Origin of the sequence: Phenylobacterium sp., from assembly GCF_035569475.1 — a bacterium.
Classification (GTDB): domain Bacteria; phylum Pseudomonadota; class Alphaproteobacteria; order Caulobacterales; family Caulobacteraceae; genus Phenylobacterium.
Genome location: NZ_DATMNA010000042.1, coordinates 1 through 56,580, shown reverse-complemented (window position 1 = coordinate 56,580; position 56,580 = coordinate 1). Strand labels below are relative to the sequence as shown.

General features: G+C 69.1%; 52 protein-coding genes and 2 tRNA genes (1 of these 54 only partly in view). 25 read left to right on the top strand and 29 right to left on the bottom strand.

From position 1 onward, the window contains the following. Positions 1-2,572, top strand: the 3' portion of a protein-coding gene (locus tag VNW53_RS06845; RefSeq protein ID WP_325554484.1) for a TonB-dependent receptor. It extends 35 nt beyond the left edge of the window; the window shows 2,572 of its 2,607 coding nt (coding positions 36-2,607); the start codon falls outside the window, past its left edge; its stop codon occupies positions 2,570-2,572. A 559-nt stretch (positions 2,573-3,131) separates the two neighbouring features. Next, the gene (locus VNW53_RS06840) at positions 3,132-6,017 is read left to right on the top strand and encodes a TonB-dependent receptor (protein ID WP_325554482.1); all 2,886 of its coding nucleotides are present in this window, start codon (positions 3,132-3,134) and stop codon (positions 6,015-6,017) included. A 169-nt stretch (positions 6,018-6,186) separates the two neighbouring features. Here the strand turns inward: VNW53_RS06840 and VNW53_RS06835 are convergent, their stop codons facing one another. From VNW53_RS06835 to VNW53_RS06825, 3 genes are read right to left on the bottom strand one after another with little or no spacing between them, the layout of a single operon-like run. Then, on the bottom strand, positions 6,187-6,606 hold the full coding sequence (locus VNW53_RS06835) for a globin (protein WP_325554481.1): 420 nt from the start codon (positions 6,604-6,606) through the stop codon (positions 6,187-6,189). Between the two features lie 8 nt (positions 6,607-6,614). Then, entirely contained in the window at positions 6,615-7,091 is a 477-nt protein-coding gene (locus VNW53_RS06830; protein WP_325554479.1) for a glutathione peroxidase, read from the bottom strand. Between the two features lie 47 nt (positions 7,092-7,138). Next, positions 7,139-8,056 carry a Gfo/Idh/MocA family oxidoreductase gene (locus VNW53_RS06825; RefSeq protein ID WP_325554477.1) on the bottom strand — a complete coding sequence of 306 codons (918 nt, stop codon included), beginning with the start codon at positions 8,054-8,056 and terminating at the stop codon, positions 7,139-7,141. A gap of 131 nt (positions 8,057-8,187) precedes the next feature. Here VNW53_RS06825 and VNW53_RS06820 point away from each other — a divergent pair, with 131 nt between their 5' ends. Together VNW53_RS06820 and VNW53_RS06815 are read left to right on the top strand one after the other, a co-directional pair. Further along, the gene (locus VNW53_RS06820) at positions 8,188-9,189 is read left to right on the top strand and encodes an NADP-dependent oxidoreductase (protein WP_325554476.1); all 1,002 of its coding nucleotides are present in this window, start codon (positions 8,188-8,190) and stop codon (positions 9,187-9,189) included. Between the two features lie 97 nt (positions 9,190-9,286). Next, positions 9,287-10,177: a cobalamin biosynthesis protein CbiG gene (locus VNW53_RS06815; RefSeq protein WP_325554475.1), complete on the top strand. Its 891-nt coding sequence runs from the start codon at positions 9,287-9,289 to the stop codon at positions 10,175-10,177. Here the strand turns inward: VNW53_RS06815 and VNW53_RS06810 are convergent. The 7 genes from VNW53_RS06810 to VNW53_RS06780 all read right to left on the bottom strand — a co-directional run bounded on the left by VNW53_RS06810 (position 10,174) and on the right by VNW53_RS06780 (position 20,585). Next, entirely contained in the window at positions 10,174-11,547 is a 1,374-nt protein-coding gene (locus VNW53_RS06810; RefSeq protein ID WP_325554474.1) for an MATE family efflux transporter, read from the bottom strand. The genes VNW53_RS06815 and VNW53_RS06810 overlap by 4 nt on opposite strands. Positions 11,548-11,704: 157 nt before the next feature. Continuing rightward, entirely contained in the window at positions 11,705-13,588 is a 1,884-nt protein-coding gene (locus tag VNW53_RS06805; protein ID WP_325554473.1) for an ATP-binding protein, read from the bottom strand. 131 nt (positions 13,589-13,719) lie between these two features. After that, positions 13,720-15,450, bottom strand: coding sequence for a hypothetical protein (locus VNW53_RS06800; RefSeq protein WP_325554472.1), 1,731 nt, complete (start codon positions 15,448-15,450; stop codon positions 13,720-13,722). A gap of 111 nt (positions 15,451-15,561) precedes the next feature. Beyond that, positions 15,562-17,334, bottom strand: coding sequence for an ATP-binding protein (locus VNW53_RS06795; RefSeq protein ID WP_325554470.1), 1,773 nt, complete (start codon positions 17,332-17,334; stop codon positions 15,562-15,564). A gap of 67 nt (positions 17,335-17,401) precedes the next feature. Further along, complete coding sequence (locus VNW53_RS06790; RefSeq protein ID WP_325554468.1) at positions 17,402-17,527, bottom strand: hypothetical protein; 126 nt, start codon at positions 17,525-17,527, stop codon at positions 17,402-17,404. 11 nt (positions 17,528-17,538) lie between these two features. Continuing rightward, on the bottom strand, positions 17,539-18,441 hold the full coding sequence (locus tag VNW53_RS06785; RefSeq protein ID WP_325554466.1) for an NAD(P)-dependent oxidoreductase: 903 nt from the start codon (positions 18,439-18,441) through the stop codon (positions 17,539-17,541). 83 nt (positions 18,442-18,524) lie between these two features. After that, a complete protein-coding gene (locus VNW53_RS06780) occupies positions 18,525-20,585 on the bottom strand; it encodes a hypothetical protein (RefSeq protein ID WP_325554465.1) in 2,061 nt (686 codons plus the stop codon). Between the two features lie 180 nt (positions 20,586-20,765). On the opposite strand from VNW53_RS06780, the gene VNW53_RS06775 reads away from it, so the two are divergent. Next, the gene (locus VNW53_RS06775; protein ID WP_325554464.1) at positions 20,766-21,404 is read left to right on the top strand and encodes a TetR/AcrR family transcriptional regulator; all 639 of its coding nucleotides are present in this window, start codon (positions 20,766-20,768) and stop codon (positions 21,402-21,404) included. A gap of 206 nt (positions 21,405-21,610) precedes the next feature. Here VNW53_RS06775 and VNW53_RS06770 read toward each other — a convergent pair whose 3' ends face one another. Continuing rightward, positions 21,611-22,435, bottom strand: a complete 825-nt coding sequence (locus VNW53_RS06770; protein ID WP_325554462.1) for an AraC family transcriptional regulator — start codon at positions 22,433-22,435, stop codon at positions 21,611-21,613. A gap of 355 nt (positions 22,436-22,790) precedes the next feature. On the opposite strand from VNW53_RS06770, the gene VNW53_RS06765 reads away from it, so the two are divergent. Both VNW53_RS06765 and VNW53_RS06760 read left to right on the top strand, forming a co-directional pair. After that, positions 22,791-23,486: an alpha/beta hydrolase gene (locus VNW53_RS06765; RefSeq protein WP_325554461.1), complete on the top strand. Its 696-nt coding sequence runs from the start codon at positions 22,791-22,793 to the stop codon at positions 23,484-23,486. 64 nt (positions 23,487-23,550) lie between these two features. Next, positions 23,551-24,384 (top strand): enoyl-CoA hydratase/isomerase family protein, encoded by an 834-nt coding sequence (locus tag VNW53_RS06760; RefSeq protein ID WP_325554460.1) that lies wholly within the window; start codon positions 23,551-23,553, stop codon positions 24,382-24,384. A gap of 106 nt (positions 24,385-24,490) precedes the next feature. Here the strand turns inward: VNW53_RS06760 and VNW53_RS06755 are convergent, their stop codons facing one another. From VNW53_RS06755 to glmU, 5 genes are all read right to left on the bottom strand, one after another. Beyond that, positions 24,491-25,879, bottom strand: a complete 1,389-nt coding sequence (locus VNW53_RS06755) for a class II 3-deoxy-7-phosphoheptulonate synthase (RefSeq protein ID WP_325554458.1) — start codon at positions 25,877-25,879, stop codon at positions 24,491-24,493. 104 nt (positions 25,880-25,983) lie between these two features. Continuing rightward, on the bottom strand, positions 25,984-27,171 hold the full coding sequence (locus tag VNW53_RS06750) for an O-antigen ligase family protein (protein WP_325554456.1): 1,188 nt from the start codon (positions 27,169-27,171) through the stop codon (positions 25,984-25,986). Then, a complete protein-coding gene (gor, locus tag VNW53_RS06745) occupies positions 27,168-28,550 on the bottom strand; it encodes a glutathione-disulfide reductase (protein WP_325554454.1) in 1,383 nt (460 codons plus the stop codon). Before gor ends, VNW53_RS06750 begins: the two co-directional genes overlap by 4 nt. A gap of 29 nt (positions 28,551-28,579) precedes the next feature. Next, on the bottom strand, positions 28,580-29,266 hold the full coding sequence (rpiA, locus tag VNW53_RS06740) for a ribose-5-phosphate isomerase RpiA (RefSeq protein WP_325554453.1): 687 nt from the start codon (positions 29,264-29,266) through the stop codon (positions 28,580-28,582). Between the two features lie 145 nt (positions 29,267-29,411). Continuing rightward, positions 29,412-30,800: a bifunctional UDP-N-acetylglucosamine diphosphorylase/glucosamine-1-phosphate N-acetyltransferase GlmU gene (gene glmU, locus VNW53_RS06735; protein ID WP_414693252.1), complete on the bottom strand. Its 1,389-nt coding sequence runs from the start codon at positions 30,798-30,800 to the stop codon at positions 29,412-29,414. Positions 30,801-30,878: 78 nt separating this feature from the next. Here glmU and VNW53_RS06730 point away from each other — a divergent pair, with 78 nt between their 5' ends. From VNW53_RS06730 to VNW53_RS06705, 6 genes are all read left to right on the top strand, one after another. After that, complete coding sequence (locus VNW53_RS06730; RefSeq protein WP_325554451.1) at positions 30,879-33,158, top strand: transferrin receptor-like dimerization domain-containing protein; 2,280 nt, start codon at positions 30,879-30,881, stop codon at positions 33,156-33,158. After that, positions 33,148-33,870 carry an HAD hydrolase-like protein gene (locus VNW53_RS06725; protein WP_325554450.1) on the top strand — a complete coding sequence of 241 codons (723 nt, stop codon included), beginning with the start codon at positions 33,148-33,150 and terminating at the stop codon, positions 33,868-33,870. Before VNW53_RS06730 ends, VNW53_RS06725 begins: the two co-directional genes overlap by 11 nt. Positions 33,871-33,925: 55 nt before the next feature. Next, positions 33,926-34,000, top strand: a tRNA-Val gene (locus VNW53_RS06720). Positions 34,001-34,206: 206 nt separating this feature from the next. Beyond that, positions 34,207-34,488, top strand: coding sequence for a BrnT family toxin (locus VNW53_RS06715; protein ID WP_325554448.1), 282 nt, complete (start codon positions 34,207-34,209; stop codon positions 34,486-34,488). Beyond that, complete coding sequence (locus tag VNW53_RS06710; protein ID WP_325554447.1) at positions 34,460-34,732, top strand: BrnA antitoxin family protein; 273 nt, start codon at positions 34,460-34,462, stop codon at positions 34,730-34,732. Before VNW53_RS06715 ends, VNW53_RS06710 begins: the two co-directional genes overlap by 29 nt. Before the next feature lie 146 nt (positions 34,733-34,878). Further along, positions 34,879-35,856, top strand: a complete 978-nt coding sequence (locus VNW53_RS06705) for a S1C family serine protease (RefSeq protein ID WP_325554445.1) — start codon at positions 34,879-34,881, stop codon at positions 35,854-35,856. A gap of 75 nt (positions 35,857-35,931) precedes the next feature. Here the strand turns inward: VNW53_RS06705 and VNW53_RS06700 are convergent, their stop codons facing one another. Beyond that, positions 35,932-36,579, bottom strand: a complete 648-nt coding sequence (locus VNW53_RS06700) for a 2-hydroxychromene-2-carboxylate isomerase (protein ID WP_325554443.1) — start codon at positions 36,577-36,579, stop codon at positions 35,932-35,934. Between the two features lie 79 nt (positions 36,580-36,658). Between VNW53_RS06700 and VNW53_RS06695 the strand changes: the two genes are divergently transcribed. Continuing rightward, positions 36,659-37,681, top strand: a complete 1,023-nt coding sequence (locus VNW53_RS06695) for an MBL fold metallo-hydrolase (protein ID WP_325554441.1) — start codon at positions 36,659-36,661, stop codon at positions 37,679-37,681. Between the two features lie 160 nt (positions 37,682-37,841). Here VNW53_RS06695 and VNW53_RS06690 read toward each other — a convergent pair whose 3' ends face one another. Next, complete coding sequence (locus tag VNW53_RS06690; RefSeq protein ID WP_325554439.1) at positions 37,842-38,153, bottom strand: hypothetical protein; 312 nt, start codon at positions 38,151-38,153, stop codon at positions 37,842-37,844. A gap of 260 nt (positions 38,154-38,413) precedes the next feature. Here VNW53_RS06690 and VNW53_RS06685 point away from each other — a divergent pair, with 260 nt between their 5' ends. The 4 genes from VNW53_RS06685 to VNW53_RS06670 are packed head-to-tail and all read left to right on the top strand — an operon-like array spanning position 38,414 to position 41,941. Then, the gene (locus VNW53_RS06685; protein ID WP_325554438.1) at positions 38,414-39,541 is read left to right on the top strand and encodes an ABC transporter permease; all 1,128 of its coding nucleotides are present in this window, start codon (positions 38,414-38,416) and stop codon (positions 39,539-39,541) included. Next, entirely contained in the window at positions 39,538-40,377 is an 840-nt protein-coding gene (locus tag VNW53_RS06680) for an ABC transporter ATP-binding protein (RefSeq protein ID WP_325554436.1), read from the top strand. The genes VNW53_RS06685 and VNW53_RS06680 overlap by 4 nt, the downstream gene beginning before the upstream one ends. Further along, positions 40,377-41,339: an MlaD family protein gene (locus tag VNW53_RS06675; RefSeq protein WP_325554434.1), complete on the top strand. Its 963-nt coding sequence runs from the start codon at positions 40,377-40,379 to the stop codon at positions 41,337-41,339. The genes VNW53_RS06680 and VNW53_RS06675 overlap by 1 nt, the downstream gene beginning before the upstream one ends. Beyond that, positions 41,336-41,941, top strand: coding sequence for an ABC-type transport auxiliary lipoprotein family protein (locus VNW53_RS06670; RefSeq protein WP_325554432.1), 606 nt, complete (start codon positions 41,336-41,338; stop codon positions 41,939-41,941). Before VNW53_RS06675 ends, VNW53_RS06670 begins: the two co-directional genes overlap by 4 nt. On the opposite strand, the gene folD is transcribed toward VNW53_RS06670, so the two are convergent. From folD to VNW53_RS06650, 4 genes are read right to left on the bottom strand one after another with little or no spacing between them, the layout of a single operon-like run. Then, complete coding sequence (folD, locus tag VNW53_RS06665) at positions 41,938-42,840, bottom strand: bifunctional methylenetetrahydrofolate dehydrogenase/methenyltetrahydrofolate cyclohydrolase FolD (protein WP_325554430.1); 903 nt, start codon at positions 42,838-42,840, stop codon at positions 41,938-41,940. The genes VNW53_RS06670 and folD overlap by 4 nt on opposite strands. 43 nt (positions 42,841-42,883) lie before the next feature. Continuing rightward, entirely contained in the window at positions 42,884-43,345 is a 462-nt protein-coding gene (locus tag VNW53_RS06660; RefSeq protein WP_325554429.1) for an NUDIX domain-containing protein, read from the bottom strand. Next, the gene (locus VNW53_RS06655) at positions 43,345-44,358 is read right to left on the bottom strand and encodes a S1/P1 Nuclease (RefSeq protein ID WP_325554427.1); all 1,014 of its coding nucleotides are present in this window, start codon (positions 44,356-44,358) and stop codon (positions 43,345-43,347) included. Before VNW53_RS06655 ends, VNW53_RS06660 begins: the two co-directional genes overlap by 1 nt. Positions 44,359-44,401: 43 nt before the next feature. Further along, positions 44,402-44,983: a glutathione S-transferase family protein gene (locus tag VNW53_RS06650; RefSeq protein WP_325554425.1), complete on the bottom strand. Its 582-nt coding sequence runs from the start codon at positions 44,981-44,983 to the stop codon at positions 44,402-44,404. A gap of 284 nt (positions 44,984-45,267) precedes the next feature. Here VNW53_RS06650 and VNW53_RS06645 point away from each other — a divergent pair, with 284 nt between their 5' ends. From VNW53_RS06645 to VNW53_RS06630, 4 genes are all read left to right on the top strand, one after another. Continuing rightward, complete coding sequence (locus VNW53_RS06645; protein ID WP_325554424.1) at positions 45,268-45,651, top strand: 3D domain-containing protein; 384 nt, start codon at positions 45,268-45,270, stop codon at positions 45,649-45,651. Positions 45,652-45,731: 80 nt separating this feature from the next. Further along, on the top strand, positions 45,732-46,283 hold the full coding sequence (locus VNW53_RS06640; protein ID WP_325554422.1) for an AAA family ATPase: 552 nt from the start codon (positions 45,732-45,734) through the stop codon (positions 46,281-46,283). 40 nt (positions 46,284-46,323) lie between these two features. After that, positions 46,324-48,138, top strand: coding sequence for a DUF885 domain-containing protein (locus VNW53_RS06635; RefSeq protein ID WP_325554420.1), 1,815 nt, complete (start codon positions 46,324-46,326; stop codon positions 48,136-48,138). Positions 48,139-48,349: 211 nt separating this feature from the next. Next, positions 48,350-49,201, top strand: coding sequence for a PEPxxWA-CTERM sorting domain-containing protein (locus VNW53_RS06630; protein ID WP_325554418.1), 852 nt, complete (start codon positions 48,350-48,352; stop codon positions 49,199-49,201). 82 nt (positions 49,202-49,283) lie between these two features. On the opposite strand, the gene VNW53_RS06625 is transcribed toward VNW53_RS06630, so the two are convergent. Genes VNW53_RS06625 through cobA form a run of 6 tightly spaced genes read right to left on the bottom strand, consistent with a single transcriptional unit; the run spans position 49,284 to position 54,363 of the window. Continuing rightward, positions 49,284-50,117, bottom strand: a complete 834-nt coding sequence (locus tag VNW53_RS06625; RefSeq protein ID WP_325554416.1) for a ferredoxin--NADP reductase — start codon at positions 50,115-50,117, stop codon at positions 49,284-49,286. Positions 50,118-50,146: 29 nt separating this feature from the next. Beyond that, positions 50,147-50,890, bottom strand: coding sequence for a phosphoadenylyl-sulfate reductase (locus VNW53_RS06620; protein WP_414693251.1), 744 nt, complete (start codon positions 50,888-50,890; stop codon positions 50,147-50,149). 2 nt (positions 50,891-50,892) lie between these two features. Next, complete coding sequence (locus VNW53_RS06615; protein ID WP_325554414.1) at positions 50,893-51,393, bottom strand: DUF934 domain-containing protein; 501 nt, start codon at positions 51,391-51,393, stop codon at positions 50,893-50,895. Beyond that, the gene (locus VNW53_RS06610; RefSeq protein ID WP_325554412.1) at positions 51,377-53,032 is read right to left on the bottom strand and encodes a nitrite/sulfite reductase; all 1,656 of its coding nucleotides are present in this window, start codon (positions 53,030-53,032) and stop codon (positions 51,377-51,379) included. The genes VNW53_RS06615 and VNW53_RS06610 overlap by 17 nt, the downstream gene beginning before the upstream one ends. Before the next feature lie 9 nt (positions 53,033-53,041). After that, positions 53,042-53,401, bottom strand: coding sequence for a DUF2849 domain-containing protein (locus tag VNW53_RS06605; protein WP_325554411.1), 360 nt, complete (start codon positions 53,399-53,401; stop codon positions 53,042-53,044). After that, positions 53,398-54,363, bottom strand: a complete 966-nt coding sequence (gene cobA / locus VNW53_RS06600) for a uroporphyrinogen-III C-methyltransferase (RefSeq protein WP_414693250.1) — start codon at positions 54,361-54,363, stop codon at positions 53,398-53,400. Before cobA ends, VNW53_RS06605 begins: the two co-directional genes overlap by 4 nt. 173 nt (positions 54,364-54,536) lie before the next feature. Between cobA and gcvA the strand changes: the two genes are divergently transcribed. Both gcvA and VNW53_RS06590 read left to right on the top strand, forming a co-directional pair. Beyond that, positions 54,537-55,493, top strand: coding sequence for a transcriptional regulator GcvA (gcvA, locus tag VNW53_RS06595; protein WP_325554409.1), 957 nt, complete (start codon positions 54,537-54,539; stop codon positions 55,491-55,493). Positions 55,494-55,512: 19 nt separating this feature from the next. Next, positions 55,513-55,839 (top strand): chorismate mutase, encoded by a 327-nt coding sequence (locus tag VNW53_RS06590; RefSeq protein WP_325554407.1) that lies wholly within the window; start codon positions 55,513-55,515, stop codon positions 55,837-55,839. Here VNW53_RS06590 and VNW53_RS06585 read toward each other — a convergent pair. Next, a complete protein-coding gene (locus VNW53_RS06585; protein WP_325554405.1) occupies positions 55,836-56,129 on the bottom strand; it encodes an Hpt domain-containing protein in 294 nt (97 codons plus the stop codon). The genes VNW53_RS06590 and VNW53_RS06585 overlap by 4 nt on opposite strands. Positions 56,130-56,251: 122 nt before the next feature. Between VNW53_RS06585 and VNW53_RS06580 the strand changes: the two genes are divergently transcribed. After that, a tRNA-Lys gene (locus VNW53_RS06580) sits at positions 56,252-56,327 on the top strand. Positions 56,328-56,580: the final 253 nt, after the last annotated feature.

The following is a 56,580-nucleotide window of genomic DNA, read 5'->3' as shown; positions in this document are numbered from 1 at the left end:
GACGACGACCCATGCCCAGACCCGTCCGGCCGCCGCCGCCGCGGGCGCCAACACCATCGAGGAGCTCGTCGTCACCGCCGAGCGGCGCGAGCAGAGCCTGCAGGACGTGCCGGTGGCCGTGACGGCCTTCAGCGCCCGACAGCGCGCCATCGAGGGCATCACCACCGTCCAGGACATCACCAACTTCACGCCGGGCCTGACCTATTCGAGCCAGCTCGACCGCCCGGTGATCCGCGGCCTGGCCCGCAACAACAACATCTACCTCTCCGACAGCGCGGTCGCGGTCTACTACGACGACTTCTTCTCGAACTCGACCTTCCTGGTCGGGCGCGACGACATGCTGATCGACCAGGTCGAAGTGCTGCTCGGGCCGCAGGGCACGCTCTATGGCCGCAACGCCGTGGGCGGCCTGATCAATACCCTCTCCAAGCATCCCAGCGAGGACTTCGGGGGCGAGGTGCGGGCCGTCGTCGGCAACTTCGGCTACACCAAGTTCGAGGGCACGGTCACCGGCCCGACCATGATCAAGGGCCTGAACTTCCGGCTCAGCGCCTACGACCTCAACCAGACCCAGGGCTATTTCAGGAACCTCGTCGGCCCCTCCGAGGGCGACGTGCGGCATGACCCCTATTTCGACGCCATGCTGGAGTACAAGAACGACAAGAACGAGATCTGGCTGGACGCCTATATCCTGGGCTTCAACAAGGACCGCGGCGGCCCGGGCGGGCTGCTGGGCATTCCCACGGGCGGCCACTACGACAAGTCCGAAACCCAGCCCGGCCAGTTGGTCTTCAACCCGAACTTCCCGTTCGGCGGCGGCGCCGTGCCGGGATCGGTGGTCGGCATTCCCGCCGGCCTGACCGACAATCCGGCGCTGCAGAACATCCGCACCTTCGCCCACGCCCAGCCGACCAACATCGTCCTGAACGCCACCTATACGGTGACCCTGCACGCGACCCATCACTTCGACGGGTTCGACGTGAAGTACATCGGGGGCTACAGCCAGTATCATTACGACCTGCACACCGCCTACTTCAACAACGACAACTCTCCGGTGACGTCCTATCAGATCCCGCTGGCGCCCGGCGGCACCTGCGCCACGCTCGGCCCGCCGATCTGCACGCCCCTTACCGTCCATCCGCGGCAGATCTTCGAATATGAGGCGCACCCCAACTGGTCGAGCCACGAGCTCGACTTCTCCTCGACCAACGACAGCCCGATACAATGGATCGGTGGCTTCTATCGGTACGACGAGTTCGACAACAACCCCGAGCGCTTCCAGGAGCCCGACCAGCCGCAGATCGGCGCCCCGGCGCCGGTGGCGCCCGGCCTGCCGGCCCCGCCGAACCCAAGCCTCGACTACCTGTTGCTGGACTATCAGGACCACATCTCGTCTACGGCGGCCTTCGGCCAGATCGACTGGAAGTTCACCGACCAACTGAAGCTGACGGCCGGTCTGCGCTACACCTACGACGAGAAGCACGGCCAGGAAGAGGCCCGCTACATCGCCTTCCAGGACCTTTCGGCCGCGGTCAGCGCGGAGAATCTCGGTTCATTCCTGCCGGCGGTGGACATCACGCCGATCCAGATCAGCATGACCCCGGGCAAGGGCATCTGTTCCACGCCCAACCTGCAGACCACCGGCAAGTTCGCCGGCGACTGGGTCCGCTGCCTGAAGGACCACTCCAGCGCCTTCACCGGTACGCTGGGCCTTTCATGGACGCCGGATAAGGAGACCCTGATCTACGGCCGCTACAATCGCGGCTACAAGGCGTTCGGCTTCAATGCGGGCTTCATCGGCGCCAACGTCGAGGCCGCGCCCGAGTACGTCGACGACTTCGAAGCCGGCATCAAGAAGACCTGGCGGCGCTTCACCCTCGACGCCGACGTCTTCTACTACGACTACAAGAACGCCCAGATCCCGATCGGCGTGCCGGTGGGCGCGGTCAGCGTGACGGAGTTCATCAACATCCCGAAGTCGATCTCGAGGGGCTTCGAGCTGACCGCCTTCTGGCAACCGATGGACCATCTGAACCTGAGCCTGGTCTACGGCTTCGACGACACACGGATCGATTCGGGCTGCAGCCTGGTGGGCGGGGTGGCGACCGGCTCGTGCTTCGTCGACATCGCCGACCCAGGCGCCACGGCGGTGGGCGCCAGGCCCGTCGGCGCCACGGGCGCCCAGGCGGTCAGCGGCAATCCCTTGCCGCAGGCGCCCCGGAACAAGGTCGCCTTCAACGCCAACTACACCTTCGAGTTCGGCCCCGGGAACCTGATCCTCTCCGGGAGCTACATCTGGAAGGACAAGTCCTACGACTCGATCTTCACGCGCTTCTATGACGAAGCGCCGAAGTGGGACCAGGTCGACCTGCGCGCCACCTGGCAGGGCGACCACGACAAGTACGAACTGGTCGCCTACGTGCGGAACCTGTTCGACACCCTGGGCTACGACGCCGCCGCCGGCGGCTATCCCATCGCCTCCCCGGTGGGCGGCGGCGGGTTCACCCAGGCGCCGGCCTACGACCTGACCCCGCCGCGGACCTACGGGTTCGAGGTGCACTACAAGTTCTGACTGCGCCGCAAGGCCGGATCGACCGGGGCCGCTCCTCCAAGGGGCGGCCCTTTTTCGTGGCTCATCGCGGCGCTGGGTGGGCAGTCGGATGGCCCTGGCGCCTCGCGTCCTTCCCGCCCGCTCCCGCCGGACCGGACTCAATCCTTGGCTGTGAGGGTCCGACCGTGTTGCAGCATTGTTTCTGGTCAGCAATCTTTTCAGAGGGTCCGTACGTCGGCGACCGATGTTTTTTCAAGGGAAAATTGGCAGTTCGAAAATCCGGTATCCATTTTCAGTCCAAGTGTACGCGCAATCACCACTGGCATTCCTCCCCAGCAACCGCCATTAGATCCTGTACTCGGTCGCCCATGACTGAGTTCTCGATACATGTGAACGGCGCAATTTACAGAAGCCGGAGAGCCCGCAACTGTGTCTCCGGCGCCAAGGTGGCGGACCCTGCATTGGTTATCGGCGTTCATATAGCCCAATCACATTGACGCCTCGCAGGCTGTGCTTCAGCCTCCCCCGCAAGCGCAGGTAATAGCGCTCCATAAACATAGGCTGCGGGGAGGCAGTTCAGATGCAGTGGAAACACGCCCTCATGGCGTCCAGCGCGATGCTGGCCGCCGCGCTCGGTTCAACGGCGCATGCACAGAACAAGCCGGCGACCTCGGCCGCAGCCGCCAACACCATCGAGGAACTGGTGGTGACGGCCGAAAAGCGGGCCCAGAGCCTGCAGGACGTGCCGGTCGCGGTGTCGGCCTTCACCTCAGCGCGGCGAGACCTCCTCGGGATCACCACGATCGCCGACATGACCAACTTCACGCCGGGCCTGGAATACAACGCCCAGAACGACCGCAACACGCTTCGCGGGATCGGGCGGAACACCAACGTCCACGCGGCGGAAGGCTCGGTGGCGCAGTATTCCGACGGAATCTACACCTCCTCGACGGTGGAGGCCGGCAAGACGCCGCTGTTCACCGACCGGGTCGAGGTGCTGCGGGGCCCGCAGGGCACCCTCTACGGCCGCAACTCCATCGGCGGGGCGATCAACATCATCTCCAAGCGCCCGACCGAGGACTTCTACGCCGAGGTCCGCGGCCAGGTGCAGAACTACGAGCACACCATCCTGGAAGCCGCCGCGTCCGGCCCGACGTCGATCCCCGGCGTGCAGTTCCGCCTCGGCGCCAACTGGGAGCGGCAGGCCCAGGGCTGGTACAAGAACACGGTCCCCGGCCAGCCGGACGAAGGCAACATTATCGAGACCGAGTACTACGAAGGGCAGCTCAAGTTTCACTTCAACGACAAGTTTGAAGGCTGGATGAAACTGGCCGGCGCCAACTGGGACAACGAAGGCGGCGGGCCGGGCTCGCGCAACACCTTCACCAAGGTCAGCTATCCGGCCGGCACGCTCACGCCCGGCCTGTCGCCGGTCGGCGGCGGCAACCCGACTTTCCCGACCTTCCTGGCCCCGACCGCGGGCCTGACGCCGACCTCGGGCTACGCCTGCCTGCCGACGGCGCAGACCGGGGTCACCAACATCGTGACGGCGGGCGGGCTGACGCTGGCGCAGGCCTGCGCCAACGCCAACCAGAACGATCCGCGGAAGTTCACCAGCGACGTGCCCTATCAGGTGAAGCTGAAGGCCACGACGATCTTCGCCTCGGAGTGGATCTATCACCTCACCGACACGATCGACGTGAAGTACATCGCGGGCGGCACGCACTACCACTACTACCTGAACGGCCCGACGCCGGTCGACCAGGCGCCGATCACCTCGTTCCAACTGCCGTTCGTCAGCGGCAACGCGGTGCTGCCGGGGGTGGCGGGAATCGTCGTGAACCCGCGCTACGCCTTCAACTACCAGGAGAAGGAAAACTGGTACTCGCACGAGATCAACGTCGCCTCGACCGGCGACAGCCCGTTCCAGTGGATCGGGGGCCTCTACTACTACCACGAGAACTACACTCAGCCGGTCTACACCTACCTGCCGGACATGGGCGCCCCGGTGACCCACGGGCCGTTCCTGACCAATGCGGTCTGCGCCTTCACCGGCGGCCAGTGCCCGCAACTGGCCGGCAACAACCGGATCTATGACGACCGGCCGCAGCTCGACATCAAGTCCGAGGCGGTGTTCGGCCAGATCGACTGGGCCTTCATGCCCCATTGGAAGACCACGATCGGCCTGCGCTACACCTACGACAAGAAGTTCGGGCAGGAGTCGATCCGGCTCCTGTGCTTCGACGTCCCGGCCTGCGCCGGCTCGCCGGAGAACTTCACCAACTTCATCATCGACCTGACGCAGTTGCCGACCGTGATCAGCGGCCTGGTCCCGGGCCAGCCCGGCGCGCCGGGCGTGACCCCGGGGGTGTCGTCGCTCACCACGATCGACCCGGCCACCGGCTTCGCGACCCGCCACTACGACAATCACTGGTCGGCCACCACCGGCACGGCGGGCGTGCAATGGGATCCGGATCCGGACACCATGGCCTACTTCCGCTACAGCCGCGGCTACAAGGCCGGCGCGTTCCGGATCGGGATCAACACGACCATCGGCCCGTCCCCGAACAGCAATCCGGAGCACATGAACGACTACGAGATCGGCCTGAAGAAGAACTTCGGCCGCACCTTCCAGGCGAACATCGCGCTCTTCTACGAGGACTATTCGAACGACCAGATCCCGATCAACGTGGCGGCGACGTCAGGGGGCCTGGCGCAATCGCAGTCGGTGTTCTTCAACGTCCCCAAGGCCGTCTCCAAGGGCGTCGAGATCGAGACCACCTGGCAGCCGATCGACCACCTGCAGATCCTGTTCAACTACTCCTACGACGACGCCCATGTGACCCAGGCGGTGGGCGTGGTTGACCCGGCCGACCCGGCCGCGCTCGACCCGTCGGCGCGCCCGGTCATCACCCAGGCGCAGTGCCTGGCGGCCGTCGGCACGGCCAACGCCTGCACGGCGGACGTCTTCACCACCGGCCTGCCCAACGGCGGGTTCCAGCGCGGTCAGAACCTCAGCGGGCAGGCCCTGCCCAACGCGCCCAAGAACAAGGTGTCGCTGAACGTCAACTACACCTGGGAGCTGGACAGGGGCTCGCTGACGCCTTCGATCAGCTACGTCTGGCGCGACAAGCAGTACGGTTCGATCTTCAACCGTCCCTGGTACCTGGCGCCCTCCTACGATCAGGTCGACCTTCGCCTGACCTGGAAGGCGACCGACAACCACTACAGCATCATCGCCTTCGCCCGGAACGTCGGGGACTCGATCGGCTACGAGGGCGGCGGCGGCATCAGCGGCATCGGCGCCGTGCGCAACGCCGGCTTCGTGCCTCTGCACACGCTCGGCCTGACCCCAGGGGCCGGACAGACCGCGTCCACCGCGATCCCTGTCCTGCAGGGCATCTCGACCGGCTACGCGCTCACCCCGCCACGGAGCTACGGGATCGAACTGCAGTACCGCTTCTAGAGCCCTTCCCACTCAGGTTGAATCAGCCTGAACGGACGAAAAGGGCCCAGATATAGGCGACGGCCCTGTTCTTTCCCCGGCTGACTTGATCCAAGTCAGCCGGGACGGGGTCTAAGGCTTCGACGCCCACAGGGCCAAGGCGCTCCGCCCCCACGGCGGGGCGCCTTTGTCATCTTGGGTCGCCGATTGGGAGCAGGCCGCGAACGACGGCGTCGAGCCGGGCCAGCAGTCCGGCCCAGGCGGCGTCGACCTCGGGCGTCCAGTCGGCCCCCAGAAGCTCCCGGCAGGTCTCCGCCAGCAGCGGGAAGAAGCGGCCGAAGACCTCGGGCGGCACGCCGACGCCCTCGTGGTTGACCCGCTCGGCGGCGATCAGGTTGGCGGCGTAGGCGCCGGCCCCGCCGATATCCAGGATGCATTCGAAGGCCACCGCCAGCATCTCGCCGCGCACCGCGCCGCTGGTGTCGCGCACGAACAGCGCCTCCATCTCCGGATAGGCGGCGAACAGGCGCCCATAGACCGCGGCGGCCGGGTCGCCGGCCCGCTCGGCCACGAGCTCCAGGCTCGCCGCGACGATGTCTTCAGGACGCAACGGCGATCCTAGAGGGCCTTCTCGATCGCCGCGGTGACCTCGGGCGCCTCCGGCTCGGTGCGCGGCCCGAAGGCCTGGATCGCCTCGCCGCCGCGGCCGATCAGGATCTTGTGGAAATTCCAGACCGGCACCGCCGGCTCGCCGAGCTCCGCCTCCGCCCATTTGTAGAACGGGTGCGCGCCGTCGCCCTTCACATCCGCCTTGGCCGTCAGCGGGAAGTCGACGTTGAAACGGGTCTCGCAGAAGGCCTTGATCTCCGCCTCGGTCCCCGGCTCCTGGCCGGCGAACTGGTTGCAGGGCACGCCCAGCACCACCAGGCCCTTGTCCTTGTAGTCGGAGTAGAGCTTCTCGAGCCCATCGTACTGGGGCGTGAGGCCGCAGGCCGAGGCGGTGTTCACCACCAGCACGACCCTGTCCTTGAAGCGGGTCAGCGGCAGGGGCGCGCCGTCGATGGTCTTGAACTCGTAGTCGTAGGCGCTGCTCATGGCGGGTCCTCCAGCAAAAAGGCCGCAGGACGCTAGCCCCGATCGCCCTACCCCGCGAGCCCCTGTTCGATGGCCAGCGCCAAGTCGAGCGCGCGGATCGCCTCCTCGGCCGTGACGATGGGCCGGGGCGCCTCGCCGCGGACGGCCATCAGGAACCCCTCGACGCTGGCCCCCAGCGGGTCCTTGCCGGCCGGGGTGTCGGCGTAGCCGGCGTCGAGCGCGAAGGGCGTGGTGTTGCGCAGGGTGCGAGCCACGAAGTCGATGTCCACCTCTCCGGAGGGATAGACGATCTTCATCGTGCGCTTGCGCGCCGGCGCCTGGCGCGAGACGTCGAAGAAGGCCGTGAAGCCGTCCTCGAAGCTGACCTCGGCGCGGGCGATGTCCCAGACGCCATCGTCGCTCAAGCTCCCCTCGCCTTCCGCCGTCACCGGGTCGGCGGCGGAGATGGCCAGGGCCAGGTCGATGTCGTGGACCATCAGGTCCAGGATCGCCGAGACGTCGCGGCTGCGGTCCGAGGGCGGGCCGTGGCGCAGGGCCTCGAGCCGCAGGGGCTGCTCGGGGATGTCCAGCAGGCCCATGGCGCGCGACTGCACCCGCTCCTGGTGGCCGCAGGCGACGATCAGGCCCTTGGCGGCGGCGGCCGCGCGGACCCTCTCGCCGTCGGCGACGCTCGTGGCGATGGGCTTCTCGATATAGACGTGCCGGCCGGCCGCCAGGGCGGCCAGCGCGTGCTCGGCATGGAAGGTGGCGGGCGAGGCCACGGTCACCACGTCGACGGCGTCGAGGAACTCGGCCAGGTCGGCGAAACCGCGCCCGCCCAGCGGCATGGCGACGGCCGCGGCCCGGTCCGGATGCACGTCGTAGACGCCAGAGAGCACGACGCCGGGAAGCCGCGCGTACTGGCCTGCGTGATAGCCGCCGAACACGCCCGCCCCGATCACGCCGCCCCGCAAGGATTCAGGCATTGGGGGACTCAGGCATGGGAAGCTCCGAAATGAGGCCCGCCGCCTATCAGGTCATGGCCCTCGACGCCACCCGGAGGCCCAGCTAAACATTTGTTTGAACGGGCCGGAAGGGTCCCAGGGAGCCGAACGCCATGACCAAAATCCGCGAGATCCGCCTGAAGAGCCGGCCGTCCGGCCTGCCGACGCACGACAACTTCGAACTGGCGACCATCGATCTGGGCGCGCCCGCCGCGGGCGAGATCCAGGTGCAGAACCTCTGGATGACGGTCGACCCCTATATGCGCGGCCGCATGAACGACGTGAAGAGCTACGCCCCGCCCTTCCAACTGGGCAAGGTGATGGACGGCGGCGCGATCGGCCAGGTCACGGCGTCCAACGACCCGGCGTTCAAGCCGGGCGACCTGGTGCAGTCGGGCTTCGGCTGGCGCGAGGGCTTCAATGCGCCGGCCGGCGCGGTCCAGAAGCTCAATCCGGGCGCCCTGCCGGTCCAGGCCTTCCTGGGCGCGGCGGGCATGCCGGGGCTGACCGCCTACGCCGGCCTGCTCAAGGTCGCGGGCCTGAAGGACGGCGACGTGGTGTTCGTGTCCGGCGCCGCGGGCGCGGTCGGCGCCATGGTCTGTCAGATCGCCAAGGCCAAGGGCCACACCGTGATCGGCTCGGCCGGCGGGGCCGACAAGGTCGCCTACCTGAAGTCCATCGGGGTCGATCAGGTGATCGACTACAAGGCCGCGAAGGACCTGAACGCGGCTTTGGCCGCCGCGGCGCCCAGCGGGATCGACGTCTATTTCGACAACGTCGGCGGCGCCCACCTGGAGGCCGCCCTGAACAACGCCAAACTGTTCGCCCGCTTCGCCATCTGCGGGATGATCTCGATCTACAACGCCACCAAGCCTGAGCCCGGCCCCTCGAACCTGGCCCAGTTGATCGGCCGCAACATCCGCATGGAGGGCTTCATCGTTTCCCATCATTTCGGGATGATGCCCCAGTACATCGCCGACCTTTCGAAATGGGTCGCCGAAGGCAAGGTCAGTTGGCAGGAGACGGTCTTCGAAGGGATCGAAAAGGCGCCCGACGCCTTCATCGGCCTCTTCAAGGGCGAGAACCTCGGCAAGATGCTGGTGAAGCTCGCGTAGATCCTTTCCCTCCCCGTCAAGGGAGGGAAAAGCGCCATTGGCCCGCCCTGAGCCAGGGGCTAGAACCGCTCATCCACCGAGCCCGGAGCCTGCCCCTGTGCCGCGCCTTTTCAGCGCCTATGTGATCGTCGACTGGAGCGCGGCCTCCAAGCCCAACACCGGGGCGGACTCCGTCTGGATCGGCGTGCTGAAACGCGACGTGCGGTTCCGCCTGACCTTCGAGAGCTTCAACACGCCCACCCGCGCCGAGGCGCAGACGCGGCTGAACGGCCTGCTCGACGACTTCAAGAAGCGTTCGGAGCGGGCGCTGGTGGGCTTCGACTTCCCGCTGGGCTTCCCGCGCGGCTTCGCCGAGGCGCTGAAGCTGCCGGGCGAGGCGCCCTGGCGCGCGGCCTGGGACCAGGTCGACAAGATGGTCAAGGACAAGCCCGACAACACCAACAACCGCTTCGGCGTGGCCTCCGAGATCAACCGGCGGCTGACCGGCGGGCCGTTCCCGTTCTGGGGCTGCCCGCCGCGCGACACGCTGACCACCCTGCAGCCCAAGAAGCAGCGGCCACACGGCCCCGGCGACCTGCCGGAGTTCCGCCACGCCGACCTGGTGGCCGACGCGGCCTCGATCTGGAAACTCTACTACAACGGCTCGGTGGGCGGTCAGGCGATCCTGGGCATCCCGGTGGTGAGGCGCCTGAGGCTGGCGAGGGCCGCCAGGGCCTGGCCGTTCGAGACCGGCTTCAAGAGCCTGACCGAGGCCGATCTGGCCGGCGTCGACCTGGTGCTGGCGGAGGTCTATCCGTCGCTGATCAAGGGCGCGGCCCTGCCGGGCGAGGTCAAGGACCTGACCCAGGTGCGCACCACGGCCGAGCATTTCGCCAGGCTCGACGAGGCCGGCAAGCTGGGCGAGGTCTTCGGGCCGCCCAAGGGGACGGCCGCCGACGTGGTGCTCGACGCCGAGCGCGAGGAAGGCTGGATCCTGGGGGCCGGCTAGCCCCGGCGGCTCAGCACCCAAAAGCGCGCCAGCAACAGGCCGGCCGAGACCACGCTGGCGATCACCACCGCCCAGGCGATGCCGATCAGGCCCATGTGGCGCGGGATCGCCAGCCACCAGGCCAGCGGCATCATGACCGCGATATAGCTCGTCAGGTGCGTGACGGTGGGCATCCAGACGTCGCCGCGGGCCCGCAGCGCCTGGGCGACCACCACCTGCAGAGAGTCCGGGAAGTACATCAGGCAGGAGATCACCAGCGCCGGCACGCCGATGGCGAGGGTCATCGGGTTCTCCGTATAGGCTCGCGAGATCAGGGCCGCGTTCGGCCAGACGACGAGCGAGATCACGAGCCCGAAGACGCCGGTCACCGCGAAGGCGACGAGCCCCGCGCGCACCACGCCGCGCGGCTCGCGGGCGCCATAGGCGCGGCCGACCCGCACCGCCGCCCCGGTCGCCAGGCCCAGCGGAACCATGAAGACGATGGAGGCGGCGTTGAGCACGATGGCCCAGGCGGCCACCGCCAGCCCGCCGATCCAGCCGGCGATGACGTTCATGCTGGCGAAGGCGGCGACCTCGAAGAAGTTGGAGGCGCCCGCGCCGAAGCCGATCCGCCGCTGCTCGGCCTCGGCGGCGCGGTCGCGCGGCGGCTTGTCGAAGACGCCGAGCGCGCGGGCCTCGGGCATCCGGGCGATGTAGACCAGCATGAAGATCGCCAGGAAGGTCCGTGCGCCGGTTGTCGCGCAGGCGCCGCCCACCGCGCCCAGCGCCGGCAGGCCGAAGGTCCCCGGCACCAGCAGCAGGTCGAAGCCCAGGTTGACCCCGTTGGCGATCCACATGGCCCAGGCGCCCGGCCCGGGCCGCGAGAGGCCCTCCAGCCAGAAGCTGGCGGTGACGCTCAAGGCATAGACCGGAAGCGAGAGGCAGAAGACCAGCAGGGCCCGGCTGGCCCCATCCGCCAGGCTCTTCTCAAGCCCGATAGCGTGCAGGAAGGCGGGTCCGCCCAGCGCCAGGGCGACCGCCGCGGCCACCCCGATCCACAGGCCGTAGCTGAGGCCCCGGCGCAGCACCGCGCCGGTCTCGTGGCGGCGTCCCTCGCCGATGGCGCGGGCGGTCATCACCTGCACGCCGGAGAGCAGGCCGATGGCCATGGTGACGACCACCGCCGTCGGCGCCCAGCCCAGCGCGTGGTAGCCGAGCTGCGTCGCCGAATAGCGGCCCACCACGATGGCGTCCGAGAGCCCCATGGCCTGGATGCCCAGGCGCGAGATCACCACCGGCCCGGAGAGCTTCAGCAGCTCGGCCAGTTCGGTGCGAACGGGAAGGACGCGCCCTCCCGTAACGGAGGACGCCTGGGCCGCGGGACGGTCCATGGGTCTGGCGCCTGGTTTTCAAAGAGGCGCGGAGACTGGCGCCGGCGTCAAAAATAGCAAGCCGAGCTTGGCCCTGGCCACGCCTGCTGCGGCGGCCGTGACGTGGAAGGCACATCCGGATCACCGCGTTCGACGGCGACGGGCGCGGCTTCGTCGGTCAGCGCGAGGCGTGGGCGAGCCGGCGGTCGGGGGCCAGGGTCTCGGATGGCGGGACCTGGTCGGCGGCCGGGGCGATCAGGGCCTGGATGGTGTTCAGCAGCACCGTAAGGTTGATCGGCTTGGCGACCACGGCGTCCATTCCGGCGCCCAGGTATTCCGACCGGTGGTGGTCCATGGCGTTGGCGGTCAGGGCGATGATCGGGGTCCGCGCGGCGCCGGCGTCGCGCTCCGCCTGCCGGATGGCCTGGGTCGCTGCGACGCCGTCCATGACCGGCATCTGGACGTCCATCAGGACGACGTCCCAGGCGCCCGGCCTCCACGCCGCGACCGCCTCTTCGCCGTTCGAGACCACGACCGGGCAGATGTCGGCGGCCTCGAGCAGGGTCCGCAGCACGACCTGGTTCATCGGATTGTCCTCGGCCGCGAGCACCCGCAGGCCATCGACGGCGATTATCGGGGCTTGCGCCTCGGCGGCCGCGGCCGGCTGCGCGACGGCCCGCGCCGGCAGGGTGACGATGAACCGGCTGCCCACGCCCTCGGTGCTGACGAGGTCGATCGTCCCGCCCATCAGGGCGACGAGGTCGCGGCAGATGGTGAGGCCAAGGCCCGATCCGCCGTACCGGCGGGTGGTCGAGGCGTCGGCCTGCACGAAGGGCTCGAAGACCTGGTCGAGCCGGGAGGCCGAGATGCCCATGCCGGTATCCTCGACGGCGAGGACCAGGCCCGCGCCGTCGTGGGAGATGGTGACCGAGATGGTCCCGCGATCGGTGAACTTCACGGCGTTGGAGATCAGGTTGTGCAGCACCTGGCGCACCCGCGTGGGGTCCCCGGACCAGCCGCCCGCGGCCTCGGGCGCCACGGCCACGGAGAGGACCACGTCCTTGTCCTGGAGGAGCGGCGTGAAGGCTTCGACGCCGGCGGCCAGCGCCTCGGTGTCGATGACCCCGTCTTCCAGTTCGATCTTGCCGGCGTCGGCCTTGGAGAGGTCGAGGAGGTCGTTCAGCAGGCTCAGCAGCGACTCGCCGGCGGTGCTGATCATCCGCAGGTGGCCCCTCTGGGGCTCGGAAAGCTCGCCGCGGTGCATGGCCTGGGCCATGCCCAGCACACTGTTCAGCGGCGTGCGGATCTCATGGCTCATGGTGGCGAGGAATTCGCTCTTCGCGCGGTTCGCCGCTTCCGCCCGCCCCAGCGCTTCAGACAGCCGCGCCTCGGCGATCTCCGAGCGCTTCAGGGCCGCCCGCATCTCGGCCATGGCCTGCAGGCGCTCCGCCTGCGACTGGTTCCATTCCGACACGACCCGGCTGGTGCCCGACCCGATCAGCCAGAGCGCGAAGGCCAGGACCAGGGTCTCGCAGAGCACTCCGGCGCCTTGGCCCACGCCCAGGGTCGCGACGACGCAAAGCGGCAGGGCGGCCACGGGCACGGCGACCATGGTCAGGAACACGCGCCGCGAATGGCGGGCCGTGGACACGGCCAGGGCCGTGAGCCCGACCGCCTGGACCGCCACGTAGGCCAGGCCGACGGCGCTGTGGTTGAGGACGGTGAACCCCGTGGGGATCGCGTACCAGAGGGCGCCCTTGGCGAAGACCAGCCAGCTCAACCACGTCATTCCTCGGTCGGACCGGACCCCGGCGGCCCTGGCCGCCAGGCGCGGATAGATCTGCTGCAGCACCCAGTCCAAGGCGCAGAGGCCCAGCGTCCAGGCCAGGCCAAGGAGCGCCCCGCCGACCAGGGCGAAAGCCAGGCCGATGGCGATGTCGAACGCGGCCTGCCGGCCCCAGGAGTAGGTGAGCGCGGCCAGGGTGAGCTGATAGGGCGTGACCTCGCCCTCGACCACCGCGTCGGCGGCCCTCTCCGTGGGACGCCTGGAATTCGCTCGCATCGCGCCAATGCCCTTCGCACCCGAGATCGGGGATCTTCGACTGTTGGCGGGTGCGCCTTAAGCCGCGGCGAACAAGCCCGCCGGTGCGTCAGCGTGACGCGGAGCGCTCAGGCAGGCGAAGGGCGATCCGGCTAGTACCGCCAGCTCGTCAGGTCGGCGCCCTGCGGCGCGGTATCTGCGATGCGCTTCAGGATCTTGGGCAGGTACATGGTGTTGTAGTGCAGGCGGGAATAGGCGTTGGGCGCCTTGGGGTCGCCGTTCCAGCAGTGCTCGGCCCGGTCGCCATAGGCCACCTCGCCACCCCAGGCCGGATCCTTCAGGCTCTCCAATGTCTCCTGGGCGAAGTAGACCGCGTCGGTCAGGAAATAGGTGTCGGCCGAGCCCACGTAGATGTGCAGCTTGCCGGCGAGCTTCGGCCCCAGCGTCGCCCAGTCGCGCTGGACGATGTGGGTCAGGTCGAAGTGCTCCTTCCAGTAGGCGGCGACCTGAGGGTCGATGACGCCGGTGAGCTTGTCGAAGATCGGCTTGGGATAGCCGTCCGGCGCTTGCGGCCCGAACACTGCCTGCCAGATGTCGTACTGCTCGCCGGAGCGGGATTTGTCGCCCAGCACGGCCTCCATGCGGTTCTGCTCGCGCTGGGTGGAGAAGGTCTGGCCGAGGTAGTCGCGTTGCGCCGGCCGCTCGATCCGGTTGGCCACGCCCTGCTGATAGAAGGCGTTCCTGTCCTTGTAGAGGTTGATCGTCGTATAGGCGCGGAAGTCGATGGGGTCGGGACAGGCGATGAAAGCCCCGTTGTACATGTCCGGATAGAAGACCTGGGTGGCCATGGCCTCCCAGCCGCCGGTCGAGCCGCCGTAGGTGAACCGCGCCCAGCCCTGCCCGATCCCGCGGAACTGCTTCTCGATGGCCGGGATCAGCTCCTTGTTGATGGCGTCGCCGTAGGGCCCGAGGTTGGCCGAATTCACCGCATAGCTGTCGTCGTAATAGGGGTTGGCGTGCTCGATCTCGATGACCAGGAAGCGCGGGAAATCCTTGGCGATCCAGCGCTGGTAGAAGGCGTAGGCCTCCTGTTGCTGGATGCGGTTGTAGCCGGCCAGGTGGAAGCGCTCGGAATAGTCGGGCTTCAGGTTCGGGTCGGGCGGCGTGGTGCGGAAGCCCGAGATGTCGTCCGGATAGTGGCCGTGGAAGACCATCAGCGGGAAGCGCGCTTCCGGGTGCTGGGCGAACCCGGCCGGCAGCAGGACGTGGGCGCCCAGGTAGACGTCGCGGCCCCAGTATTTCGAGAGCAGCTCGCTCCTGATCCGCACGTGCTGGATGAACTCGGTGTCGGGCTTGCGGGGGATAGGCGCGATGGTCTGGTCGAGGCTGAGCGCCACGACCGGGCCGCCGCGGCGCACGTGCACCAGCAGCGGCTTGGAATAGAGGTTGCCGGGCTTCAGGTTCCAGTGCTGGCCCTCGCCCATGTCCGGCGGCAGCTTCACCACCGAGCCGTCGGCGCGATGGAAGGTCTCGTAGCGGTTCAGCACCGCCTGGACGGTATAATCGCCGTCCGGCAGGGCGGCGAGCCGCTCGGCGGGCCAGCCGATGGCCTGGGGGCTGATCGCCACGGCGGCGCCGGGCGCCATCGCCTCGACGGTCTGGCCGAACATGAAGGGACTGCGCAGCGTCCCCTCGAGGTCGACCTGCAGGCGCGGTTCCGGCGTGGCCTTGGGGCTGACGACCAGGACGATGCGGCCGTCCAGCGGCTTGGCGCTGGCGGCCTTCGGGAAGGCCACCTTGAAGCTCGTGGCGCCGGCCGGGGCCGCGCCGATGAGCGCCAGGGCCGCGCCGACGATCCCGGCAACCCGCTTGAAGTTCCGCATGCTGATCTCCCCCGCGCCGCCATGGTGGCGGCTTGAACCTGCGCCTGCAAGGCGAGGAGGGCGCGAAGCGCGACAATAACCCGCGGCCCTGGCAGGCCGATCAGGACAAGATCACCGCCGCCCAACCCGCCTGAGTTCGCCGTGGGCGCCGAGGCCTTCGTCCGGCCTCGGTTCGACCCAGGCCGCCACGACGCTCAACAGCTCGGGGATGTTGATCGGCTTGCCGATGTGGCCGTTCATCCCGGCCTTGGCGCTTTCGGCGAGGTGCTCGGGCAGCACGTTGGCGCTGAGCGCGACGATCGGCGTGCGGCTGTTGGGCGAGGCGCCCCTGCGGATCGCGCGGGCGGCGGTGAAGCCGTCCATTCCCGGCATCTGCAGGTCCATCAGGATGAGGTCGAAGGCCGCCTGCCGGGCCGCATCGACAGCTTCGGCGCCGCCCGCGGCCTCCACGACCGAATGGCCGGTCGCCTCGAGGATGGTGCGCACGAGCTCGCGATTCTGATCGAGATCGTCGACGACGAGAATCCGCGACGCGCGCACGACCTCGCCTGAGCGGACCGCCGCCGCAGCCTGCTCCAGCTCACGCAGCTCGGCCTGCGGGGCCGCGATCCAGAACTCGAACCGGGAGCCGGCGCCGACCACGGAGGCGACGTCGATCCGGCCGCCCATCAATTCAACAAGCGCCTTGCAGATCGATAAGCCGAGCCCGGTTCCGCCGTGGTCGCGGCTCACCGAGTTGTCGGCCTGCGAGAAGCGGTGGAACAGGCGTCCCAGCTTGTCCGCAGGCACGCCGCACCCCGTATCCCAGACGGTCACGCGCAGGCGGTCTTCCGCCGCATCGTGCGCCACGACGATCCCGACCGATCCCTGGGCGGTGAATTTTATGGCGTTGCCCAGAAGGTTGAGCAGGACCTGGCGCAGGCGCGTGCTGTCGGCGTCGAGCACCGGCGGGATGTCGCGGTCGATCTCCAGGCGCGTGGCCAGGCCCTTGGCGGCGGCCTGGGCCGCGACCAGGGCGAGCGTGTCCTCGAAGAACGGCCCCACCTGGAACGGCCGGGGATCGAGCTCCACCTGACCGGCCTCCAGCTTCGAGAAGTCGAGGATTTCGTTGACCACCGACAGCAAGGTCTGGCCGCTGGAGGATATCCGGGCCGCGTAGGTGACCGCTGTCGGCGGCAGGTCGGGCAGGCGGTTCAGGAGATCCGAAAACCCGATGATCCCGGTCAGGGGGGTGCGGATTTCGTGGCTCATGTTGGCGAGGAAGTCCGACTTGGCCTCCGCCGCCGCCTGCGCCTGCACGACCGCCGCGTCGAGCCGGCCCCGCTTGGCGGCCAGGTCCTTCTGGACGGTCCGCAGCAATCCGGCGACGGCCAGGGGGCTGGCGACCAGGGTGATCACCATCAGCGGCTGCTGGCCGGCGAGCAGGCTCATGGCCGCGCCCCACTGCACGACCGCGACGCAGAGGATCGGGGGGATCAGGTTCGCCGCCAACCGGCGGGGGTGGTCGTAGTCCTTGGCCACGATTTGAAACAGGACCAGGCCCATCAGCGACACGCCGAACGTCTGGGCCGCCCCGGTGTGAAGGGCGACGAGATAGAAGGCCGCGAGCGAATAGCCCGCGTTGCGGAGCCACGCGAAGACCGCATCGCCGCGCGTCTTTGCGCCTCTGGCCGGCCGCCACGGCCGCTCCGCGATCGCCACGGCGAGCATCGCCAGCAGCCACCCCAGCGCAAGCCGCCAGCCCGACACGGGAAATACGGCGATAGCGGTCAACAGCGGCAGGCACAGGCCGGACCCGCGCCGAAGCATCGCCGCGGTGTCGCCGCGCCACGGCGAGGGAACGGATGACTCTCGCTCGTCGCCGTCGCCGCCGCCCGACCGCATTCTACGCCACCTCACCTTACGCGCGGCGACTGTAGGGCCCGAGTGTTGAAGAACCCTTCCCCGTTCCTCAGCCCGCAGGCTGCGCCGCCCCGCGCGGCAGCACCTCGTTGACCATGCCCCAGTCCAGGGCGGTCGCGGCGTCGACGCGATGGCCCGTGAGCAGGGCATAGGCCGCCCGCTTCACGCCCAGCAACGTTGTCTCCCTCAGGGCGTCCGCCAGGGCGCGCGATCGATGTCGGTGAAACAGCTCCAGTCCCTGTTCTGCCAGCCACGCGCGATCGCGGCGTCCAGCTTGGCGCGCAGCGCCTCCGCGCTCGACAGCCGCAGGTCCACAGCCTGGGCGGCGTCGATCATCAACTGGACATCCTTCAAACCGCCCGCCGCCGTGAAGCCGACGTCGTCGAAGTCGCGCTCGCCGATCTTGGTGATGTACTCCCGCGTCCCAGGATTGCCGAAGAAGCCGGACAGCATCTGCGGGACGAGGTCCGGCGGCAGGCCGGACTTCTCGGCCCAGGCCAGCGACTGGCCGATGAGGTCCATGCCCGAGGCGCCGAGGAAGTTGGCGATCAGCTTGGCCACGGCGGCCTGGCCCTGGCGTTCGCCGACAACGGCGATCATGGGCGCGTAGGCGCTGATCACCGCCCGCACGGCCTCGATCGCATCGGAATCGCCGGCGACGAAGGTCACGAGCCGTGCGGCCTCGGCGGCCGGCACGCGCCCCACCACGGGGCCGGCGATGTAGCGGCCTCCCGCCGCGGCGTGCAGCGCCCCGAGTTCGTCCGAGAGGCCCGGGGAGACCGTGCTCGCGCCGATGTGGATCGCGCCGGGGCGCAGGCCGCTGAGGACGCCATCCGGCCCGGACACCACGGCCCGCAGCGATGCGTCGTCAGCCAGGCTGGAGATCACGATGTCCGCGGCCTGGGCGGCGGCCGCCGGGGATTGGGCGAGGGTCGCGCCCGCCGCGCGCAGCGACTCCGCCTTTCCGGCCGACCGGTTCCAAACCACCAGCGGATAGCCCGCGCGCCGGAGGTTCGTGGCCATGGCGACGCCCATCTTGCCCAGCCCGAGGAAGGCCACGGGCGGCTTGTCGGGCGGAGGCGTCGTCATTGGAGGCGTCGCTGCCGCAACGCCGGCCGTGAGAGCGGGAGGACGGGAAACGTGGCGCGTCTCATGGGGCCCTCCCCTCCACCCTAGCGCCCTCCGGCCGTCGGGGTCGCTGCTGGCGCGGGCTGGACGGGCGCAGCGGAAGACGCCGCCGCCCTGCCGCCACCGCGCTTCGGCAGCAGCTTCATGGCCGCCGCGAGCTCCTTGGCGTCGATGGAGCCGTCGTGGTCCGTGTCGATCAGGGCGAAGTACTTCTTCAGCATCGTGCCCGGGCTCTGCGGGCCGCCCTTCAGCTCCGAATACTCGAGCTTGCCGTCCATGTTGTCGTCCATGACGTCGAGCATGAGGTTGGCCTGCATCAGCTTGTCGTAGTCGTCCCGCGGGGCCTTCGCGGTCTCGCCGGCCCAATGGTAGTGGATGTAGACCGCCAGCATCTCCTCGAAGGACTGCTCGCCCCAGTAGACCGTCTTGGTCGGATCGGGATTGCCGGGGTTGCGGGTCGAGTTGTCGTAGACCCAGCGGGTGATGATCTTCGAGCCGGCCGGCACGTTGAGCGGCTTGGCCAGCACATAGTCCCACTGCCAGTTGAAATCGTACCGCGGCATGGCCAGCAGCATCTCTTCCTTGCCGTCCGGATAGCGGATCGAGACGTTGGCCGCGACGCCGCGCTTATGGGAATGCGGGGTGAAGGCGTAGACCACCGCGTCCTTCGGGAACTCGATGTAGGCGACCTCCTTGTGGTCCGCCTCGCCGGCCGGGATCTCGATGGAGAAGTCGAAGATGCCGAAGGTGCGCCGCGGATATTTCGGCTCCTCGCCCTTGGGATAGAAGTAGAGCCCGAGCTTGGTGTTCTCGACCGTCGCCTTGCCATAGGTCGTGTAGTGGGCCTGGAACGCCAGGCCGCTGCCGGACGGAATCCACAGGCCGCTGTCCTGCGCCATCTTCTGGTAGCCCACGCCCGGGACATAGCCCTGCAGCAGGGTCGTGAACGGAGAGCCGGCGACCGTCTCACCCGCCGGCGTGTCGCTGGGCGCCACGCCCGACAGGATATGGTGCACCGCCTGGCGGTCGTTGACCACGAAGGCCGAGGCCTTCAGCCAGCGGCCCTCGGTCATGACATTCTTCACCGACGGATATTGATAGTCGATGACCCCGCTGGCGGGGACCTTCATGGTCGGAATCTCGACGATCTTGTCGGGCTTGCCGAGCGGCCATTCAGGGGCCTTGAAGTCGATCTTCTTGAGCGGGTCCTCGCCGCTCCCGCGCGGTGCGCCGGCGTCGATCCAGTGGACGAGGGTCTTCATCTGCTGCGGCGACAGGCGCCCGTCGTCCTTCCACTGGCCCACCGTCTCGTCGGGCTCGAAAGGCGGCATGCGGTGGGTGCGGATGACCTCGCGGATCATCGGCGAGAAGCCCTTGACCTGCTCGTAGCTGGTGAGCGGCATCGGGCCGATCCCGCCCGGCTGGTGGCAGGTCACGCACTTGGCCTCGACCATCGGGGCGATGGTCTTGGCGTAGGAGATCTGCGCGAAGGTCGCAGCCTTGGCCCGCTCCGGGAAGGCGATCAGCTCGCCCCTGGCCTCGACCGACGTCAGGGCGACCTTCTGGCCGGCGACCAGGGCGTCGATGGCAGGCTTGGCGCCATCCACGGGACCGCGATAAGCGATGGTCCAGCCCCGCGGATCGATCACGATCACTTCGGCAGCGCGGGTCACGCCCAGTTCCTCGCCCACCAGTTGCTCGTAGTCGAACAGGATCGGCATATCCGCGAGCCCCGCGGCCTTGGCGTCGGCGATCACCGGATCGCGGCGGTCGCCCAGGCGGCTGTCGACCGCCATCATCTCGACGCCCTTGCCGGCGTAGGCGGCCCTGAGCGCCATCAGCGCCTGGGCGTCGGCGTGCAGTTGCTTGTCGCCGGAGGCGTAGGTGACCAGGACCACGGCCTTGTCCTGCCTCATCCAGTAGAGTTGGCGGCCGAACAGGTTCTGGTCGGCCAGCAGGAAGTCGTCGACCCGCGCCGGCCCGCCGGCTTTCGGCGCCTCGGCCCTGGCGCTCGAGACGCCGTGCGGAGACGCCATAAGGGCGATGGCGCTGGCCGCCGTCGCCAGCAAGCCCAGCCCAGCAATCGCCTTCTGTGAAGTCCTCATGGCGCCTCTCCCTCGCCCTCTTGCAGGGCCGTCGCTCGTCGGTGTCCTCCAGCTCCGCGCAACTTACTGGCTGGACAGCCAACAATAACGCATTTTGTGGGGACTGGCGCAAGGATGCTGGCGCGCGCCCCTCGGACGGGGTTTGGCGGGCAGGAGCGCGGAGGGTAGCTTTCCACTCTGATGGAAGACACAGCGCAGAAAACGAATCGGCGGCGGACACAGGCGGAGCGACGCGACGAGTCCGAGCGGGGACTGGTGAGGGCCGCGGTCGCCTTGGTCTCTGAGGAGGGCGTGAGCGCGAGCACCTTCGAGGCGATCGCGCGCCGCAGCGGCTACAGCCGCGGACTGGTCGGGCAACGGTTCGGCTCGAAGCTGGGCCTGATCGAGGCGGTCATCGCCTACCTGCATGACGGCCGGGAGAGCTTCGCCGACGGCGGAAAGCTCGACGGGCTGCCCGGCCTGGAGGCGCTCCTCACCTATGCCAACCACTACGTCCAGAGGCTCTCGCACCTGGGCGAGGTCCAGGCCTATTTCCGCCTGCTGGCCTGGGCGGTGGCGGACATCTCGACCTTCCGGACGGTGTTCGCCGCCGAGCACGACCGCATCGGCGCGCGTTTCGAAGGCTGGATCCGTCAGGGTCAGGCGGAGGGTCAGATCAGACCGGACTTGGACGCGACCGCAGCCGCCCTGATGGTCGGCAGCCAATTGCTGGGGCTCTCCATCCAGGTGCTGATCGACCCGGCGATGGACCTCAACCCGATCCGCGCCACGTACCTGGCGACGCTGCGCCACGCATTCTCGGCGAGCGGCGGCGAGTGACAGCAACGGCGGCGGCGGCTCTACGGGCGTAGTCCCTCCCCAGCCCAAGGCGGAAAGCGGGGATACGCGCGGCTTCCGGCGCGGCTCTAACGGCGCGTGTTCAGCGAACTCATGCGTGTCCCCACTCGCGGCGTTGGTTCGCTTCCGAAAAGCGGACCTTCGGCTCGCGACCGCGCACGGCGTGAGCGTTCCTCGAATCTACAATGTCAGCGCCTTGACCCCATGGCGCGCCGCCACCGGGCCGGGCTGTCACCCACGATCCGTCGAAATGCGCGCGTGAACGTGGTCTGGTCCGCAAAGCCGGAGCCGATGGCGACGTCAGCTATGGAGAAGCCGCTGGTCTGCAGCAGCGCCTTCGCGCATTCGATCTTCCGTTCGAGCAGCCAACGATAGGGCGACACCCCGAAGCTGCTGCGGAACGCGCGCGTGAAGTGGCTGACCGAAAGCCCGCACTCGCGCGCCATGTCCGCCAGGCGAATGTTCCCCTCGAGACTCTCCCGGATCATCTCGGCGACGCGCCTGGCTTGCCAGGGCGCCAGCCCACCCCTCGTCGCCCTCTCCGACGCCGGGAGCCCCCCGTAGGTTCTGAGCACATGCGCACCCAGGATCAGGCTGAACTGGTCGAGCGCAAGGGAGCCTGTCCAGTCGCGCGAGCCGATGAACGGGAGGACATATTGGGTGAGTTGGGCCAGCACGATGTCGTGCTCGCAGATCGCGAACTTGTATGAGCCCGCCGGTTCGACGCCGTGGTCCCTCGCGATCTCGTCCAATCCCGCTTTCGGCACATGGTAGTGCACATAGTCGAACCCCGCGCCGACCCAGCAGACCGGGTCGGATTCGAGGTCCATGACGCTGGTTCGCAGTGACGCGATGTACGGAACGTCGATCGCTTTTCCGTCGATCCAGAGATCATAGGTGCGCGTCGGGACCGGCAGGAGGGAGACCGAGATGTGCAATGCGGCTTCGCTCGGCACTCGCGTCGTGCGGTCCGGAATGCCGGTGTCGGACCGCAGGCGTGTGATCCCGAACACGCTCGGCCCCGCCCATGCCGTGGAGACCTGTTCGCTCTCCTTCAGGTGAAAGTGAGCGGCCAGATTGCTTCCGAACGCCTCCGTCGCGTCTAGGCGCGTCTGTCGGAAGGGGTCAGGTCCATTGTTCATGGCGCGAACCTGAGCGGCGAGACAAAATCAGTAGGAAAGGGTCGTCGCCTTGTCCAGCCGCTCTCCACAGCTCCGCTTGTAAGTATCCGGCCAGGGAGCCGAACGCGGCGCCAGCAGCGGAAATTAAATAAATTGATCCGTCCGGCCAAGAACGGTCGAGTCTGCCAAGAACACCCGCGCGCGCCTGTGGGACGTTTGCTGCTCCATTGAATGAAGGAGGCGCGCCATGACAGCCAAGCCGAGCATCGTCTTCGCCCACGGGCTCTGGGCCGATGGCTCATGTTTCCAGAAGCTGATCCCGGCGTTGCAGGCCGAGGGGCATCAGGTGATCTGCTCCCAGCACGGCCTGGACTCCCTGGAGGGCGACGTCGAGTGCGTCACCCGTTGCTTCGGGCGCGTCAGCGGCCCCGTGGTCCTGGTCGGCCACTCCTACGGCGGGACCTTGATCACGCATGCGGGGACGGACCCCCGGGTTGCCGCGCTGGTCTACATCGCGGCCCTCGCGCCCGACGAGACGGAGACCTCGCAAAGCCAGCAGGAGAAGTTCCCCGTCACCCCCGTCTTCTCCCACATCGAGGTCGTCGACGGCCGGATCTGGCTGCGTCCGGAGGGCGTGCCAGACTTCTGCGGGGATTTGCCCGAGGCGGAGCAGAAGCTCGTCTGGGCCACCCAGGCCGTGCCGGTCCCCGATCTGTTCACCCAGAAACTGGACGGCGTCGCCTGGCGCACAAAGCCGAGCTGGTATGTCGTGGCGAAGCAGGACTGCACCGTTAACCCGGAGCTGGAACGGTTCGCGGCCAAGCGCATGGGCGCCCGGACGGTGGAGGTCGACGCCAGTCACGTCCCCATGCTCTCCAAGCCCGATGTGGTCCTGGGCGTGATCCGCGACGCCGCGAACGCGCTCGCCCCGGTCTCGGCCTGAGACGCCCCTGGGTCTCCGGCCAGGACGCCGCCGCGTTCCGCCACTGACCTAGGAGCATTGAACCATGGTCAATGCCGCACCTCCCCTGCGCGTCGTCGAGGAGTCCCCCGGTTACTGGAGGGTGGTGTTCGAAAACCCGCCCTTCAACATCGTGGACGGGGCGCTGTTCGGCGGCCTCCAGGACCTGCTGGCTCGTTTCGACGCGAGTGAGTCCCTGCGGGTCGTGGTGTTCGAAAGCGCCTACCCGGAGTTCTACCTGGCTCACTTCGATCTGAGCGGGAACCTCGGGAACACGCTCACCGGCGTGGGACCTTCCGGCCTTCCGGTCCTGATGGACACCTTCGTCCGCCTCAGCAAGTCGCCTGTCGTCAGCATTGCGAGGATCCGAGGGTGCGTCAGGGGCGTGAGCAGCGAGTTCGTCCTCGCGTGCGACATGCGGTTTGCATCCCGTGAGAACACCTCGCTAGGCCAACCGGAAGTCGGGGTCGGCCTGCATCCAGGCGGGGGCGGCGCTGAACGTCTTCCGCGGCTCGTCGGTCGCGGCCGCGCGCTCGAGATCATACTCGGCGCCGACGATTTCGACGGCGAGACCGCGGAACGGTATGGCTATGTCAACCGGTGCCTTCCGGACGCCGAACTCGACGGCTTCGTCGACGCGCTCGCGCGGCGGATCGCCTCCTTCGATCGTCGCGCGCTCAGCGCAGCCAAGGCTTTGGTCAACCAGGTCTCGCTGCCGACCGCCGACCAGCTCCTCGGGGCGCTCATCTCCTTTGAGAGCGCCCTGACGTGGCCTGAAGCTCAGCGGCGAATCAAGGCGGTGATGGAACGGGGACTCCAACGCGACACCGACTTCGAGATGCGCTGGCCCGCGCTGCTCGACAGGCTGCTGGAGGCCTAGCTAGACACCGGCCTGCAGTTTGCTCGGTGCTCCCGAAAGACACCTGGGCCCCCGCTTGCGCGGGGATGAGCGCGATTGGGTGTCGCGCGCCCTTCCCGCTCGCCCGCTAGGCCCCGCCTGCAGCCGCGCGCCTGGCCTCGTCGAGCCGCTCTTCCTTCAGCTTTTCGGCCACCAGGAAGGCGAGCTCCAGGGCCTGCTCGCCGTTCAGGCGTGGGTCGCAGTGGGTGTGGTAGCGGTCGGCCAGGTCGCCCTCGGTGACCTCGCGGGCGCCGCCGGTGCATTCGGTGACGTTCTGGCCGGTCATCTCCAGGTGGACGCCGCCGGGGTGCACGCCCTCGGCCTTGCAGATCTCCACGAAGCTTTTGACCTCGGTGAGGATGCGGTCGAAGGGCCGGGTCTTGTAGCCGTTGTTGGCGGTCAGCGTGTTGCCGTGCATCGGGTCGATGGCCCAGACCACCTTCTTGCCGGCGGCCTTGGTGGCGCGCAGCAGGGCCGGAAGGCGCTTGTCGATCTTGTCGTGGCCGAAGCGGCCGTAGAGCGTCAGGCGGCCGGGCTCGTTGGCGGGGCTGAGCGCGTCGGCCAGGCGCAGGAGGTCGTCGGGCTCCATCGTCGGGCCGCACTTCACGCCGATGGGGTTCCGGATCCCCTTGAAGAACTCGACGTGGGCGCCGTCGAGATCGCGGGTGCGCTCGCCGATCCAGACCAGGTGGGCGGAGGTGTCGTACCACTGGCCGGTGGTGCTATCGACGCGGGTCATCGCCTCTTCGAGGTTGAGCAGCAGCGCCTCGTGGCTGGTGAAGAACTCCACCTGGTGCAGGCTCGGGTGGCTCTCCGGCGTGACGCCGATGGCCTCCATGAAGGCGAGCGATTCCGAGATCTTCTCGGAGAGCTCGCGGTACCGGGCCCCCTGCGGGCTGTCGTTCACGAAGCCCAGCGTCCATTTGTGAATATTGTGCAGGTCGGCGTAGCCGCCGCCGGCGAAGGCGCGCAGCAGGTTCAGCGTCGCAGCGGACTGCGAATAGGCCTGGATCAGCCGCTGCGGGTCCGGCGTGCGGGCCTCGGCGGTGAACTCCATGCCGTTGATGATGTCGCCGCGGTAGGACGGCAGGGTCACGCCGCCGACCGTCTCGGTGGGCGCCGAGCGCGGCTTGGCGAACTGACCGGCCATGCGGCCCACCTTCACGACGGGCTTTCCGCCGGCGAAGGTCAGCACCACCGCCATCTGCAGGATCAGGCGGAAGGTGTCGCGGATGTTGTCGGCGTGGAATTCCTTGAAGCTCTCGGCGCAGTCGCCGCCCTGCAGCAGGAAGGCGCGGCCCTCGGAGACGTCGGCGAGCAGGCCTTTCAGGCGGCGGGCCTCACCTGCAAAAACCAGCGGCGGCATGGCGCGCAGGGTCTGCTCGGCCTTGGCCAGGGCGGCCAGGTCCGGATAGTCGCCCGGCATGTGCTTGCCGGGCTTGCCCCTCCAGGAGGCCGGCGTCCAATGTTCCGTCATCGCTCCAACTCCGCGCCCCGCGGTCCGGCGGGGAAGCCGGGCGTTCTACTCCAAGATAGGGGCGCAGGTCGATGCTTGCAGGCCCGGGCTTCCAGGGTTTGGGCCTACAGGGCCTTTTCCTGGGCGGCGTTGGCCACGGCCAGCAGGGCCACCAGGGCGCCCAGGGCCAGCCACCACTCCTGCCAGACTCCGAAGTTGACGCCGAACAGCAAGTAGACGCAGGCGCTGGCCGCGGTGGCGGCGGCCGCCAGGCTGGGGGCCGGCCGCGACAGCCGGCTCAGCACCACACCCCAGAAGGCCGCCGCGGTCACCGCGCCCACGGCGCCCAGCTCCAGCCAGATCTGCAGCGGATTGTTGTGCGGATGCAGGATGATGCCCGGCCCGAACATGCGGCTGGCCTCGAGCCCCCAGCCCTGCAGGGGCCGCAGTTTGATCCAGTCGATGGCGTGGCTCCAGTAGCCCATGCGCATGGAGTCGGTCTTGGGCAGGTCGGCGCGGATCGCCTCGTAGTCGAAGAAGTGGCGGACCGCCCAGATGCCGAACGGCATGGCCAGGAACAGCACCGCCGCGGCCAGGGCCAGAAGCTTCGGCGCGCCGCGCGGCCAGCGCCAGACCAGCAGGGCCACGATCGGCGCCAGGAAAAGGCTAAGGACCGGGGCGTCGTAGCCGAAGGCCAGCGCCGCCGCGCCCGTTCCCGCCGCCATCGCCAGGGCCAGCCAGGGCCGCAGGCGGCGGGGTCCGCTGAGCGCCGCCAGGGGCCAGAGCAGGCCCAGCACCTGGGTGGTGTGGCCGTCGTTGGATTCCGCCAGGTCGTCGCGGATCGGCCCGTAGACCGCGTGCAGCGCCTTGTAGGCTACGCCCCGCGTCAGGCCCTCCTCCAGCAGCACCAGGCCGAACAGCGCGCAGCCGTAGGCCAGGATGTGCAGGGCGCGGGTGCGCAGCACCGGGTCGGCGCGCCGCGCCGCGGAGATGGCGCTCCAGTAGAGGGGCAGCTCGAAGGCGAGCTTGAGGATGCTGTTGTTGGCGGGCTTGGTCGGATGGTACGGGCTCCAGGTCGTCGAGACCGCCGCCCAGATCAGGCCCGCGAACAGGATCATCGCCGCCGGCCGGTCCCGGTCGTCGATCCGCACCGCCGGCAGGCAGAGCAGGCCCACGAGGGACATCAGGCCGGAGAACCCCAGCGGCCAGAGCCACCCGAAGGGGGCGACCAGCACCGCCGCGCCGATCAGCACCCAGCCGCACCAGGCGGCCAGCAGGTCACGCGGGGCGGCGGCAGTGCGGCTGGCGCTCACGCCACCTGCCCCAGGCCCATGGGTACAAATTTCTCACGCATGGTGACCAGCTCCTCGGCGAGCGTCGGGTGGACCGCGCAGGCGGCGTCCCACTGGGCCTTGGTGACGCCCATCTTGATGGCGATGGCGGCCATCTGGATCATCTCCGGGGCGTCGGGGCCGACCACATGGCAGCCCACCACCTTCTCGGTGGCGCAGTCGACCACCAGCTTCAGCAGGGCGCGTTCGTCGCTGCCGTTGAAGGCGTATTTCATGGGTTTCAGGCGGGCCAGGTAGATGTCGACCTTGCCGCAGACCTTGCGCGCGTCGGCCTCGCTGAGGCCCACCGAGCCGATCGGCGGCTGGGAGAAGACGGCGGACGCCACGGTCTCGTGATCGAACGCCGTGGGCCGGCCGTAGAACTCGGTCTCGGCGAAGGCCTGGCCTTCGCGGATCGCCACCGGCGTCAGGTTGATGCGGTCGGTGACGTCGCCCACCGCCCAGATGTTCTCGACATTGCTGCGCGAATGGTCGTCGACGGCCACCGCGCCCCGCTCGGTCAGCTTCACCCCGGCCGCCTCCAGGCCGAGTCCTTCCACATAGGGCTCGCGTCCCAGGCAGAGCATCACCACGTCGCTCTCGACCTCGTGGCCGTTGGAGAACCGGCTGAGCAGGCCGCCGGAGGTCTTCTCGATGGCGGTGTGCTGGGTCCCCAGGACCACGGTGATCCCGCGCTTCTCCATCTCCTCGGCCAGGTGGCTGCGGACGTCGTCGTCGAAGCCGCGCAGCACGTTCGGGCCGCGATGGACCAGGGCGGTCTCGACGCCCAGGCCGTTGAAGATGCCGGCGAACTCCACGGCGATGTAGCCGCCGCCGGCGATGACGATGCGCCTGGGCAGCTCTGGAAGGTGGAAGGCCTCGTTGGAGGAGATGGCGAGCTCCACGCCCGGCAGGTCCTTGGGCGCCCAGGGCCGCCCGCCGGTGGCGATCAGGATCTTGTCGGCGGTGCGGGTTCCGACCTTGTCGACTTCGACGGTGTGGGCGTCGAGCAGGCGGGCCTTGCCGTGCGCCAGCTCCGCGCCGGCGTTCTGCAGGTTGCGGACATAGATGCCGGAGAGCCGGGCGATCTCCTTGTCCTTTTCCGCCAGGAAGGCCTGCCAGTCGAACGTCGCGCCTTCGACCGTCCATCCGTAGCTCTTGGCGGTCTTGAAATGGTGGGAGAATTCCGAAGCGTAGACCATGAACTTCTTGGGCACGCAGCCGCGGATCACGCAGGTGCCGCCGACCCGATGCTCCTCGGCGACGGCCACCTTGGCGCCGGACATGGCCGCCAAGCGCGCGGCGCGCACCCCGCCGGAGCCCGCGCCGATCACGAAGAGGTCGTAGTCGTACTTGGCCACCGTCGGGCCTCCTTGGTTCGCTCGGCCGTTCAGGGCTCGAGGGTCATGACGCCGCCGTCCGCGCCGATCAAGGCGAGGTCGGCCAGATCTAGGAACAGGCCATGGTCGACCACGCCGGTGACGCTTTTCAGCGCCGCCGCCAGGGCCGCCGGCTCCTCGATCCGGCCGCAAGCTGCGTCATAGATGAGGTTGCCCCCGTCAGTTCGCACGGGGCCGCCGTCGGTTACCCGCAGCCGCGGCATCATGGCGATGTCGAATTCGCTGAGCACGTCGCAGATCCGCAAGGCCGTGGTCTTGTGCCCGAAGGCCACCACCTCGATCGGCAGGGGGAATTTTCCCAGCGTCTTCACCTGCTTGGCGGCGTCGGCGATCACCACGCAGCGGCCCGAGGCCTCCCACACCAGCTTCTCGCGCAAGAGCGCCGCGCCGCCGCCCTTGATCAGCGAAAGCCCCGGCCCGATCTCGTCGGCCCCGTCGACGGTGAGGTCGATGGCCCGCGTCTCGCCCAGTTCGGCGATGGCAAGGCCGAAGCTGGACGCCAGGTCGGCGGTGGCCTGCGAGGTCGCCACGCAGGTGACGTTCAGGCCCCGCGCCGCCAGGGCGCGCACGAACCAGGCCGCGGTCGAGCCGGTGCCCAGGCCCACCACCATGCCGGTCTCGACAAGCGCCGCGGCGGCCTCGCCCGCGGCCCGCTTCTGATCGTCCGCCGAGCTCAACCCAACCCCCGCTCATCCCCGCGAAGGCGGGGACCCAGGCTTTTTTCGTTGCGGCGCGCAGACCTATCGCGGCGGCGCCAACCCAGACTCAGAAGCACCAAAACACCTGGGTCCCCGCCTTCGCGGGGATGAGCGGAAGGGAAGATCATGCCTTTCCCTTCGCCGCGCGGGCGGCCAGTTTGCGGGCGCGGAACTTGGCCGCCCAGCCTTCGCGCTGCACCTGGGCCGAGCGTTCGACGGCCAGGGCGTCGGCGGCCACGTCCTTGGTGATCACCGAGCCGGAGCCGGTGTAGGCGCCCGGCCCCACCTTCACCGGCGCCACGAGCGCGGTGTTCGAGCCGATGAAGGCGCCCTCGCCCACGTGGGTCTCGTGCTTGTCGAAGCCGTCGTAGTTGCAGAAGATCGTGCCGGCGCCGATGTTCGCGCCCGCCCCCACCGAGCCGTCGCCCAGGTAGGTCAGGTGGTTGGCCTTGGCGCCCTTGCCGACCGTGACCTTCTTGACCTCGACGAAGTTGCCGATGTGGGCGTCCTCGCCGATGTCGGCGCCGGGCCGCAGGCGGGCGTAGGGGCCGATCAGGGCGCCGGGGCCTACACGGGCGCCCTCCAGGTGGCTGAAGGCGCGGATCACGGCGCCGGTCTCCACCGTCACGCCCGGCGCGAAGACCACGAACTGCTCGACCGTCACGCCCGCGGCGATCTCGGTGTCGTAGGAGAAGTGCACCGTCTCCGGCGCCGGCATGGCCACGCCGTCGGCCAGCGCCTGGGCGCGGCGGCGATCCTGGAAGATGCGCTCGGCCTGGGAGAGCTGCATCGGCGTGTCGCACCCCATCACCGCGCTCTCGGGGACGATTGCGGCCCGGGTCGCGGCCTTGTCGTCGGCGGCGAGGGCCACGATCTGGGTGAGGTAGTACTCGCCCTTGGCGTTGTCGTTGGTGGTGCGGTCCAGCCAGCCGAACAGGCGGGCCTTGTCGGCGCAGAGCATGCCCGCGTAGCAGGTCCGCACGGCCAGTTCGGCCGGACTGGCGTCCTTCGGCTCGACGATTCGGCTGACCTCGCCCCTCGCAGTCATCATCATTCGCCCGTAGAGCAGCGCGTCCACCGGCTCGAAGCCCAGCAGGGCCAGGTCCGCGCCCTGCCCGCGCAGCTCGAACAGCGGCTCCAGGTCGGCGGGGGCGAGCAAGGGGCAGTCGCCGTTTGTCACCAGGACGTCGCCCTCGAAACCGGCCAGGGCCTCCCGCGCCGCCATCACCGCATGGCCGGTGCCGAGCGGCGGGTCCTGCACGGCCACCGCGCCCTCGCCCAGCCGGCGGACGACAAGGTCGCGCACGGCGGAGGGGCCGGCGCCCACCACCACCACGATCCTCTCGCAGCCCGTCGCTTCGACGGTGTCGATCACCCGCTCGAGCAGGCCGCGCCCGCCCACCTTGTGCAGCACCTTGGGCGTGGCGGACTTCATCCGCGTGCCTTGTCCGGCGGCGAGGATTACGGCGGCGCGCGCGGTCATCAGGCAGGGTCTCCGGGCCGAGTCAGCAATCTTGCTGCGTGGCTTACCAAGCCTTGGCGCCGGGCGCGAGAAGCGGCTAGCTTCCGGGCCTTCGTCGGGGAGTAGTTCATGAAACGTCGCGTCGGTCTCGCCACCCTTCTGTCCGCCTGCGCCATCGGCGCCGTCACCACCGCCTGGGCCGCGCCCCCTCCGATGGACTCGAAGGCGCTGGAGGCCAGGTTCGACGCCCAGATCGACCCGGCCGAGATGGGGACCTGGCTGAAACTGCTGGCCGCCGAACCCAACCACGTGGGATCGGTCCACGACAAGACCAACGCCGAATGGATCGCCGCCCAGCTCAAGTCGTGGGGCTGGGACGCCAAGATCGAGACCTTCAGCGTGCTCTATCCGACTCCGATCAGCGAGGCCCTGGAGCTGGTGGGCGGGCCCGGCGCGCCGTTCAAGGCGACCCTGCAGGAGCCGCCGGTCCCCGGCGACCAGCCGACCTACACCAAGGACGCCCTGCCGGCCTATGTCGCCTTCCAGGGCGACGGCGACGTCACCGCCCCGCTGGTCTACGCCAACTACGGCATGCCCGAGGACTACCTGGCGCTGGAGCGCATGGGCGTCTCGGTGAAGGGCAAGATCGTCATCACCCGCTACGGCGGCGGCTGGCGCGGCCTGAAGCCCCTGCTCGCCCAGATGCACGGGGCGGCCGGGGCGCTGATCTATTCCGATCCCAAGGACGACGGCTACGCCACCGACGACGTCTATCCGAAGGGCGCGGCGCGCCCGGCCCATGGCTTCCAGCGCGGCTCGGTGGCCGACATGCCGATCTATCCGGGCGATCCGCTGACGCCGGGGGTCGGCGCCACCAAGGACGCCAAGCGGATCGACCGCAAGGACGCGCCGGTCATCCTGAAGATCCCCTGCCTGCCGATCTCCTACGGCGACGCCCAGGTGCTGCTGGCCTCGCTGAACGGCCCGGTGGCGCCGGCCAATTTCCGCGGCTCGCTCCCGATCACCTACCACGTCGGCGGCGGCGAAGGCTCCGGCAAGGCCCACCTGGCGGTCCAGTCCGACTGGTCGCAGAAGACGCTCTACGACGTGGTCGGCACGCTGAAGGGCTCGGAGGCCCCCAACGACTGGATCGTGCGCGGCAACCACCACGACGGCTGGGTGATGGGCGCGTCCGACCCCCTGAGCGGCCAGATCGCGCTGCTAGCCGAGGCCAAGGCCTTCGGCGCCCTGATGAAGACCGGTTGGAAGCCCAAGCGGACCATCGTCTACACGAGCTGGGACGGTGAAGAGCCCGGCCTGCTGGGCTCCACCGAATGGGCCGAGACCCACGGCGACGAGCTGAAGGCCAAGGGCGTCGTCTATATCAACACCGACGGCAACGGCCGCGGCTTCTTCCGCGCCGAGGGCAGCCACGCCTTCCAGCACTTCGTCAACCAGGTGAGCGCCGACGTGAAGGACCCGGAGACCGGCGTCTCGGTGCGCGACCGCGCCCGGGCCCGGCTGGCGGTGGGCCTGTCCGAAGGCGGCGGCGGGGGCCGTGGCGAAGGCCAGTCGCCGCAGATGAAGGCCGCGGCCAACGATCCCAGCAAGGATATCCCGCTCGGCGCCCTGGGCTCCGGCTCCGACTATTCGGCCTTCCTGCAACACCTGGGCGTGCCGTCGATCGACTTCGGCTACGGCGGCGAGGGCGAAAGCGGCGGGGTCTATCACTCGCTCTACGACGACTATCAGCACCACTCGACCTTCGTGGACCCGGGCTTCGCCTATGACGCCACCCTGGCCAAGACGGTGGGCCGCGCGGTCATGCGCCTGGCGGACACCGACCTGCCGGTGCAGCGCTACGGCGACTTCGCCGACACGGTGGCGACCTACCTCGACGAGGTGAAGAAGCTCGCCGACACCACCCGCGACACCGCCCGCACCCAGGCCCGCCTGCTCGGCGCCAACGCCTATCAGCTGGCCGCCGACCCGACCAAGCCGCACGCCAATCCGGCGCCGTTCGCCGCCTCGCCGACGACGGACTTCGCGGCCCTGGACGGCGCGGTCGGCAAGCTGAAGGCCAGCGCGGCGGCCTTCGACGCGGCGCTGTCGGCCAAGGGCGAGGGGCTGAACAAGGCCCAGCGCGCCAGGCTGGACGCGGTGATCCGCCCGCTGGACCAGACCATGCTGCGCCCGGAAGGCCTGCCGGGCCGACCCTGGTACATGAACATGGTCTACGCGCCCGGCCGCTTCACCGGCTATGGCGCCAAGACCTTGCCGGGGGTGCGCGAGGCCATCGAGGAGCGGCGGTTCGACGACGCCCAGAAGTACGTCGGCCTCACCAGCCAGGCGCTCGTCGCCTACGCTGGCGAGCTCGACCGGGCGACCGCCATCCTCAATGGGGGCTGATCGGGCGGGGGGCCAGTCAAAAACGGCGGCGCTTTCGGGCGCCGTCATCGCCTTCGACCTGGACGGCACCCTGGTCGACACCGTCCACGACCTGGTCGGCACGCTCAACTGGCTGCTGGCGACCGAGGGCCTGGCGGCCCTGTCGCTGGATGCCGCGCGGCCGTTTATCGGCCGCGGCGCGCGCTGGCTGATCGAGCGGGGGTTCCAGGCCGCCGACGCGCCCCTGGAGCCCGGGCAGGTCCAGCCTCTGCTCGACCGCTTCCTGGTCCGCTACGAGGCCCATATCGCCGATGAGAGCCGGCCCTTCCCCGGCTGCATCGCCGCCCTGGAGGCGCTGAGGGCGAAGGACGCCAAGCTGGTGGTCTGCACCAACAAGCTGACCCGCCTTTCCGCCGCCTTGCTCGACGCGCTCGACATGAGCCGGCTGTTCGACGCGGTGATCGGCTCCGACCGGGCCCCGGCCATCAAGCCCGACGCGCGCCACCTGCTCACCGCCATCGCCGAGGTCGGCGGCGACCCGGCGCGCGCGGTCCTGGTGGGCGACGCCGGCACCGACGCCGGCGCGGCGCGCGCGGCGAAGGTGCCGCTGATCCTGGTCAGCTTCGGCTACACCGAGACGCCGGCCCGCGACCTGGCCCCCGACATCCTCATCGACCACTTCGACGAGCTGCCGAACGCCTGCGTGCGCCTGCTCGGCGCTTGCGAGCCGTAAGCCCTCGGGCTATACGCCCCCTCCTTCGCGAAGCGCGCCAAGCCTTCGCGCGAGCGGATGCGTAGCTCAGCGGGAGAGCACCTCGTTCACACCGAGGGGGTCACAGGTTCAATCCCTGTCGCATCCACCATCGCCGCCTTGGCGAGCGGCGCGCCCGCATCGCAGATTCCGTCTCGACCCGGCGAATTGGGCGACAGCAGCTTCGGTCGTGACGTTATTCGAAAGGCTCCTCAAATCTGGAGCCTCCGATGTCACAACTTGCCGCCTCATCGCACCCCATCTTATTTGTACGTACAAGCCCTTGCGCGCGATAAATTCCGTACATACATTTATGCCGTGGAGATCGAGTTCGACCCCGACAAGAGCGAGGCGAATTCGGCGCGCCGAGGCCTTCCTTTTTCAGGGGTGACCGAGTTCGATTGGACCACAGCCCTGGTGGTCGCCGACACGCGCCACGCCTACCCGGAACCTCGGTTCCTGGCTCATGGACTGATCGGCGGCCGCCTCCATGCGGTGGTCTTCACGCCAACGGCCACTGGCGTTCGCGTGATCAGCTTCCGCAAGGCCAATGCGAGAGAGGTCAAGAAATATGCCCAAGCCCGACCCCGAACTGATTGACGACGAAAACCCAGAATGGACGGAGGAGATGTTCGCCCGCGCGCGTCCTGCCGCCGAGGTCATGGGCGAGGCCTTCATGGAAATGGCCCGCAAGCCCGGCCGGCCCAAGACGGTCGCGCCGAAAGAGCCTGTGACCATCCGGTTGGACTCCGCGATCGTCCAACGGCTGCGCGCCAGCGGCAAGGGGTGGCAGACCCGCGTGAATGACGAGTTGGCTCGGCTGATCGCCAAAGGCGCGCTTTAGCGGGAGAGCGCCTCGTTCACACCGAGGGGGTCACAGGTTCAGTCCCTGTCGCATCCACCATCGCTTTCTGGAAATCGCGTGCCTCGCGGGTCTTGCGCTCCGGACACGGGGCGCCAAATTGGAACCCCTCACAGGAGTTCCCCTAGGTGACGTCCCCCTTCGACGGCTATGAGGTCGAACCGCGGCTGCGCCCTCGGGCCGCCCGCTACGACTTCGACCTCGACGGCGCGCTGGATGCGGTGGTGGTGCTGGAAGCCCGGGTTCCGGCCGACGCCTTCACGGCCGCCTCACTGGGCACGGATCGGTTGGGCAACGGCATCGTGCTCGGAACCGAGGGCCTGGTGCTGACCATCGGCTACCTGCTGATGGAGGCCGACCGCGTCACCCTGACCGCCAACGACGGGCGCGAAGTCCCCGCCCACGTCCTGGGCTCCGATCCCGTGACCGGCTTCGGCCTGCTCCACGCGCTCGAACCCCTGCGGCTGCCCGGCCTGCCGCTGGGCGATTCCCGTCGGCTGAAGGCCGGCAGTTCGGTGATCCTGGCCGGCGGCGGCGGCCGCGCCCACGCCGCCGCGGGCCACGTCCTCACGCGCCAGCGCTTCGCCGGCTATTGGGAATACCTGCTCGAGGACGCGATCATCACCGAGCCGCCGCACCCCCACTGGAGCGGCGCGGCGCTGATCGGCGCGGCCGGCGAGCTGATGGGCGTCGGCTCGCTCACCATGCAGCACCGGACCGCCGACGGCGCGGTCGCGTCCAACAACCTGTTCGTGCCTTCGGAACTGCTGCCGCCCATCCTCGACGACCTGGCCAGCGGCCGGCCGGCGCATCCGCCGCGGCCCTGGCTTGGGCTCTTCGCCCAGGATGTCGGGCGCCATGTGCTGATTTCCGGCGTCAGCCCCGGCGGGCCGGCGGCGCGCGCCGAACTGCGCGCCGGGGACTCCATCCTCGCGGTCGGCGGCAGCGCCGTCGCCGACCTCGCCGACTTCTACAGCCGCGTATGGGCCTGCGGCCCGGCGGGCGCGACCATCCCCTTGCGGGTGCAGCGGGAAACCGACGTATTCGACCTGGAAGTCCGATCGGCCGACCGCATGGCCATGATGAAGAAGCGCCGCCTGAACTGAGGCCCGGTGGGCGACACCCCCGGGCGTCTGGCCCCATCCGCCTCGAAGCCGCCGGCCGATCGCCGAAGGTGCGCTTTAGCGGCGCTGTAGCCCCTGCTGCTCCATCCGCCACTTGAGCTGGTCGAAGCGGTCCTGGCCGAAGAACGGTTCGCCGCCGAAGGTCATCATGGGCACGCCCCAATGGCCGGCGGCGCGCTGGGCGGTCTGGTTTTCTTCCACCGCCGCGGCGAAGGGCTCGGGGTCGGCCTCGACCGCGGCGGCCATCTCGGCGAAGTCGAGACCCGCGCGGCTCGCCGCCTGAGCGAGGTGGTCGCCTTCGTGCCAGTTGTCGACGCCGCCGCCCCAGATGACGCGGCTGACCTCGTCGAGGAAGGCCAGGCCTCGGCCGCGCTGCGCCGCCGCCACGCCCAGGTGGGTCAGGCGGTGGATGTGGGGCTGCTTCATCCGGTAGCCCGCCTCCGGCGAGCGCTGCACGGGATCGGGCCGGGGCCAGCGGAACGGCAGGCCGAGGAAGGCCGCCTCGCGGAACACGTCGACCATGAAGTAGCGGACCCACAGGGGGTCCTGCTGCTCGAAGAACTCCGGCGTGCGCACCGCCAGGGGATAGACCGGCCGCACGTTGCAGGCGACGTCGTAGTCCCGCTCCAGCGCCGCCAGCCGGGGCGTCACCAGGTAGGAATAGGGCGAGCGGAAGGACCAGTAGAGGTCGTAGCTGAGCGTCATTCGTCGAACCCCGTCGTGATCCATTTTATTGTGACACAAGGTGTGCCATAAGTTTTCCGACAGCAAGTGGGGATGGCGAATGGATTGGCGCGCGATCGGTGCGGCGGCGGCCGCGGTCCTGGCGCTCTGGGCGGCGCCGGCGGCGGCCCAGCCCCCGGCTGCGGCCGCCGGCTATGACGGGCTGAAGGTGACCTTCTGCGGCACCTCGGGGCCGCTGCCGGTCAAGGACCGCGCCAAGGCCTGCGTGGCGATCCAGGCGGGCGACGCGCTCTACATGGTCGACGTCGGGCCGGAGTCGACGGAGAACATGCTGACCTGGCGGATGCCCATGGCCGCGGCGCGGGCGGTGTTCCTGACCCACCTGCACTCCGACCACATCGGCGAGGTCGGCGAGTTCAACCTGCAAAGCTGGGTGGCCGGCCGCCCGGCGCCGCTGGCCCTGGTGGGGCCGCCGGGGACCGAAAAGGTCGCCGCCGGCTTCAACGAAGCCTATGGCCCCGACCACGGCTTCCGCAACGCCCACCATGAACACGGGAGCGTCAAGCTGCCGATCGCCGCGGGGCTGCTGAAGGCGCAGGTGGTTCCGGTCCCGGCCGGCGGGACCGCGGTGGTCTGGAGCCAGGACGGCCTGACCGTCACCGCCATCGTCGTGCACCACAATCCGGTGACGCCGGCCTACGGCTACCGCTTCGACTACAAGGGCCGCTCGGTCGTGGTCAGCGGCGACACCATCAAGTGGCCGCCACTGGCCGCCGCCGCCAAGGGCGCCGACGTCCTGATCCACGAGGCGCAGAACGCCGACATGACCCGGCAGATGTCGCAGGGCCTGGCGATGATGGGCAACCCGCGGATGAGCTCGATCATGGCCGACACGCTCAGCTATCACACCACCCCGGTGGAGGCGGCGGATATCGCCCGCATGGCCGGCGTCAAGCGGCTCGTCCTCTATCACATCACCCAGGCGGGCCTGCCGATGTTCACCCCCGAGGCCTTCACCAAGGGCATGGACGCGGGCGGGCCGCTCGACTGGCGGATCTCGAAGGACGGCATGACCATCGAACTGCCGGCGAACGGTCAGGAGATCAGGTTCGGACAGTTCTGAAGGGACCGAGAGCCCCACTCTCCACCGCTCGCCCCGGCGAAGGCGGGGTCCAGATGGCGTGACTCAGACTTGGGCTCCATCAGCTCAGAGCTCGTCCAATCCGCCACCCAGCTTCATGATCTGGGTCCCGGCCTTCGCCGGGATGAGCGGGGTTTTGACCCTAGCCGTTCATCGGCGGCTGGTGCTGTTCGATCAGGTCGCTGCGTTCGGCTTCGCGCACGGCGCGGGTGACGTTTAGGCGGGTGAGGATCGCGGCCTCGCCATAGGCCGCGCGGGCCTTTTCCAGGGCGGAGCGCCAGGTCTGGTTGGCCAGGTTGTCGGTCTCGCCGGCGTAGACCACGGTAGGGCCTTCCTTGGTCAGCTTGGCGATCACGAAATTGGCCCCCGCCGGCGGCAGGAAGCGGTCTTCTTCGAAGGCGGTATAGCGGTAACGGGCGCCGGACTTTCCGGCGAGTTCGAACTGACGGCTCAACGCAACTCTCCACCCCTGGACGACGCGGTCTTCGGCCCGGCCGAGCGACCACGCGCCATTGTTCGACGCAGGCTTGGCCAAAAAGGGGCTCAGCTTGACCATAGAGGCCTTCTCCAGTTCGGACGGCCCAAGAAGGCCCGATGCGGGAACAACCGGCGCCGTAAGACGTTCGGGCGATGCGCCGCCTCTGTTAGGGTCATATCTCCTTAGGGAGCGCGACTCGAAAGTCGTCGCCCTGACCTCGGAGCCCCGCAAAGACTGTGGACACCTCGGCCGAATTCACTGTCAGGCGCGGCGGCGACCATCCCACAGTTGCGCTGACCGGGGACTGGACGGCCAACAGCCTGGGCGACGCCCCGGCGCGGCTGGCCCAGGCGATCCCGTCGGACCACGCGGTGGGCGTCGACATCCGCAAGGTCCGCCGGCTCGACACGGCCGGAGCCTACGCCCTGATCCGCGCGATCGGCCGCGACTTCGACCTGAAGGCCGTCCAGGCCCGGCCGGAGAGCGCGCGGCTGCTGGAGCTGGTGGGCGCGGCGGTGAGCGTGGAGCCGGTGGCGGTCCAGCCCCCTCGGGGTTTCCACGAGATGACCGTGCGGATCGGCAAGGGCGTCTCGAACGTCGCCTACGAGTGGATCGACACCCTGGCCTTCCTCGGCCACCTGCTGGTGGTGGTGGCGCGCGCCATCGTCTTCCTGTTCACCAATCCCAAGCGGATCCGCTGGGCGGCGATCTTCTCCCTGGCCGAGCGGGCGGGCCTCGACGCCATCCCGATCGTCGCCGTGACGTCCTTCTTCATCGGCGCGGTGGTGGGGCTGCTGGGGGCCAACATGCTGCGCCAGTTCGGCGCGGAGGTGTTCGCCGTCGAGCTGATCGGCATCGCGGTGCTGCGCGAGTTCAACATCATCATCACCGCGGTGCTGCTGGCCGGCCGGTCAGCCTCCAGCTTCGCCGCCGAGCTCGGCTCGATGAAGATGAACCAGGAGATCGACGCCATGCAGGTGATGGGCGTCGATCCGTTCGAGGCCCTGGTCCTGCCGCGCTTCGTGGCGCTGCTGGCGATCATCCCGCTGCTGACCTTCGTGGCGACGCTCGCCGGCCTGTTCGGCGGCATGGTGGTGGTCTGGACCGCGCTGGACCTGGGGCCGGCCTTCTTCCTTCAGCGGATCGTCGACAACGTGGGCGCCGTCCATTTCTGGGTCGGCATGTCCAAGGCGCCGGTGATGGCCGCGGTGATCGCCGGCATCGGCTGCCGCCAGGGCCTGGAAGTCGGCGGCGACGTCGAGAGCCTGGGCCGGCGGGTGACGGCGGCGGTGGTGCACGCCATCTTCGCGATCATCATGATCGACGCCGCCTTCGCGCTCCTCTTCATGAAGCTGAACATATGAGCGACGCCTCGCCTCCCCCCGCGGTCGACGAGGCCGACCTCACCGACGACGAGCTGCTCGACACCGAGGGCCCGGCGGTGGAGGTGCACGGACTGGTCTCGGCCTTCGGCGACAACCTGGTCCACGACGGGCTCGACCTGATCTGCCGACGCGGCGAGGTGCTGGGCGTGGTCGGCGGCTCCGGCGCCGGCAAGTCGGTGCTGCTCAACACCATCATCGGCCTGCGCCGGCCGCAGGCGGGAATCGTGCGGGTCTTCGGCCAGGACATCGAGCACGCCTCGCGGCGGCGGTGGACGGCGATCGAGCGGCGCTGGGGCGTGCTGTTCCAGCAGGGCGCGCTCTTCTCGAACCTCACGGTGCGCGAAAACGTCGCCGCGCCGATGTTCGAGCACACCAACCTGCCCCGGAAGGAAATCTACGACCTCAGCGACCTGAAGACCGCCCTGGTCGGCCTGCCGGCCAACGCCGGCGACCTGAAGCCTGCGGAGCTGTCCGGCGGGATGCGCAAGCGCGCCGGCCTGGCCCGCGCGCTCGCCCTGGACCCGGAGCTGCTGTTCCTGGACGAGCCCACCGCCGGCCTCGACCCGATCAGCGCGGCGGCCTTCGACGAACTGATCAAGGACCTGTCCGACAGCCTGGACCTGACGGTGTTCATGATCACCCACGACCTCGACACCCTCTACGAGATCACCGACCGCGTGGCGGTGATCGCCGACAAGAAGGTGGTCGCCACCGCGCCGGTGCGAGAGCTCGAACACAACAACCACCCCTGGATCAAAGAGTATTTCCTGGGGCCCCGCGGCCGCGCCGCGGCTAAGGTGAAGACGGAAGCCTGATGGAAAAGAACGCCAACTACGCCCTGGTGGGCCTCTCCTCGCTGATCCTCTTCGTAGGACTGGTGATCTTCGTCGTCTGGCTCGCGAGGGTGTCGTTCTCGCAGGAGTACGACCTCTACGACATCGTCTTCGACGGGCCGGTGCGCGGCCTGAACCAGGGCGGCGAAGTCCACTTCAACGGCATCAAGGTGGGCGAGGTCACCAAGATCGCGCTCGACCGCACCAACCCCGCTCGCGTGATCGCCCGGGCGCGGGTGACGTCCGACGTACCGATCCGCGTCGACAGCTACGCCACCCTGGAGCCGCAGGGCATCACCGGCGTGAATTACGTCCAGATCACCGCCGGCACGCCGTCCAAGCCGCTGCTCAAGGTGGTGGAGCGCGCGAAGTGCCAGAGCAACGGCCTGAGCACCTGCATCCCGATCCTGAAGAGCCAGCGCAGCGCGCTCTCCGACCTGCTGGAGGGCGGCGGCACGGTGCTGACGCGGACCATCGAGGCGCTGGACCGGGTGAACCGCGTGCTGTCCGACCAGAATATCAAGACCTTCGGCGCGGCGCTCTCAGACGCGCAGGCGGTGACCGCCGAGGTCCGCGAGCGCAAGGAGATCGTCGCCGACGCCCAGAAGCTGATCCAGGACCTGGATACAGCCACCCAGCACGCCGACGGCATCCTGGTCTCCACCCAGGGGCTCGTGGACGGCGACGCCAAGCGCAGCCTGAAGAATATCGCCGACGCCGCCGACGAGGCCAAGCAGACGGCCCATGACCTGCGCGGCATGGTCGACAAGCTGCAGGGCCCGACCGCCGACTTCGCCAACAGCGGCCTGCCGCAGATCACCAGCGCCATCGTCGAGCTGCAGAAGGCCGCGGAATCGCTGCAGCGGCTGGTCAACGAGATCCAACGCAGCCCGGCGGGCGCCCTGGGCAAGGGACCGTCCGAAGAAGTGAAGGTGAAGCCATGACCCGCCGCATCCTCGCGCTCGCCGCCATCGGCGCCTGCGCCCTGGCCCTCAGCGGCTGCATCTCGCTGCTGCCCAAGACAAAGGTCGCCCAGATGTACCGCTTCGGGCCCCCGCCCGCCGCCGCGTCGGCGGCGCAGGCGGGGAACGTCTCGGTCTTCCGCACCAACGGCGACTTCCAGGAGGAGGCGGCCGACGACCGCCTTCTGACCGTCAGCGGCGGCAAGGCGGCCTATGTCGCCGAGGCGCGCTGGGTGGCCCCGGCCCAGGTGCTGTTCGACCAGGCGGTCGCCAACGCCTTCGACGCCAGCCCCGTGCGCCTGATCGCCCGCGGCCAGCAGGGCCACGCGGCCTATGCGCTGCGGATCGACGTCCGCAGCTTCGAGGCCCGCTACGACTCCGGGCTGAACGGAGCGCCCACCGTGGTGGTGTACATCCATGCGGCCCTGACCAAGGCCGACCAGTCCAGCGTCGGCGAGAGCGATTTCGAGGCGCGCGTGCCGGCGTCGGACAACCGCGTGGGCGCGATCGTCGCGGCCTACGACAAGGCGGCGACGGAGGTCATCAGCAAGCTGGTCGCCTGGACCGGGACCAAGGCGGTCTAAGCTTCGATCCCCGCCTGCCGCTTGGCGGCGGTGACGGTGTTCTGGAGCAGGACGGCCACGGTCATCAGGCCCACGCCGCCCGGCACCGGGGTGATCCAGCCGGCCACGCGGCTGGCGGACTTGAAGTCCACGTCGCCGACCACCTTGGTGCGCCCGGCGGCGGCCTTTTCCGGATCGTCGAAGGGCACGCGGTTGATGCCGACGTCGATCACCGCGGCGCCCGGCTTGATCCAGTCGGCGGTGATCATCCGCGGACGGCCCACCGCGGCCACCAGGATGTCCGCCTCGCGGCAGACCGCCGGCAGGTCGACGGTGCGGGAGTGGGCGATGGTCACCGTGCAGTCGGCCTGCAGCAGGAGCTGGGCGATCGGGCGGCCCACGAGCACGGACCGGCCCACCACCACGGCGCGCTTGCCCGCGAGGTCGCCCACGGTCTCACGCAGCAGGATCATGCAGCCCAGCGGCGTGCAGGGGGTCAGGGCCGGCTGGCCGCTGGCCAGGCGCCCCGCGTTGACCACGTGCAGGCCGTCGACGTCCTTGTCCGGGTTGATCGCCGCCAGCACGGCCTTTTCGTCGAGCCCCTTGGGCAGCGGCAGTTGGACCAGGATGCCGTGGATCAGCGGATCGACGTTCAGCTCGCCCACCAGGCGCAGGAGCTCGTGCAGGCTGGTGTCGGCGGGCAGGCGATGGGTGACGGAATGCATGCCCACGGCGAGCGAGTGCTCGCCCTTGGACCGGACGTAGATCTCGCTGGCCGGGTCGGCGCCGACCAGCACCACCGCCAGGCCGGGCTGGAGGCCGTGGCTGGTCTTCAGCTCCGCCACCTGGGCCGCCACGTCGGCGCGCAGGCGCTCGGCGTAGATCTTGCCGTCGATCAAGTTGGCGGGAGACTCGGGCATGGGCGGCTCCTGGAATGGCGCCCCGACTAGCCGCTTGAGGTCCCTAGCGCAAATCCCGGGCGCGACGCAGCCACGCGGCCAGGGCCCAGACGTGGGACTCGCGGTCGAGCCGGACCAGGGCCTCTTGCGGGGTCATCCATTCGAGGGTGTGGTCGTCCTCGACCTTCAGCTCCGGCGCCTCGCCCTCCAGGCGGGCGGCGAAGAAGGTCCCGCGGGTGTTGACGCTCGAGCCGTCCTCGTTGGTGAAATAGTGGTCGGCGCGGGCGACCTCGGCGCCGACGGCCACCTTCAGCCCCGCCTCCTCGCCGCATTCGCGAGCGGCCGCCTGCGGGGCGGTCTCGCCCGGGTCGAGGCCGCCGCCGGGCAGGTCGAGGCGCTCGCCGCCGCTTTCGAAGGTCACCCGCACCACGGCGATCTCATCCCCGCGCGGGACGATCACAAAGCCCGCAGGCCGGTCCGGATAGGACCGCCCAGGCTCAGGCTGGCCGAACTGCGGGACGTTCATCAGTCGATCGAATAGAAGGCCGGATAGGGATCGACCTTGCCCGACAGGATGTCCGCCAGCGGCGTCGGCCGCCAGCCCACGGTCTGCTTGTTCGCCCCGCGCCAGGCCGTGACGATCATGTCGCGCAGCTCCGAAGCGCCGATGGCGACCTGCTTGGTGGCGAAGGCCGCGCCGCGCGGATCGCCGGACTTGAAGCCGCCGGCCTTCTCCAGCTCGTAGAGCGGGACCACCTGGCCCCCCGTGGCGGCGAGGTAGGCGCCGACCTGCTGGATGTCGACACCGGCGTCGGCGGCGTGCAGCGGGCTCATCGCCTTCTCCACATCGGCCTGGGTGACCGCCCGGCGCACCAGGGCGCCCTCGAAATCGGCGTGCAGGGTCCTCGACGTGGAATAGCCGCCGGGGTTCGGATAGTCGCCCCAGCCGTTGAAATGGACGCTGACATGCAGCGGCTGGCTGCCGTCGCCGACGAAGTGCGACAGGTATCCGATGTCGATCAGGATCTGCCTCTCGCGCCGCACGCGGTCGGCGGTGAAAAAGGCCTTGTGCGCCGCCCACGCCGGGTTGGACTCGGCGAACTTGAGCGCCTTCCAATAGGCGAAATCCTCGGTCACCTGCTGGTAGTATTCCAGGATGCTGTAGGGCAGGTAGCCGGCCTTCCAACTGTCCTGGCCGACCGCCTGCAGCGCCTTTTCATAGTCTTGGCGCGTCGCCGGCAGGGCGGCCGCCTTCGGGCCCCCGAGGACCGTTCCGTCGTCGTTGAGGTCCAGGAAGTGGCCCTGGTCGCGGTCGCTGTCGAAGGCCTTGCCGGCGCGCTTGATGCGGTCGGGCTCGCGGCTGTACTCGCCGACGTCGACGATCGCCTGCGGCGTCTTGAGGAAAGCCGGCAGCTCGGCCGGCAGGGCCCGCATGGCCGCCACGCCGATCATCCGGTGGCCCGAGCCGCCCCAGGCGAAGACGGCGCCGGGCGCGGCGATGACGAGGGCGGCGAGGCCGGCGATGAGGGCGCGTTTCATGCCCTCCGGTTTGTCGGCTCGCCTCCCCGATGGCAAGGGGGGTTCAGGCGATCTTCAGCGCCGCCTCGACGCGGGCGATCCAGGCCTGCACGCGGGGGTATGGGCCAAGCTCGAAACCGCCTTCGTGGGCGACGCGGGTGTAGGCCACCAGGGCGACGTCAGCGAGGCTGACGCACGCTCCGACCAGAAACGGCGCGGCCGCCAGGCCATCCTCCAGTCGCTGCAGGGCCGCGGCGCCGCGCTCGACGATCCGCGATTCCAGGTCAGCCACGGCCCTGCCCAGGTAGCGAACGTGGAAGCGGGCCACGGCGACATAGGGTTCGTGGCTGTACTGCTCCCAGAACATCCACTCGAGCATCTTCGCCCGCTCGTAGGCGTCGGCGGGGATCAGGGCCGAGCCCTCGGCCAGATGCAGGATTATGGCGTTCGATTGGGCCAGGGGGCGGCCGTCGTCGAGGATCACGGCGGGCACCTGCCCGGCCGGATTCAGCGCCAGGAACTCGGCCGTACGACTCTCCGACTTCAGGATGTCGGTCTCGATCCAGTCGTAGGAAAGCCCCAGGGAATCGGCGACCCACTTCACCTTCAGGCAGTTTCCGGAGATGGAATCCCCATAGATTTTCATGAAACCCTCCCCTGCTCGCGGCGCGGATAAGGCGGCGATCCGCCTGGGCGCGCAAGCGATGTCGCCTAACGTCGCCTGTTAGAGTTGCTGACAGGCCAAGGGGCCGCAGCCCGCGCGGGGTTGGCAGCCCCGGCCAGTCCGGCTAGGTTCGTCGGCGCACCAGTTCAACGACGAAGGAGGACGCCGTCATTCGACGCCGCCTCGCCGCCCTGGCAGTTTTGCCCCTGATATTCCTCGGTTCCACCGCCCAGGCTGCGCCTGCGGATCCGGTCGGCGACCTGATCATGTCCGTGGTCACGGGCGCCCTGCCCTCCGGCCCCGGCTGGAACCTGAAGGCCACGCTCTATCACGCCGGCGCCAAGGGCGTGGGCGCGCTGGACGCCCTGGGCTGCAAGGTCGTGGCCATGCGCACCGTCGCCGTCGACAAGAACCTGATCCCCAAGCGCAGCGTGCTGTTCATCAAGGAAACCGTCGGCCTGAAGATGCCCGACGGCTCGGTCCACGACGGCTACTGGTACGCCTCCGACGCCGGCAGCGCGATCAAGGGCAAGCGCATCGACCTCTACACCGGCAAGAACGCCGGCTCGATGGGCGCGGTCCGCAGCCTGAACCTCGCCAGCCTGACCGCCGTCAAGGTCGGCGACTTCGAAGGCTGCCCGCCAGGCTAGAGCTCCGGCTCGCCCAAACATTTCCCCGGACCGCGCGCCCGCCGACTCCTCGGCGCCGATCAGCTTGTCTGGAGAATCCCTTGATCGAAAAACCGAATTTCTTCGTCTTCACCGGCGGACCCGGGGTCGGCAAGACGACGCTCATTCGCCATCTTGAAAGCCTGGGCGAGCGGGTGGTCGAGGAGACCCATCGCGCGGTCATCGCCGAGCAGGCGGCGGCCGGCTGTTCCGCCGTGCCCTGGGACGACCACGCGGCCTACTGCGACCAGTGCGTCCGGCGCGACATCGCCAAGTTCGACGCCCTGGCCCACGAGACGGGCCGCGTGTTCTTCGACCGCAGCATTCTCGACGGCTTCGACCCGAGGTGGAATGCGCCGGGCGAACTGATCGCCGCGGCGCAGGCGCGCCGGTACAACCGCCAGGTTTTCGTCTTTCCGCCGTGGTTCGAAATCTACGAAACCGACGCCGAGCGCCGCCAGGACTGGGCGGAGGCGGAGGCCACGTTCGGGCGCATTCTTCGCGGGCTCGCGCGCTTCGGCTACACGCCGGTCATTATGCCCAAGGCTCCGCTTGCCGAGCGCGCCGCCTTTGTGCTGGACCACGCCTTGCGAGCGGCCCCGAGTCCGCCCTAGGGTCCGCTGCCTTCCCTTCCCCTGATCGGACACACAGACGATGCTGAACCGCCGCGCCATGCTCCTGTCCACCGGCGCCGCGGCGGCGGCCGCCGGACTGGCGCGCCCCACGCTCGCGGCCGGCGATCCGCAGCTTTCGGCCCTGTTCGACGCCTTCTTCAAGGAGGGCCTGCACCAGCGTCCGGAGAGCGCCACCCAGCTCGGCCTGGACAAGGGCGCGAACGCCGGCCTGAAGGCCAAGCTCGACGACCCCTCCAGCGCCGGCCGCGCGGCCTCCCGGGCGCTGAACGCCGACCAGTTGCGCCGGCTGCAGGCGATCGACCGGGTCAGGCTCACCGGCCCCGACCGGCTGAACTACGACGTGGTGCTCTACACCCGCCAGTCGACGGCCCGCACCCAGAGCTTCGACTTCGGCGGCTCGGCCTTCAGCCCGTCCACCTATGTGCTGAGCCAGCTCACCGGCTCGTACCAGTCGACGCCCGACTTCCTCGACACCAAGCACACGATCAACACCGCCGAGGACGCCGACGCCTATCTCTCGCGCCTGTCGGCCTTCGGCGACCAACTGAACGCCGACACCGACCGGCTGGCGCACGACGTGGCGCTGGGAATCGTCCCGCCGGACTTCATCCTGGACTTGACCCTGGACCAGATGAGCAAGACCGTGGCCCCGGCCGACAAAGCGCTGGTGGTCACCTCCATCGCCCGGCGCGCCGCGGACAAGGGCCTGGGCGACCGCTACGGCAAGGACGCGGCGAAGATCTACGGCGAAAAGGTGCTGCCGGCCCTGGAGCGGCAACTGGCGGCCACCCGCAAGCTGCGCGCCACCGCGGTCCATGACGCCGGCGTCTGGCGCTTCAAGGACGGCCCGGCCTTCTACGAAGCCGCCCTCAACTCCACGACCACGACGAAGTACACGCCCGACGAGGTGCACAAGATCGGCCTCGAACAGGGCAAGGAGATCTCGGCGCGCATCGACGGGCTGCTGAAGAAGGAAGGCCTGACCCAGGGCTCCATCGCCGAGCGGATCAAGCACCTCTACGCCGACCCCAAGCAACTGTTCGCCAACACCGACGCCGGCAAGGTCGAGGCCATCGCCTACTGCAACCGCCGGCTGGACGAGATCCGCCCGCGCCTGCCCAGCGTCTTCAACCGCGTGCCGCCCTACAAGTTCGAGGTGCGCCGCGTGCCCGTGCAGACCGAGGCCGGCGCGGCCTCGGCCTTCAGCCAGGGCCCGGCGATCGACGGCTCGCGGCCGGGCATCGTCTATTTCAACCTGCACGACAGCGCCGAATGGCCGAGGTTCTGCCTGTCGACCACTATCTTCCACGAGGGCCTGCCGGGCCACCAGCTCGAGGGCGGGCTGGCGCTCTCCAACGCCGACCTGCCGCTGATCCGCAAGTCCACCGGCTTCTCCGGCTACGGCGAGGGCTGGGCGCTCTACGCCGAGCAGTTGGCCGACGAGATCGGCATGTACGACGACGATCCGCTGGGCCGCATCGGCTACCTGAAGTTCCAGCTCTTCCGCGCCAACCGCTGCGTGGTCGACACCGGCATCCACCACATGCGCTGGAGCCGCGAGCAGGCGATCGCCCGATTCGTCGAGAACGAGGGCGAGGCCCCCGGCTTCGCCGCCCGCGAGGTCGAACGTTATTGCGCCACGCCGGGGCAGGCCTGCTCCTACAAGCTCGGCCACACCACCATCGTCAACCTGCGCGCGCGGGCCAAGGCGGCCCTGGGCGGGAAGTTCGACATCAAGGATTTCCACGAGACGGTGCTGAGCGGCGGCCGCGTGCCGCTGGATATCCTCGACCAGACGGGTGACGCCTGGATCGCGGCCCGGAAGGGCGCCTGACCCCCGTAAGGCGCCGAAATCGAAGGCGATCCCGACGATCGGGGGTGGTTAATCCCCCTCCAGGCGAGTCCGATTGCGCTGTCCGTTAAAGTTTGCGTAACGTCGTAAGCAAGCGCTCAGGGGCTGTGCGCGGCGTCGATGGCATCATCGATGCAAAGGACGTCCTGAGGGCCAATTGGGGCAAGTCGTGTTCAAGAGTGAGACAGCGCAAGTGAGCATTTCCAACAGGTACTCGGGTTCGCGCGCGATCAAGGCCTTGGCCGCCGCGGCGGGCCTCGCGGCGCTGGCTGTCGCCTCGCACGCCTCGGCCGCGCAGGAGATCAAGCTCGAAAACGCCAGCATGGACACGAACTACCTCGCCTACGTCAACGGCGAGCACGTCTATTCCAACGGCGTGACCTTCACGGTCCAGGATTTCAACGATCCGGGCCACGCCAACGCCGTGTCCGGCCCGCAGTACGACCTGTTTGGGTTCTGCGTCGACATCTACCACAACATGTCCCTGGGCGGCCTGAACCTGGTCTATCAGAACAACGAGAGCCTGACGGTCACCGATCCGCTGCCGAGCAACTTCGGCCCGACCGCGCCGGCCAACGTCGTCTCCCCGACGCAGCTCGCCGCGCTGACCAACCTGATCGACACCGGTTGGCTGCTGCACCAGAACGAAACCGGCCAGACCACGGCGCAGAAGGCGGTCACCGAGCTGCAGCTCGCCGCGATCCAGGCGGCGATCTGGAAGGTGGAGAATCCCACGGCGACCGTGACGATCGACGCCAGCCAGGCGAACGCGACCGCCGGCGGGACCAAGACCTATTCGCAACTGTTCAACGACTATTCGTCGGGCGTCTTCGACAACGCCGGCGGCAACCTGGCCGACGGGAACGACCGCTTCTACACGATCGTCGAGGTCGACCCCTACGACGGCCACCAGTCGTTCGCCATCGGCTGGCCGCTGCCGGGCGTGCCGGAGCCGACCACCTGGGCGATGATGCTGACGGGCTTCTTCGGCATGGGCTCGCTGCTTCGCCGTCAACGCAAGATGGCCGTCGCCGTCGCCGGCTGAGCGGGACGTCCGACTTGGAGACAAGGACGCCGGCCTGGGCTTCCCAGGCCGGCGTTTTCCGTTTCAGCCCTGTCGGGCGCGGTCAGGTCTCGACGAAGGCGCGTTCGAGGACGAAGTCGCCGGGATTGGAGATCGAGCCTTCCTCGTAGCCGAGGTCCAGAAGCTGCTGCTTGAGGTCCGCCAGCACCGAGGGCCCGCCGCACAGCATGACGCGGTCCACGGCCCGATCGAACGGCGGCGTGTCGAGGTCGCGGAACAGCCGGCCCGAGGCGATCAGGTCGGTGATGCGGCCCTGGGTCTGGAACGGCTCGCGGGTGACGGTGGGATAGTATTTGAGCTTGGGGGCGATCAGTTCGCCCAGGATCTCGTCCTCGGCCAGGGCGCCGGACAGCAGCTCGCGGTAGTTCAGGTCGGCCACCTCGCGCACCGTGTGGGTGACGATCACCTCGTCGAAGCGTTCATAGACCTCGGGGTCGCGGGCCAGGGACAGCCAGGGCGCCAGGCCGGTGCCGGTGCCCAGCATATAGAGCCGCTTTCCGGGCCGCAGCCCGTCCAGCACCAGGGTCCCGGTGGGCTTGCGCCCGATCAGCACCTGGTCGCCGACCTGAATCTTCTGCAGGCGCGAGGTCAGCGGGCCGTCGGCGACCTTGATCGAATAGAACTCCAGCTCCTCGTGCCAGGACGGCGAGGCGATGGAATAGGCGCGCACCAGGGGCTTGCCGTCCTCCTTCTCCAGCCCGACCATGACGAACTGGCCGCTGGCGAAGCGCAAGGCGGGATCGCGGGTCGTGCGGAACGAGAACAGGCTCCCGGTCCAATGCTGGACCCAGGTCACGGTCTCGACGAAGAAGGCGCCGCCCGGCTTCACTGACGTGGTTCTGGACGCGGCCGCCGGGGCCAGGGAAAGGTCATTCATCGGGGTGTCTACGCTCTCCTAGGCCCGCGTCAAATGTCGCCGCCGACATTGGCGACAGCCCCCGGGGCGCGCGCGACGTGGATGCCGCACTCGGTCTTGTCCTGGCCCGCCCAGCGGCCGGCCCGGGCGTCAGCCCCCTCCTCCACGGCCTGGGTGCAGGGCCAGCAGCCGATCGACGGGAAGCCCTGGGCCACCAGGGGATGGGCCGGTAGATCGTGTTCGGCGGCGTAGGCGTCAAGGTCTTCCCTGGCCCAATTGGCCAGCGGATTGAACTTCACCTGATGGTCGGCCTCCTCGACCACCGACAGGGACAGGCGCGCGCCGCCGTGGAAGCGCTTGCGCCCGGTGATCCAGCCGTCGAAATCGGCCAGCGCCCGGTCCAGCGGCAGCACCTTGCGCACATGACAGCAGGCGTCGGTGTCGGTCTGCCAGAGCTTGGCGTCGGGGTCGGCGGTGGCCAGGTCGTGATAGTTGGGCCGCAGGTCGCGCACGTCGGTCAGGCCGAGCTTCGCGGCCAGTTGCCGGCGGTAGTCGAGGGTCTGGCCGAACAGCATGCCGGTGTCCAGGAACAGCACCGGCATGTCGGGCTTCACCTTGGAGACCAGGTGCAGCAGCACCGCCGATTCCGCCCCGAAGGACGAGACCAGGGCCAGCTTCTCGCCGAAAGTCTCCACCGCGGCCTCCAGCACCGTGCGCGGGTGCGCGTGCCGCAGTTCGGCGTCCAGACGCGCCGCGAGTGTCAGGTAGCGGTCGGCGGAGATGTCGTAGGCCAAGCTCATCCTCCCCGCGCCTCAAAGGCCGCAGACCGGCCGTCGCTGGCGCGCTGGTAGACGTGGCGGAAGCGATGGGCGGCCCTTTCCCACACCTCCACGGTCGAGCCGTCCGCCGGCTCGAAGGCGTCGAATCCGCAGCGGACCATGTAGCCCGCCTGCTCGCGCAGCACGTCGCCCACGGCGCGCACCTCGCCCTTGAAGTGGAACCGCTCGCGCAGCAGCCGCGCAGAAGTGTAGGCCCGGCCGTCGCCGAACTTCGGGAAGGCCAGGGCCACCACGGCGATCTGCGGCAGGTCGTAGGCCAGCGCCTCGACCTCCTCGTCGCTCTCCAGCCGCACGCCCACCTGGCGGCCTTCGCCGAGCAGGCCCTCGCCTTCCGTCTGGAAGCGGGCGAGGGAGACGATCACGTCGCCCGGCGGGATCGCCTGGTCGTCGCCGACCGCGGTGAAGGGGTCCTCGGCGAGCGCGAAGGCGCCGCGCTTGAGACTAATCAACATCGGCATAGACGGCCTCCTTGAAGGGGGCGACGCCGGTGCGCCGGAAGGTGTCGAGGAAGCGTTCGGCGCCCTGCCGCTCGCGCAGATAGACATCCACCAGGGTGTCCACCGCGTCTGCGACCTTGTCGTAGGGCAGAGCGGGCCCGAGCGCCTGGCCGACGCCGGCGTCTTCCGCCGCCGAGCCGCCGAGGGTGAGTTGGTAGAATTCCTCGCCCTTCTTATCGACGCCCAGGATGCCGATGTGGCCCACATGGTGGTGGCCGCAGGCATTGATGCAGCCGCTGATCTTGATCTTCAGCTCGCCCACCCGCTCGGCGCGCTCGGCATCGGCGAACTTGGCCGCGATGTTCTGGGCGACCGAGATCGACCGCGCATTGGCCAGCGCGCAGTAGTCGAGGCCCGGGCAGGCGATGATGTCGCTGACCAGGTTCATGTTGGCGGTGGCGAGGCCGGCCTCCGAGAGCGCCGCCCAGACCTGAGGGACGTCGTCCAGCTTCACGTGCGGCAGGACCAGGTTCTGCTCGTGGGTGACGCGGATGTCGTCCTGGCCGAAGCGTTCGGCGAGGTCGGCGACCACCTCCATCTGCTCGGCGGTGGCGTCGCCGGGCGTCTGGCCGATGGCTTTCAGCGAGATCTCGACGATGGAATAGCCGGCCACCTTGTGGGGCTTCAGGTTGTTGCGCGCGAAGCGGGCGAAGGCCGGGCTCCTGAGCTTGGCGGCCTCGAAGGCTTCCGACACCGCCGGCAGGGTCTCGAAGGCGGTGGGCGCGAAGGCGCCGCGGATGCGCGCGAGCTCGGTGTCCGGCAGGTCGGCGGTGTCGCCGATCTTCTCCCACTCGGCCTCGACCTGGCTCGCGAACTCGTCGCGGCCCAGCGCGGCCACCAGGATCTTGATCCGCGCCTTGTGGATGTTGTCGCGCCGCCCATGGCGATTGTAGACCCTCAGGATCGCCTCCAGGTACGAGAACAGGCGCGTCGCCGGCAGGAACTGGCGGATGGTGGGGGCGATGTGCGGCAGCCGGCCGAGCCCCCCGCCGACCATCACCTCGAAGCCCAGCACGCCGTCGCGGGCGCGCTTCAGGTTGAGGCCGATGTCGTGGGTCTTGGCCGCCGTGCGGTCCTTGGCGGCTGCTGTGACCGCGATCTTGAACTTGCGCGGCAGCCAGTTGAACTCCGGGTGCGCCGTCGACCACTGGCGGATGGCCTCGGCCCAGACGCGCGGGTCGTCGATCTCCTCGGCGGTGGCTCCGGCGTAGGGGTCGGCCGTGACGTTGCGGATGCAGTTTCCGCTGGTCTGGATGGCGTGCATGTCGACGCTGGCCAGGGCGTCGAGGATGTCCGGCGCGTCGGCCAGCTTGATCCAGTGGAACTGCAGGTTGGTCCGCGTCGTGAAGTGGCCGTAGCCCTTGTCGTAGGTCCGCCCGATCCAGGCCAGCTTGCGAAGTTGCGTCGGGTTCAGCGAGCCATAGGGGATGGCCACCCGCAGCATGTAGGCGTGCAGTTGCAGATAGAGGCCGTTGCGCAGGCGCAGCGGCTTGAACTGGTCTTCCGAGAGCTCGCCCGCCAGGCGCCGGGCCACCTGGCCGCGGAACTCGGCGCTGCGGTCGGCCAGCATGTCCCTGTCGATCTGGTCGTAGCGGTACATGGACGGCCTCTACTTGCGCTTGATCAGGTCGACGCGGCCGGTGGAGCGGGCCGCGCCGTGGGCGTGCTGCAGGGCTTCGATGGCGGCGCCGCCCTCGGCCTGCTTGCCGTGGTTCAGGTTGGTGGGGCCGAGCGCGCGGATGCGCTCGCGGTAGCTGACCGGCGCCCACAGGCCCTGCGACTGGGTCAGGTCGATCAGATAGGGCTCGACAACCACCGTCGGCTGGTTCTTGCCGTGGGCCTCGGCGGCCTCCCCGGCCGGATCGTCGTCGGCGAACAGCTCGGCCTCGCCGAACTGCTCCACCCACTGGCCCGCTCGCCAGAACACGACCTCGCCGTCGATCAGGCGGTTGGCGGTGAGGGCTTTCATTGCACGCCTCCTTTCCCGCGCAGCGGGAGAGGGGGACCGCGCCCCGCAGAGGGCGTGGGGGCGAGGGAAAGCCCCGCCTGCTGAGCCATCGCGCGGCCGGTCGTTCCGTCGAGCCTGAGGCTTTCCCTCTCCGCCATCGGCTCTTCGGCCGATGGTCCCCCTCTCCCGCTGCGCGGGAGAGGAAGGGCCAAGGCCATCGCCTCGCCGACGATCAGCAGCGCCGGACCGCTGAGGCCCGCCGCGGCGTCGGCCAGGCCGGAAAGGGTGGTGACGATCCTGCGTTCGTCGGCGCGGCTGGCGTTCTCGACGATCAGGGACGGCGTGACGCCCGCGCGGCCGGCCGCCATCAGGCGCGCGGCGATCGGGGCGGCCTGCGACAGGCCCATGTAGATCACCACCGTCTGGTTGGCCTTGGCCAGGCTCGCCCAGTCGAGGTCCGGCTCGGCGCCATTGGAGGCGTGCCCGGTGACGAAGGTCACCGCCTGGGCCGAACCGCGATGCGTCAGCGGCGCGCCAGCGCCGGCGCCGGCGGCCAGGGCCGCGGTGACGCCGGGGACGATCTGGCACTGGACGCCGGCCGCGCGGCACGCTTCCAGCTCTTCGCCGCCGCGGCCGAAGATGAAGGGGTCGCCGCCCTTCAGCCGCACGACCGTCAGGCCGTCAAACGCGAAGGCCACCAGCATGCGGTTGATCTCGTCCTGACTGTAGGAATGGCGCGACTTGCGCTTGGCGACCGAAATGCGCCGCGCCCGGGCCGGCGCGAGTTCCAGGATCTCGTCGGAGACCAGGCCGTCATGCACCACCACGTCGGCGGTCTGGAGGACCTTCAGGGCCTTGAGGGTCAGCAAATCTGGATCGCCGGGGCCCGCGCCCACCAGCCAGACCACGCCGGCCTGACCACGGCTCCCGCCGCCCAGCACCACCAGTCCGCTCCCGCGCTGTCCAGCTCGCCGTTGCGTCATGGATTAGGTTCTCTAATAAGCTTTGCTTACAAACCGGAACGGGACGGACCGAAGCCCGCCCCGCCGATATCCCACCGATGAAAAGGGCCGATGCACCGGCGGAAGCTTGCAAATAGGGAACCGGGCGCCCAAGTCGCAAGCCGAGGACTTCTGCCGGGGCTGTCAGGAATTCTATGGAAAGACCAGTCGAACGAAGGCGTCTGCCGCCGCTGAACGCGCTACGCGCCTTCGAGGCCGCGGCGCGCCACCTGAACTTCAGCCGCGCCGCCGACGAGTTGTCGGTGACGCCGGGCGCGGTGAGCCAGCAGATCCAGAACCTCGAGGACTATGTGGGCGCAGCGCTGTTCAAGCGCACGCCCAAGGGCCTTTTGCTGACCGACGCGGCCCAGACGGCGCTTCCGGCCCTGCGCGAGGCTTTCGACCGCCTGGCCGAGGCCGCCTCCCTGCTCACCGCCGCCGTCGACGGCCGGCGCCTGACGCTCACCGCCCCGCCCTCCTTCGCGGCCAAGTGGCTGGTGCCCCGGCTGGGCGCCTTCGAGAAGGCCCATCCGCAGGTGGACGTCTGGCTCTCCGCCGCCATCGAGCTCGTGGACCTGCAGGCCGGCGAGGTGGACGTGGCGATCCGCTACGGCGCCGGGCGCTATCCGGGGCTGGAGGTCAAGCGGCTGTTCTCCGAGACCGTGATCCCGGTGGCGAGCCCCGAGCACCTGGCGGCCCAGCCGCTGGCCACGCCGGCCGACCTTGCCAACCACGTCCTCCTGCACGACGGCTCGCCGGACCTGGACGACAGTTGCCCCGACTGGTCCATGTGGCTGGCGGCGCGGGGCCTGAAGTCCATCGACGGCATGCGCGGCCCGCGCTTCAACCAGTCCAGCCTGGTGATCGAGGCGGCGGTCAACGGCCGCGGCGTGGCGCTGGCCAAGCGCACCCTGGCCCAGGCCGACCTGGAGGCCGGCCGCCTGGTCGCGCCCCTGCAGATCGCCACCGCCGTGGACTTCGCCTATTACCTCGTCCATCCCAAGGCCAAGGGCCGGCTGCCGCAGGTGAAGGCCTTCGTGAGCTGGATCGAGGCCCAGGCCGAAGCCCACCAGGCCGCGCTGCTGGCGATCGACAACGGCGCCGGTATCTGAAGTCAAAGACGAGCCCAGTATGGAATTCACCACCGATCCACGCCCCGCGCCCGCCGATTGCGCCACTATGGTGGAGGTCCGCGTCGGGGTGGACGCCCTCGACCGTCTGTTGGTCGCCGTCCTCGCCGAGCGGCAGCGCTACATGGACGCCGCCGCGCGCATCAAGGCCGACCGCGCTGCGGTGCGCGACAACGCCCGCGTCGAGGACGTGGTGGCCAAGGTGAAGGCCGCGGCCCGCGCCGCCGGGCTCTCCGAGGAGATCGCCGAGCCGGTCTGGCGCACGCTGGTCGAACGCTGCATCGCCTACGAGTTCGGCGTCTGGGACGCCCTTCGCCAGGAAGCCTAGCTTCGGGCCTGGTAGGCCTCGATCGCCGCCACCGCCGCCTGCAAGGCCGCCCGCACCCCCGGCAGGCCCTCGGCCCCCACCGCCTCGGCCTGCTCGCAGGCGTCGCCCAGACGATGAGCGCCGACGCCGCGCGCGGCCCCCTTTATGGTGTGGACCACGTCGCGCCACGCCGGCCCGGCGGTCTCCAAGGATCCGCCCCAGGCCCGCGCCTGCTCCCGGAACAGAGTCAGGACCTCGGCGACCACCTGCCGGTCGCCCGCGGCGAAGCCCTCCAAGTAGGCAAAATCCACTGCGCCGTCAGACCCTTGCGCCGTCACCGAAACCCCCTGCCGCACATGCCTTGCCAAGGCCGCGTTTTCGCGTATTTTCCGCGCCCTCGCCGCCGGGCCCGATAGTGGCCCGGAGCGACGGCGGGTGCATAGCTCAGTTGGTAGAGCAGCTGACTCTTAATCAGCGGGTCGTAGGTTCGAATCCTACTGCACCCACCATTTTCCACCTCCGGAATCAGGTGTTCCCCTTCGGGGGGCGGCAAGCCCGGCGTCAGGCGCCGATCAGGCTCACGTGGGTGGCGCCCAGCGAGGAGAGGGTCGCGGCGCGGAAGGGATTACGGTGACACTGTATGAAATAACCTCTATCACCGGCGTCCGAAGTTCACCAGTCTCCGGAGACGCCCTATCGCCCGCCTCGCCCGCGTCGTCATCCCAGGCCTGCCGCACCATGTGACCCAGCGGGGCAACCACC

What these genes read in the sequence shown, in the direction of transcription:
- VNW53_RS06840 (WP_325554482.1), top strand. Translation starts at nt 3,132, where the DNA reads ATGCAGTGGAAACACGCCCTCATGGCGTCCAGCGCGATGCTGGCCGCC.
- VNW53_RS06830 (WP_325554479.1), bottom strand. Translation starts at nt 7,091, where the DNA reads ATGAGCAGCGCCTACGACTACGAGTTCAAGACCATCGACGGCGCGCCC.
- VNW53_RS06825 (WP_325554477.1), bottom strand. Translation starts at nt 8,056, where the DNA reads ATGCCTGAATCCTTGCGGGGCGGCGTGATCGGGGCGGGCGTGTTCGGC.
- VNW53_RS06820 (WP_325554476.1), top strand. Translation starts at nt 8,188, where the DNA reads ATGACCAAAATCCGCGAGATCCGCCTGAAGAGCCGGCCGTCCGGCCTG.
- VNW53_RS06810 (WP_325554474.1), bottom strand. Translation starts at nt 11,547, where the DNA reads ATGGACCGTCCCGCGGCCCAGGCGTCCTCCGTTACGGGAGGGCGCGTC.
- VNW53_RS06805 (WP_325554473.1), bottom strand. Translation starts at nt 13,588, where the DNA reads ATGCGAGCGAATTCCAGGCGTCCCACGGAGAGGGCCGCCGACGCGGTG.
- VNW53_RS06800 (WP_325554472.1), bottom strand. Translation starts at nt 15,450, where the DNA reads ATGCGGAACTTCAAGCGGGTTGCCGGGATCGTCGGCGCGGCCCTGGCG.
- VNW53_RS06795 (WP_325554470.1), bottom strand. Translation starts at nt 17,334, where the DNA reads ATGCGGTCGGGCGGCGGCGACGGCGACGAGCGAGAGTCATCCGTTCCC.
- VNW53_RS06785 (WP_325554466.1), bottom strand. Translation starts at nt 18,441, where the DNA reads ATGACGACGCCTCCGCCCGACAAGCCGCCCGTGGCCTTCCTCGGGCTG.
- VNW53_RS06780 (WP_325554465.1), bottom strand. Translation starts at nt 20,585, where the DNA reads ATGAGGACTTCACAGAAGGCGATTGCTGGGCTGGGCTTGCTGGCGACG.
- VNW53_RS06775 (WP_325554464.1), top strand. Translation starts at nt 20,766, where the DNA reads ATGGAAGACACAGCGCAGAAAACGAATCGGCGGCGGACACAGGCGGAG.
- VNW53_RS06765 (WP_325554461.1), top strand. Translation starts at nt 22,791, where the DNA reads ATGACAGCCAAGCCGAGCATCGTCTTCGCCCACGGGCTCTGGGCCGAT.
- VNW53_RS06760 (WP_325554460.1), top strand. Translation starts at nt 23,551, where the DNA reads ATGGTCAATGCCGCACCTCCCCTGCGCGTCGTCGAGGAGTCCCCCGGT.
- VNW53_RS06755 (WP_325554458.1), bottom strand. Translation starts at nt 25,879, where the DNA reads ATGACGGAACATTGGACGCCGGCCTCCTGGAGGGGCAAGCCCGGCAAG.
- VNW53_RS06730 (WP_325554451.1), top strand. Translation starts at nt 30,879, where the DNA reads ATGAAACGTCGCGTCGGTCTCGCCACCCTTCTGTCCGCCTGCGCCATC.
- VNW53_RS06725 (WP_325554450.1), top strand. Translation starts at nt 33,148, where the DNA reads ATGGGGGCTGATCGGGCGGGGGGCCAGTCAAAAACGGCGGCGCTTTCG.
- VNW53_RS06710 (WP_325554447.1), top strand. Translation starts at nt 34,460, where the DNA reads ATGCCCAAGCCCGACCCCGAACTGATTGACGACGAAAACCCAGAATGG.
- VNW53_RS06700 (WP_325554443.1), bottom strand. Translation starts at nt 36,579, where the DNA reads ATGACGCTCAGCTACGACCTCTACTGGTCCTTCCGCTCGCCCTATTCC.
- VNW53_RS06695 (WP_325554441.1), top strand. Translation starts at nt 36,659, where the DNA reads ATGGATTGGCGCGCGATCGGTGCGGCGGCGGCCGCGGTCCTGGCGCTC.
- VNW53_RS06680 (WP_325554436.1), top strand. Translation starts at nt 39,538, where the DNA reads ATGAGCGACGCCTCGCCTCCCCCCGCGGTCGACGAGGCCGACCTCACC.
- VNW53_RS06675 (WP_325554434.1), top strand. Translation starts at nt 40,377, where the DNA reads ATGGAAAAGAACGCCAACTACGCCCTGGTGGGCCTCTCCTCGCTGATC.
- VNW53_RS06670 (WP_325554432.1), top strand. Translation starts at nt 41,336, where the DNA reads ATGACCCGCCGCATCCTCGCGCTCGCCGCCATCGGCGCCTGCGCCCTG.
- folD (WP_325554430.1), bottom strand. Translation starts at nt 42,840, where the DNA reads ATGCCCGAGTCTCCCGCCAACTTGATCGACGGCAAGATCTACGCCGAG.
- VNW53_RS06660 (WP_325554429.1), bottom strand. Translation starts at nt 43,345, where the DNA reads ATGAACGTCCCGCAGTTCGGCCAGCCTGAGCCTGGGCGGTCCTATCCG.
- VNW53_RS06655 (WP_325554427.1), bottom strand. Translation starts at nt 44,358, where the DNA reads ATGAAACGCGCCCTCATCGCCGGCCTCGCCGCCCTCGTCATCGCCGCG.
- VNW53_RS06650 (WP_325554425.1), bottom strand. Translation starts at nt 44,983, where the DNA reads ATGAAAATCTATGGGGATTCCATCTCCGGAAACTGCCTGAAGGTGAAG.
- VNW53_RS06645 (WP_325554424.1), top strand. Translation starts at nt 45,268, where the DNA reads ATGTCCGTGGTCACGGGCGCCCTGCCCTCCGGCCCCGGCTGGAACCTG.
- VNW53_RS06635 (WP_325554420.1), top strand. Translation starts at nt 46,324, where the DNA reads ATGCTGAACCGCCGCGCCATGCTCCTGTCCACCGGCGCCGCGGCGGCG.
- VNW53_RS06625 (WP_325554416.1), bottom strand. Translation starts at nt 50,117, where the DNA reads ATGAATGACCTTTCCCTGGCCCCGGCGGCCGCGTCCAGAACCACGTCA.
- VNW53_RS06615 (WP_325554414.1), bottom strand. Translation starts at nt 51,393, where the DNA reads ATGCCGATGTTGATTAGTCTCAAGCGCGGCGCCTTCGCGCTCGCCGAG.
- VNW53_RS06610 (WP_325554412.1), bottom strand. Translation starts at nt 53,032, where the DNA reads ATGTACCGCTACGACCAGATCGACAGGGACATGCTGGCCGACCGCAGC.
- VNW53_RS06605 (WP_325554411.1), bottom strand. Translation starts at nt 53,401, where the DNA reads ATGAAAGCCCTCACCGCCAACCGCCTGATCGACGGCGAGGTCGTGTTC.
- cobA (WP_414693250.1), bottom strand. Translation starts at nt 54,363, where the DNA reads ATGACGCAACGGCGAGCTGGACAGCGCGGGAGCGGACTGGTGGTGCTG.
- gcvA (WP_325554409.1), top strand. Translation starts at nt 54,537, where the DNA reads ATGGAAAGACCAGTCGAACGAAGGCGTCTGCCGCCGCTGAACGCGCTA.
- VNW53_RS06590 (WP_325554407.1), top strand. Translation starts at nt 55,513, where the DNA reads ATGGAATTCACCACCGATCCACGCCCCGCGCCCGCCGATTGCGCCACT.